Here is a 44,580-nt window from a genome sequence, read left to right on the forward strand (position 1 = left end):
ATTAACACTGAGTGTGTAAACATGACATCAAGTCTCCTACGTAAAATGATATAGAGATATAGAACGGATCCAGCTCTACAAAAGCTTTCTACTATTCTATGGGGCAGGAGCTTGATGAGACAAGATTTAGTATTTTTCGTTCGCGAGTGTAATGTTTTGTATAAAAACTATAGGAAGAAAAAGACTCGAAAGGTTGATAATCCAAGGCTTTCCAAAACTGAACAAAAAGAACAAAATAAAAAGAGGGGAAGCTTCCAGCCTCCCCTAAAAATGTTAAATAAGTCAGTATTTATTAATGGGGCGTCCTACTTCCTGATATTCTCTTTTCATCGTAGCTTTTCCTGAAGCTACAAGATATTCTAGATACCGTCTCGCCGTAATTCGAGAGACACAAAGAGCCTCAGCTGCCTCCACAGCAGAAAGAGAACAGTTGCTTTGTCGCAATAGTCTCTCTACCTTTTTAAGCATTTCTGGATTCAATCCCTTAGGAAGAGACGACTGATAATTTTTACGGCTTTTTACTTGAAAAAGACTGTCTATATCCGCTTGGTCTACATCACGAGGTCCCCTTCGGAGCTTCGTTTCCATTTGTCTGAAAGATTCTAGAGATGCTTTCAAACGTTCATATACAAATGGTTTTACTATATAATCAAAAGCTCCTGCTTGAATAGCTTCGTTAACAGTATTTACATCTCGTGACGCCGAAACAATAATTACATCTACATTCTTTTGTTGTTCTCGTATTTTGCGTAGTGTATTTAAGCCATCAAGACCTGGGAGAAAAATATCAAGAATTAAAAGACGAACTGGCAGAGTCTCAAGCAATTCGAGGGCCTTTGCACCATCCCCAGCCACAGCAACGACACGAAAGCCTTCCAGGGTATTAATAAAATTTTGGTGTATCTCTGCCACCATAGGATCATCCTCTACAACAAGGACATCGATTCTACTCAAAGTGATCCCCCCCTTCTCTGTTTGGCAGCGTGACAATAAACTCGGTAAATTCACCTGGACTGAAGTCTAACGAAATATCTCCTCCTAAGGCATCTACCATCCTTCTAATGTTATAAAGCCCATATCCAGATGTACGAGGACGAGCTTTTGTAGAAAAGCCTTTCTCAAAAATTTTAGTTGCCAACTCCTCTGAAAGTCTCCCCCCATTATCCCAAACACATAATAATATCTGGTTCGACTCATCAAAAATAGAGAAAGATATTTTCCCTTTTCGATCATAAAGATCAACCACAGCCTCTATAGCGTTTTCCATAAGATTTCCGATAATAATAACAAGTGCCTGATCACTGATATGTACAAGTTCTCCGCAATAGCTATCGGGCGTAATTTCGCACTCGATAGCCAGTTCTTTGCATCGCCCCATTTTCCCTAAAAGAATACCTCCCACTGCTGGGTTTTTAATTCGTTCCGCAATCAAAGAAGCTGTAAATTGCCCTGGAGCTTGTTCCAGAGCTATAAAGCTTAAGGCCCGTTCATATTTGCCCAACTGAATGAGACCAGCTATAGCCTGGAGTTTATTCACAAATTCGTGATTCTGAACACGCAAGGAATCTACATACATACGAACACCTGTCATCTCTTCAGCCATGGCACGGATTTCTGACATATCGCGGAAACTGGCAATGGCCCCAGCTATTTGGTTGTTTAATACGACAGGAACTTTATTCACAATCAAGGGGGTCCCTCCCACGTTCTGCTCAAGGTCATATGTTGTTTCGCCCGATGTTAAAACTCCCTTAAGGTTAATTTCAGGAACCAGACTGTCCACATCTTCTCCCTCTACATCGAAGGAAATATTCAAAAGCTTACGAGCAGAGCGATTAATTAGGGTCACGCGGCCAAGACTATCTATAGCCAAAATGCCATCACGAATAAAGTCAATTAACTTCTCTCTTTCTCTTACTATCCTGGTCACTTGCCTTTTAAGTGACAGATTCCATAAAAGAGTGAGAAATATGGCAATGGCAAAGGCACCAATAACTTTTGTTATTAACTCTTTATCGATTTTCCCTTCTTGCCTATATTCATCGAACCATTTGCGATAAAGCTTATCGTAAGAGCCGTCACGACGAGAAGCCGCTAACCCTTCTCGCAGTATTTCCGCTAAAAATATATCTCCGTGAGCAATTGTGTATCCCCAATCACCACTAAAAAGAACCTGGGGCATGGCAACTACATTTGTAATGTGGAGTTTTTTATAGGCTGCTAAGCCTTGGTAAAGATTCATGAGGGCAAAATCATACTGCCCAGAAGAGAGGAGGTGGAGAATCTCCACGGGATGATCTGCTAATACAATATTTGACGTTAGACCACTCGAGCGAAGATACTCCTCTTCAGCACTACCTCTCTCCACAACAACAGCTTTCCCTGATACATCGCTCAAGCGGGTACTGCCAAATCCTTTTCGGGTAAAAATGGAATAAGGGACCTTCATCACGGGGAGAGAAAAATAATACTCTCCTATCTCTTTTCCAGATACGTCGGGCAAAAAATCTCCTCGCCTTTCTGTTTGCGAAGGAGGATACACGGTCACTACTGGTGCTAAATGAGGCAATATAGCATCTTCGCTTCGGGCATCTACAACTCCCAACAATAAATCTACACGAGAAGAATAAAGAAGCTCTGAGACTTCTTGCCAACGAACCATTCTGAAATTTAGAGCAAGTTCCTTCTCTTTGGCAATAGATTGCAAAAGTTCAACAAGGAACCCCGTTGGTTTTTGTTTTTCTCCAATAAACTCAAAGGGATCTAACGTTCGATCTCCCACCACATAAATAACTCTCCCGCCTACACTTGCCCCCCAGCTCGGCAAATAAAAAACAAAGAGGCTAAAAAAACAAGTGAAAAGAAGAGTCACTATCCAACTTTTTTTTCTCATCCTCACCTCACCAAAACCTATCCCACATATACTTAGAGATGAGAAAAGTACACAGATCCCACCATTTTTGCAAGGCCTCTTTCATCCCATTCTCTGTAACTTCGTTCAAAAAAGCAGCAGCTGATTCTGGTGACGAATTCCACAATTCTACAGCTTTTTTCTCGATCTCCACTTGCTTTCCAAACCACTCATTCTCAAAGGACGTGCGGACCTGCTCCATATCACGAACTGCCAATTGATAGCGTCGATTCACCAGATCGGCGGCGAGAAGAAACACCCATCGAGCAGAGGATGGATCAAAACGCTCCATCTTGAAATTTCGCCATCCTTCAGGAATGAAAGTGGCACCAGCATAGACAGGTACATAAACGCCCATGTGAGGATGCCCCATTGAGAACCAGATAATACCGCCAACTGGATCGGGGAGCCAGTTTCTAGACTGTGAAACAAATGTATAAGACGTTTTTGCTGATATTGGTCGATGATAAGGTATGTTTAAAAGAGCCCGCATAGGCCTGTCTGGGAAAGGAGTGGCCAACTCGCTTTTCATCAGTTTCCCATTCACATCTGGAACAAGCCAAGCCGGATTATCTTCCATATTAAAAGGTGTCCCTTCAAGGGTCGATCGTTGAATTGCCATCACATCTCGAACTGAAATTTTTTTGTCAGGTTTAATAGAAAAGGGATAGGAGGACACATCAGCGTTGGGATCCCATTCTTTGGAGGGGGCCAGCGTTTTAAAAAGATAATAAAGCCGTTCCCGAACCCAAGGACTGTACATGGACCAATATCCTGAACGAGGAGTATATGCGTCTCTCCAGTTAAAGGGATGTCCGGATTTGGGAGTATACCAACCATGCTGTATAGCTACATCCAAATAATTCTGTGAAGCCATAAAGTAGTCAGGTTGATTTAAATCAATGTTCGAAATAATACTGCCATTGGCTATTACGGCCACCTCATCATCTGGAACACGCCGTGCCACCCAAATAGCCCCTGGGACTCCACTCTCTGGTCTCCAGCCAAAGCCAACGCTTCGAATTTCAAAAATCCAGGCCTCATTAGGATCGGCAACAGTGAGGGCCTCTCCTTGACCCACGCAAGAAGGGAGGAAACCATAGGTTTCAGCCAGTCCCCCCATAAGCTTAATAGCCTCTCGAGCAGTTTTTGTCCTCTGAAGAGCTATTATCTCAAGCTGTTCTATGGTTAGAATTCCTTTCGCATCAGGAAGGAAGGCACTTAACTCATCTTTTTGCCCAACAGTGCTTTCCCCAATGGAGAGTTGATGCTCATTAAAACAAGAATACCCTACGTGGAAATACGTGTAGGTTTCCTCAGCTTGAGGAATGTGACCAATCACTCGAGGCGGATTCGCATCTTCTCCTAAAAGATTGATGTAAACGTTCATTATCGTTCCTGGAGCATATTTTTGACCTTTCACCACTCTTAAATTTGCATCATACCAGTTATCAGCCGTATGAGAATTGATCACAGAACCGTCCACACTCGCATTTTTCCCTACAAGAACAGCAGTACACGCCCAAGAAGGGAAAGAAACGGACACCAACAGGCAGGAAAAAAGCATCCATACAACCCATCTCTTCCTACGATTCACCTTGTCAACTCCTTTTAAAAGCGATAAAAGCAAATCTTTTATTATAGAGAGTCTATTATACGATACAAAAGGGGGATCGGGAAAATCCCGATCCCCCTTCATCTATAGGAATCAGCCTCTATGAAGGCTGTTACATTTGTGTTTCTGAATCAGGATAGAGGGACGTCATTTGAAAAGCAAGCTCCCCGCCCTTCACGGTAACATACACCTTGCTCCCTTCTCGCACCTCTCCAGATATAAGAGCTCGAGCCATTTTAGTTTCCAGCTGTCTCATTATGAAACGCTTCAAGGGACGAGCTCCAAAAACCGGATCGTAGCCGGCTTCAACAATATAATCTGCCGCTTCATCTGAAAGCTCGAGATCAATTCTCTGATCTTTTAATCTGTTTTGAAGCTCTCGAACCAAAAGCTTAACGATCTGGCGTATCTCATGCTTTTGAAGAGGCTTGAAAAGAACAATATCATCGACTCTGTTCAAGAATTCTGGACGAAAAGACTGACGCAACTCTGCCATTACAGCTTCTCTTGCCTGATCCTCTATCTGTCCGTCACTCGTAATTCCCTCAAGAAGGGAATGGGCTCCTATATTGCTGGTCATAATAATTACTGTATTTTTGAAATCGACTACATGTCCACGACTATCAGTCACTCGACCATCATCAAGAATTTGAAGCAATACATTAAATACATCCTGATGAGCTTTCTCTATCTCGTCGAACAAAATGACAGAATAGGGACGGCGACGCACAGCTTCAGTCAGCTGGCCTCCTTCTTCGTATCCTACATATCCAGGCGGAGCTCCAATGAGTCTGGAAACAGAGAACTTCTCCATATACTCCGACATGTCGATACGAATCATGTTCTCCTCGCTATCAAACAGGGCCTCGGCCAACGTTTTGGCCAACTCAGTTTTACCTACACCAGTCGGTCCCAAGAAGATGAAAGAACCTACCGGACGGCGAGGATCTTTAATGCCGGCTCTAGCCCGCATTACTGCATCTGCCACGAGCTGAACAGCCTCATCTTGTCCCACAACCCGTTGGTGAAGGATCTCATCGAGCTTCAACAGCTTCTCTCGCTCCCCCTCCATAAGGCGGGTAACAGGAACGCCTGTCCAACGACTTACTATTTCGGCAACTTCGTCTTCTGTTACCTCTTCTCGAAGTAACGAGGTGTTTTCATGGCTTGTTGCCAATCTTTCTTCCTCTTGTTTTAATCGACGTTGCAGCTCAGGAAGACGACCATGTTTCAGTTCTGCCGCTTTATTTAGATCATATTCCCGCTCCGCTTTCTCTATATCTCTTTTAACTGTATCTATCTCTTCCCGAAGAGAACGAACAGTCCCTATTTTTTCCTTTTCTTTCTCATACTGTGCACGAAGAGAGTCCGCTTCTTCCCGAGCTTCTTGCAGCTCTTTCTGAAGGTTCTTGAGCCTTTCAAGGCTCGCTTCATCTTTCTCTTTTCGCAATGCAGCCTCCTCTATTTCAAGCTGCATAACCTTCCTCGATGCCGCATCTAGTTCCGCAGGCAGAGAATCGATCTCTGTACGGATCATAGCGCAAGCCTCATCTACCAAATCAATAGCCTTGTCTGGTAAAAATCGGTCTGTAATATAACGACTCGACAGCACAGCCGCGGCAACGAGGGCATTATCTCTAATCTTGACCCCGTGATGTACTTCATACCGTTCTTTCAACCCTCGCAAAATAGAAATCGTGTCTTCCACATTTGGCTGCTCTACAAGAACAGGCTGGAAACGCCGTGCCAAGGCCGCATCTTTCTCAATATGCTTTCGATATTCATCGATAGTAGTAGCGCCAATACAATGAAGCTCTCCTCTTGCAAGCATAGGCTTCAACATATTTCCTGCATCAATGGCTCCTTCAGCCGCTCCGGCTCCCACAATGGTATGAAGCTCATCAATGAAGAGAATAATTTCGCCATTGCTTTCCTTTATTTCGTTCAAAACAGCCTTTAATCGCTCCTCAAACTCTCCTCTAAACTTGGCTCCTGCTACCAACGCCCCCATATCGAGAGCAAAAATAGTACGATTCTTAAGCCCTTCTGGCACATCACCTCGCACTATTCGTTGGGCCAATCCTTCTACAATAGCAGTTTTACCCACTCCAGGATCTCCAATAAGCACTGGATTATTTTTCGTTTTTCGGCTTAAGATTCGTACAACACGTCGAACCTCTTCGTCTCGGCCAATGACCGGATCTAGCTTTCCAGACCTTGCCATTTTCACAAGATCTCGCCCATAGCGCTCCAAAGCCTCATATGTAGCTTCAGGATTATCACTACTTACTCGCTGAGCACCACGAACAGAAGTGAGCGTCTCCAGAAAATTTTCTTGGGAAATATTATATTGTGACAAAATCCTTCCAGCAGCAGTTGTATTTCCTTCTTCAAGGAAGCACGAGAAAATGTGCTCTACAGAAACATACTCGTCCTTTAAACGCTCAGCTCTTTCCTGAGCCTGAGCCAAAAGTTGAGATAATCGCCGCGAAATATAGATTTTCCCCGGCTCAATCCCGGGACCAGAAATCTTCGGCCTTTTTTCGAGTTCTTTTTTATTATCTCTCGCTACACTCTCTACAGGGATTCCCATTTTTTGAAGAAGCCTCGGGATCAGTCCTTCAGGCTGTTCTAAAAGGGCCAGGAGTAAATGCTCGCCATCTACCTCTTGATGTCCCCAGCTCACAGCCATATCTTGAGCTGAAGAAAGTGCTTCTTGTGATTTTCTTGTAAATTTGGAAATATCCATCAATAAAACCCCTCTCTAGCAACCACCTGTCAGCATACAGAACGATCTCTTTGACCTTTGCTAACCAACAAACATTATATAGGTCAGGGTTGGTCATTCAAGGAGCCATCATCGCAAATAATCCAATTTATTTACGATTTTACTTTGTAACCTCTATTTATTTCTTTTTTTCTTCCTATAATATAAAAGCTCATCAACCTCTCCCATATTTTGGGCAAAGCAGGGTTGGGAATAAATGAGATGGTATGGAGGGCAAGGCCAAATAGGGAACAAGATGGGGGATATATCTGGAGTTGCGCAAGCTACATAGACCGTTTGAGGAGGCACAGTGGAAGATAGGAGGGGGTAGGAACATACGGCTGGAAAACACGGTCAGGTAGGAAGAGAGATTGTAGAATAATAGACCAAAAGGCTGAGGAAGAAACAAGCCTTCTACCGATATAATAATAGTTGGTAAAGAATGAATTCGATTTTTATGGAGGGAAAGAGATGAAGAAAAAATTCGCTCAACTCCTCGTAGCAATTGGCCTCCTTTTATTAATGGCGCCAGGTTGTTGCTGGGGAGCTTCCGATTTTACAGTCAAAGATTTTAAGCCGGAAGGGACAGTAACGGGAACGCCTCTTTTTACCGCCGTTTTTTCCACTCCCGTAGTGGAAGATTCTTTAAAGGGGCAAAAGGTTGCAGCAGAAGAATTCCCATTTTCTATCTACCCATCTGTTCCTGGAGAAGGGCGATGGGATGACGAAAAAACCTTTATATTCAAGCCGTTAGCCCCCCTCCTCCCAGCCACTGCTTATCGCGTTGAGTTCAAAGAAGGGGTTCGAGATCGGGGAGGACGCCTCCTTGCTGGGCGCCACTCCTTTGTCTTCCAAACTCAACCTCTTTCTTTCGTAGATGCTCGGCAAATCGACTTTTCAGAAGATGGAATTGCCACAGTTGAACTCTCTTTTTCCCTACCTGTCTCCCCTATACGAATCAGGGGGTTTGTTACATTACAGGACCAGTACGGGCGAAATATTCCTTACTCAGTCGCCGGCGAACATCCTTCCACATCCATAACTCTCACCACCGACTATATTTCCGGTGAAAAACTGAAGTTTTCTATTGCCGCCGGGTTAACGAGTGAACGTGGTCCTTTAGGCCTTGAAAAAGCCATAGTGCACGAAATTCCTCTCTCTGCTACGTTATCCATCCGAAGTTCATGGGCATATCAACAGAGTCCTCAGCAGGGTGTCATTATGTTCCAAACAACAACTCCCGTTCATATGGGAACGATAAAAAATTTCATCTCTCTGGAACCCCATATTCCTTTCAGCATCAACCCTGAATATAGCGGGTTTTCTATCGCTGGCCCATTTCTTCCCAGACAACGGTACAGTGTGACCATAAAAAAGGGACTTCCCGCCCGAAGTTCTTCTGGAGGGAAGCTCACTGAAGACTTCACAAAGGCTTTTATTTTTCCAGATCTCGAACCTTCTGTTTCCTTCCCTACCGCAGGAATGTTTCTATCCCCGGCGGGGGATCTTCGAATACCTGTAGAAGCTGTGAATATGGAGGAAATAGAGATTGCCCTATGGCGTCTCTATGAAAATAACATCTCTTATTCCGTAATCTCTGGAACTGACTCTATTCCTCGGGAACTATCCCGATTAATCATTCAGAAAAAGGCTGAAATAAAAGGAAGGCCAAATGCCACAGAACGACGAGCATTAGATCTTCGTTCTTTAGCTGAAGGGCAAAAAGGCGTATTTCTTCTTACAGCTAAGAGTACGGATCCCAATGCCTGGCAAGAAGCTCAACAGATTGTAACTGTTACTGACATAGGTATCGTAACTCGCCTCTACAACGAAGGGATTATGGTTTGGGCCAACTCTATTCGTGATCTGAAGCCTATTTCGAGGGGCACTGTGAAAATATACTCTCGAAGCAATCAACTTATAGCTGAAGGGAAAACTGGCCGAGACGGAATTTTTATGCTCCATCGTACAGACTCTTGGAATGACAGTCTTCGTCCCTTTTTGGTTACTGTAGAAAAAGATAGCGATCTCTCTTTCCTCCGCATAGATCGAAATGTTTTGGCAGATAACGGATTTGATATTGGAGGGCGCCCATACCTTCGTAAAGGATATGAGGCCTTTTGTTTCGCCCCTCGAAACCTTTTCAGGCCAGGAGAAGAAGCGACCTTTAAAGCTATTCTTCGTAATGGCGACCGTGAAGCTCCGAAACCATTTCCTGTCCTTGTAGCCATACGTTCAGCAGAAGGGAAAGAAGTGGCAAAATCTACAGTAGAGCTTTCAGAAAACGGGACGTTGCTCTTCTCATGTCGTCTCCCGGAAGCTACGCCTACAGGAACATATCAGTTCTCCGTATTCCTCCCTGGCGATGAAAAAAAGCCTCTGGGACAAATGTTTTTTTATATACAAGAGTTTGCTCCACCTCGCCTTGAAGTCTCTGTAGAAGGAGATGCGAAAAAAATTGTTCCTGGCGATACGACAAAAATATCCCTTACATCAAAATACCTCTTCGGCGCCCCAGCCTCCGATCTCCCGTGGGAGGCTGAAGTACGAACTATTGCAGTCCCCTTCTCCCATCCTCAGTGGGGAGCTTATGTCTTCGGTGATGGAGAAAAAACCGCTGACGAGTTTACTGATTTTCTTGGTCAAGGAGCCCTCGACAGCAATGGGAAAGGGGAGATCTCTTACTCTTTGAGAGAAGGACTTCAAGCCCCGTCTCTTTTAAACTTTCTCTTCACTGCTAAAGTCAGAGAAGAGGGTGGAAGATGGGTTCCTCATACTCTTACAATCCCTTGTTATCCTACCCCCTATATGATAGGCGTCGAAAAAGCAAAGGGGATGCCGGAACCGGGGAAACCCTTCGAGCTTCGGGTAGCTGCCGTTACGCCGGAAGGAGAAGCCGCTCCTATAGAGACAATAACAGCCTCCGTTTCAAAAATTATGAAACATTACACCCTTAAACGGTATGGCGATCAGACACGGATGGAAGAACAGGAAGAGCTTGGAACTCCTGAAGAAAAAATTCTCCCATTGGTGAAAGGCGTGGGCACTTTTACATTTACGCCACAGGATTCTGGAGAATATCTCGTGCGATTTGAGGAGAAAGAGAGCGGAAGCTCAGCCTCTACACGTATCGAAGCATGGTATCCCTTTGGAGAAGGAAAAGGTTCACCTCTTATAGATAGGATTCTGCTCTCTACCGACAAGGATAAGTACGTTCCTGGCGAAACCGCCACAATCCAGATCCGTTCTCCCTTCAAGGGAACATTGCTTTTTACCGTAGAAACAGACAAACAGCTTTCCCGGAAAATCGTGGAGCTTGAGTCGGGAGAAATCACTATTCCCGTGAAAGTTACGGAAGAAATGGTCCCCAACGCCTATTGCACTGCCTGGATTCTGCGCCCTGTGGCTGAAACAGGTGATGAGACATGGGGATCCCACCGGGCTCTGGGTTCTGTTCCCCTTATTGTAGACGGGCCAGAAAACCATTTATCCATTACCGTAGAGGGACCCGAAGAATCAGAACCTGGCTCAGAGGTCTCTTTTACCCTCAGCCTTACCGACTATCGTGGGAAACCCATACAGGGAGACATAGCCGTCGCCCTTGTAGACGAAGGGATTTTAGGCCTTTCTGGGTATAAAACTCCGGCACCTGAAGAATTTTTCCTCGGGAAAAGGGAGCTATCTATCTTTACAAATGACATGTACGACCTGCTCATGCCTTTGGAGTCACGGGAAACGCCGCTTCTCCACCCAGCAGGTGGCGGAAGCGCTGAGGCCATGTATGCCGCTATGGGAGGTCTCTTATCTCCCCTCCTCACTGGACGTTCTCTTGAGATTCTCTCTCTCTTTGAGGGGAAAATCAGTACTGACGGGAACGGCAAGGCTGTTGTGACCTTCAAATTGCCTGAATTTAGCGGGAAGGGACGTCTCATGGCTGTAGCCACGGGAGGAGCAGCTTTTGGCTCCATCTCCCGCCCTCTTACGATCCAGAGAGACGTGGTTTTAGAACCCTCTCTGCCGAAAGCTGTAGCACCTGGCGATATATTCGAATCGATTTTCTCTGTCTTTTCAAGAAAAGATAAGGAAGAAAAGGTGATCGTTACCATTAAAGATATGAAAGGTGTCACTCTGGAAGGGGCGGAAAAATCTTTTGAGCTTACTATTCCTGCCCAAGGGCGCCTCTCTCGTTCTTTCTCTTTCAAAGCTCTCCCCCAGGCAAGCATAGGAGGGATAACATTTGAAACAAAATGGGGGGATAGGTCATTTATCACCCATCGGGAAATTACCATCAGACCTCCCTATCCCCGTATCAGCATTACGAAAAATGGGATGATAGCTACAGAAGGAAACCATCCTCTGGCTCTTGATCAAACGTGGTTCCCTGGAACGCAAAAAGGGGGGTTGACCCTTTCAGGCCTTCCTACAGCCAATCTTTCCGGAGCCCTTAACTTCCTTCGCTCTTACCCGTGGGGCTGTCTGGAACAAACTGTATCTTCCGCATGGCCTCTTCTTGTTTTGCCAGATCTTGTAAAAAGCACAGATCCAACTCTCGCATCTGACGCCGAGATAAAACAACAGATTGTCGACACCCTTCGCCAACTTTCAGCTCTCCAGCTTTTTGATGGCAGCTTCACCACATGGCGAGGAAACAACGTTCCTGACAGATGGGGAAGTGTCTATGCTGCTCATTTCCTTGTAGAAGCAACAAGGCAAGGTCTTCTCGTTCCTGAGAATATGGTAGGGGGAGCCCTCTCATATTTGCGGCAGATCCTTGCTTTAAGCGACGAGGAAGGAGCAGAAGGCTTCTCTACGCGAGCATACGCTGCCTTTGTTCTTTCTCTCTACGGGGAACCACCCTTAGGGTGGATGGATCATCTCCAGAGCTTTCGAGATAAAATGACATTATCTGGACGGATCCTTCTTGCTGGAGCATACGCCCTCTACCAGAAAAATACGGATCCTCTCAAGAGCCTTGGGGGTATCCTTCCAACTATGGAAAAAGAAGGAACTATGGGAGCTACACTAGAAAGCCCCTGGCGAAATAAGGCGTTCCTGCTCCTCATATGGGACCTTGTCGATCCCCTTGCTCCTGAAACAACAACGCTAGCCGCCGAATTCATGGCTCAGGTTGAAAAAAATGGATGGGACACCACCCAAGAGAATGGCTTGGCTCTGTTAGCATTGGGGCGGTATCTGGAAGGGACTCAAACAATTCAAAAAGGCCCCTTTACAGCTAGCGTTATTCTTCCAAATGGGAACGTAGGAGCTACGATCAATCAAGAGACTCGAGCCTCCCTCAATCTCGATACCGTAGAAGGGAAAGAACTCACCCTTCGCCTCGAAGGGACGGGGCAAGTCTACTACGGCATGGTTCTTTCAGGAGTACCCGAAAAAGCCGTGGAGAGCTACGACCATGGCATTCAAGTGAGACGAACCTACACGAACAGGCAAGGAGTCAAGCTTGAAAAGAATGTGGCAGTCCAACATGGAGACAAGATAACCGTCACCCTACAGATTATTCCTGCTGGTCCAGTTTCCATGCTGGTCCTAAGCGATATTTTGCCTGGCGGGCTGGAAATTGAATCAACTGGAGATGGAGCGAAAGAGGCCCTCGATACTGTTAATATCCGGAAAGAACAACGGGATGACCGGCTTATACTCTTTGTTTCCGGCCTTAAAGAACCCCTGGAATATACATACACCGTCCGAGCCGTTTCTCGCGGATCTTTCGTCATTCCCCCTGTCACTGTGGAAGACATGTATAATCCAGGAATAAAGAGCCTTTACGGCGGAGGATCGTTACAGGTTCAATAAAGAATGGAGCAGAAAAAGAAGCTACGATCCTATATTTTAAAAGATAAAAGAATAAAAGGATTGGCCCTTGGAGCCCTCTTTATTTTTCTCCTATGGGCCTTTCCCTTCTTTGTTCCCCTCGACATGAAGGCAATTCGCCAGTGGCCAATATCCCGGGTGGCACTCGACAGATACCATCAGCCTTTTTTTGTAGAACTCTCCTCAAACTCGGAATGGTGCATTCCTGTGTCTCTTCAAGAGATGGGGCCATGGGTTCCTAAAATTGCTGTTGCTATTGAAGATCGCAAATTCTGGTCTCATCATGGAGTCAACCTTTTCGCCATAGGCCGTGCTGCTATTCAGAACATGAGAACAGGCAAAATTGTCTCTGGGGCCTCCACTATCTCAAGTCAAGTCATTCGTCTCACATATCCACGCCCCAGAAAGGTATCCGTTAAAATTGCAGAGTTTCTCCAAGCCATGAAGTTAGAACGTCTTACATCGAAAGAAAACATCCTCGAGATCTATCTCAACAAGGCTCCTTTCGGAAGCAATATTCGCGGCATAGAGGCTGCCAGCCGCATTTGGTATGGGAAACCAGCATCTACCCTATCTTCTGGAGAAGCGGCTCTTCTTATAGGCATGCTGCGAGGTCCCTCTCTCTATCGTCCAGACAGAAACCCAGAGAAAGCTCGCGGCCTTCGGAACCATATTCTCTCTTCACTGAGAGACCAGGGAATTCTCTCGCCAGAAGAAGCAAAAATCGCTATGGAGGCTCCCGTCCCTTCTCTCACCAAGGAAATGCCGACCATGGCCTTCCACTTCGCCAACCAGGCGTTGAATCTCTCAGAGAAGCCAGTAGTATCTACCACTTTAGATAGAGCCTTTCAATATCGAGTGGAACAAATTCTACATCGCACCCTTAACGGACAGCCCTCATCCATTACAGGATCTGCTCTTGTGATTCACAACTCCACAGGAGAGATCCGAGCATACGTAGGGAATGGGCGCTTAGGATCGGGAACCGCCGGAAGCTGGGTCGATTGTTGCCAGACCCTTCGCTCTCCAGGATCGGCGCTGAAACCCTTTGCCTATATTGAGGCCTTTAGTCGCGGACTCCTTACCCCTGCTTCCCTTCTCGCCGACACTCCCTTTTCCTTCGGAGGTCATTCTCCTCGAAACTTTGATCTCAAATACAGAGGCCCTGTAAGCGCCAGACAAGCCCTCGCCAATTCTTTAAATGCACCGGCAGTACGAGTTCTCCGCATGGTAGGAGGGGAACCCCTTTTACAATCTCTTCGGTCGGCAGGGTTCTCATCTCTAAAGAAAGATGCCTCATATTACGGAGACTCCTTAATTCTCGGTGGATGTGAAGTGTCTGTTATGGAAATGGCCTTGGCCTACGAAACTCTCGCTAATTTAGGAAGACAGCATCCCCTTCGTCTCCTTAGTGACAGCCCATTCTATGAAAAAAAGATATACGATGAGCCCAGTTCATTTCTCATAGCAGACATTTTAAAAGACAGCCAAAGGCTCCTCCCCATGCGCCGTGAAGCGTTACTTCATCTCAAAAAGCAGGTGGCTTTCAAAACAGGGACATCTTACGGCTTTCGTGACGCATGGACAGCCGCCTATACACCAGAATATACTGTCGTAGTCTGGTTTGGGGATCCGGAAGGATTTCCAAATGCCAACCTGGTAGGTTTGAACCTTGCGACTCCCGTCGCTCTCGAAATACTTTTTTCCACACCTGAAACTGAATCTTCGTGGTATCCAGTTCCCGGAGGACTGGCATTACGATCCGTGTGCGCCCTCTCAGGGCTGCCTCCTTCCGAAAGCTGCCCCGTGGTTAAAAAAGACTGGCACATTCCCGGCGTTTCCCGAAGCAATCGATGCCCTATTCATCAAATGCGGCAAGGGCAGCCTGTCCTTATATGGCCCCCAGAGCTGGCCATGATGAATCCGTCTCTTCCGATAGCCCCTGAAGAGGAGACTATCGTCATTACCTCCCCTCTAGCGGAAACCCGTTTCCTCCTTACTCCAGAAGGAGGGAGGCAGAAAATAGCCTTACGTCATGAAGGAACAAAGGGGAGGGTCTTTTGGTATGTTGATGGAGAATACTACGGGGAAACAAAAGCCCCGGAGCTCCTCTTTTGGGAGTTATCTCCAGGGCATCATTCCTTCGCCGTTATGAACGAAAAGGGTCAAAATGATCGCGTAGACATAGAGGTGCTTACCGTAACTCCGTCTCGCCAAGCTCTTCCTTCTTTGGAAACCTTAGAGCTTTATTGACGCACCTTGACGCCCTAACATCTGATTCTTTAGTGTGCTCTCTTCGGCATTGTTGACAAACCTAGACAAACCTAAGCGTTCAGGCGCTTGGATGACGGGGTCTCTGCCTCCTAACGTTTCGGCGTTATTGACAGGCCTCAGCCCCTTGGGTTAAAGAAAGATTCATCGGCAAGAGCCTGAAAAAGCTCTCTCTCCCGAGGAGTTAACTTTTTAGGAACAACAATTTCAATAACCACATAGAGATCGCCAGGAGCCGTTCCTTTTCTACGGGGTAGCCCTTTCCCTCTTAAACGCAGTCGCTGCCCACTCTGCGTTCCAGCAGGGAGCTTCATGCTCACCACGCCATCCAGTGTCGCCACCGGTATAGTAGCACCAAGGGCCGCCTCCCATGGAGAGACTCGCACCACCGTGGTCAAGTCATATTGATTCACGTCAAACCGAGGGTCTTTCCGGATGCGGACGGTAATGAAAAGGTCCCCTGCCGGAGATCCCCCTACACCGGGACTTCCCTTCCCTGCAATCCGAATGCGGCTTCCATCAGTAATTCCTTTCGGGAAATTCACTGTCAGCCTCTGCCAGCGAGGAATCCTCCTCCCATCCCGGGAAACATCGTACCCCTCTAGAGAAATAGTTTTAGATTCGCCACGCAAAATTTCTTCCAAGGAGAGCTCAAGCTGTACCTCCACATCTTCTCCCTTACGGCGACGAGGTGTTCTGGAAAAGAAAAAATCCTCCGCTCCCATAGAACCATTCTCGCCGAAACCACCAAAAATAGTTCGGAAAAAGTCGCTAAAATCTCCTAGATTCTCGCCAAAATCCATGCGGAAGGTCCCACTATTCCCCCACTCTGGCGGCGGTGTAAAACTTTGCCCTTCCTGCCACTGGCTTCCAAGAGCATCATATCTCTGGCGCTTGTCGGGATCTTTAAGAACCTCATAAGCCTCATTAATTTCTTTATAACGTTCTTCGCTCCCAGGAGCTTTATTTACATCTGGATGATATTTCTTAGCGAGATTGCGATACGCTTTCCGTATTTCATCCTGAGATGCATTTCGTGCCACTCCAAGAATGGCATAATAATCTTTATATGCTATAGCCATAGCATCGCCACCTCTCTTTGACCTTTCCTAACCAATTATTATACAATTCTTTTGGAACTCTTCAACTCTCCCTTTTGTGGAGTATATAATTCAAAGAGGAACAAATGCAATAAAAAGGGGGCGGCTGATAGTGAAAATGCAGATGGTACGCATCCATCTCTCAAACGGTACGGTGGAACCTTTTACAGTGGACGAAGGGCTGGCACGGAAATATATTGGCGGTTCCGGTCTTGGTACCTATTTCCTCTTCAAATATTCCCAAGCTGGAGCTGATCCACTCGGCGCTGACAATCCCCTTATCTTCATGAACGGCCCTTTCCAAGGCACTGGTATTCCCACATCAGGGCGACATGAGATTCTCTCAAAATCACCTCTTACCGAAGCCTTTGGTGAGTCAGACGCTGGAGGCAGTTTTGGTTTCCATCTCCTCAAAAGCGGTTACTACGGCATTATTATTCTCGGGAAATCAGAACATCCTGTTTATATTGCAATCCGAAACGGGGAGGTGTCTATAAAGGACGGACAACACCTGTGGGGAAAAGACACCTTTGAAACGCAGGCTCTTCTGGAAAAGGAGATGGGGGGACCTTGCGGCGTAGCCTGCATTGGGCAGGCAGGGGAACGCGGCGCTCTTATAGCCAACATTATGCACGATGGCTCACATGCAAGGGCTGCAGGCCGATGTGGCCTCGGTGCTGTAATGGGGAGTAAGAACCTAAAGGCCATTGTAGCCACAGGAAGATACCGCCCTTCTCTCTTCGACGAGGAAACCGTTCACAAGCTATCGAAAGAAAAATATAAACTTTTCGCAGAAAAACTGGCAGGAATGACGCGATTTGGTACGCCTGGAGGCGTTGCACTTGCCGAAGAATATGGCGATCTCCCTCTCAAAAACTGGCAGGAAGGTTCGTGGAAACCTGAAGTTTCTTCACTCACAGGAGAAACCATGGCAGAAACAATTCTCTCGGGAAACTATGGCTGTATGGCATGTCCTATTCGGTGCGGCAGAGAAGTAACCTTCGACAATATTGATGGAGCCGGGCCTGAATACGAAACAATCGGCATGTTAGGCAGCAACTGCCTCATTAATAACTTAAAAGATGTTGCCAGAGCAGCAGATATATGCAATCGCTACGGCCTCGATACGATCTCTACAGGAGCAGCTATAGCCTTTGCAATGGAACTCTATGAACGGGAAATCATTACTGAACAGGAAATTGGCTTCCCCTTGGTATGGGGTGATGGGAAGGCCATGATACGAATGGTAGAAGCTATTGGCAAACGAGAAGGATTTGGAGCTCTCCTCGGCCTTGGGACTCGCAAAGCTGCGGAAAAAATAGGTCGTGGCGCAGGAACCTATGCTATTCACGTAAAAGGACTTGATCTTCCGGCTCACGACCCTCGATGCTATAAGAGCCTTGCCACAGGCTATGCCACATCTCCTCGCGGAGCTTGCCATCTTTCGGGGTATTCCTACGCATGTGAACGAAACGCCATCTATCCCGATTTTGGCATAACAGAGGTTCTCGACCGAAGCATTGATGAAGGGAAAGGGGCTCTGAATATCGTATTCCAAAACTATATGTGCATTCTCGATTCCCTGAAAATATGCAAATTCCCCTTTTTAGCAGCCCTCTCAGTGCAGGATATTCTTACATGGATCCGAGGAGTTACTGGATGGGATATGTCTCGACAGGAGCTTGAGGAATGTGGAGAGCGCATCTTCACCCTTAAGAGGCTTTTCAACGGAGGATGTGGATTAACCAAAGACAACGACACTCTTCCTTCACGTATTCTAAAGGAACCCCGTGGCAGCGGCGGTGCAGCCTTCACTCTCCCAAACCTGAAGCATCAATTAGATGAATATTACGAACGTAGAGGATGGTCCGCAAATGGACTTCCAACTGAAGAACAACTCAAGAAACTGGGTTTGGAAGAGTTTTCGTCGTGGCTTCACGCTATGCCTTGAAAAGCATCTTAACGATTTTTTCCAGATGGGTGAGATCTGAGAAAAATTTCACTCATCTGGAACAAATATATTGAGTTAACCGTAGCGACGTTGCGTCAACCTGCAATATGTTTTCTTGACACCCCCCTCTTCTACGGGCTTCATTTCTCTCTATCTACGAAACTGCACAGAAACAATCTTTAACGTGGTCGTCAATAATACCTACAGCTTGCAAATAAGAATAACAAATAACAGGCCCGACAAAAGTAAATCCTCGCTTCTTCAAAGCCCGGCTGACCTTCTCGGAAAGGGGGCTCTGAGCGGGAACCATTTCCATTCTCTCCCATCGGTTCACTACAGGCGATCCGTGAACAAAATCCCAGAGGAAAGAAGCGAAGGAACCATACTCCTTCTCAACATCCAAAAAACAACGGGCATTATTCACAGCAGAAGCAATCTTTAATCGGTTACGGATAATGGAAGGGTTCTTACATAAATCAACTATCTTCTCTTCGCCGAATCGAGCCACTTTTTCAGGATCAAAACCCTCAAAAGCTTCTCTATACCCTTCTCGTTTCTTCAAAATAGTAAGCCAGTTCAAACCAGCTTGGGCCCCCTCTAAAACGAGAAACTCGAAAAGAGTGACGTCACAAAAAACCGGTTTTCCCCACTCATTGTCATGATAGTCTATAAGAAGGGGATCCCCCTCAGCCCACTGACAACGATGTTTTTGAATCTTCATAGCTCCAATGTCTCCATACTTAAATTTGTAAGATCCACGCATGTAAGAGTTCCCCAGGCCACAGGGCCACAGCCAGAAAGGTAGGTAAGTGCTTCTGACGCCTCCATAGCACCTATGACAAAGGGAGTACAGCTCGGAGTTCCAGCCACAACCTCCATCCCCTGATCCGGAAGTTTCCCCTCGAAAAGATCAAAATGGGTACGCTCCCACGGAAGGAATCGTCCTACTTGCCCAACCATCCCTCCAATAGCCCCATGAATAACGGGAATCCGCCCTGCCTCACATCCGCTATACAGAATTTTCCTCGCCCAATTACTGTCTAAAGCATCAAGAGCTATATTTTGTCCGTCCAGAAGTTCTTCGCAATTCTGTTCTGTAAGCATAGAAGTCACTACACGGACGTCAACGCTCCCATTCACTTCCAATGCTCGCAGTTGAGCCACCTGGGCTTTGTTCGCGCCAAGATTTTTTTCCATTGCAAGAAGTTGCCGATTTAAATTACTTGGAACAAAAGAATCACCGTCTACTACTGTTAACCTTCCCACGCCAGCTCGAGCGAGCACCTCTATAATAACTCCGCCTAACCCTCCACAGCCTGCCACGAGGGCGCGGGAGCGAGCCAAACGAAGCTGGCCCTCTACTCCCCATGTCCCTATATTTCTCTCATATCGTTCAGGGATCAGGTTCTGCTCCAACAAAGAAATCTCCACTTCTCGGCGGGAAATTCCTTCTCGTCGACTTCGACTCTCAATCTCGGCCAGGGAAACAACTCCCATTACTTTCTTCCTTAATGATGGTGAGAATGTTCTTCCACCAACTCGTCGTGACTCTTCTCTTCCCATGGCTCCAGTCCCTGACGATGGCGATAATCATTAATAGCAGCGTGGATTGCCTCCTCGGCCAGTACTGAACAGTGCATTTTTATTGGAGGAAGCCCATCAAGAGCTTCGGCTACAGCACTATTGGTAAGATCCCACGCTTCTTTTACGCTCTTCCCTTTCACCAGTTCAGTCGCCATACTTGACGAGGCTATGGCTGAGGCACATCCAAAGGTTTTAAATTTAATATCCGTTATATGGTCATCCTCAACTCTTATATATATTTTCATAATGTCACCACATTTAGGATTCCCAGCCTCGCCAACACCATCTGCGTCTACAATCTCTCCCACATTCCGAGGGTTCTGGAAGTGATCCATCACTTTATCGCTATATAGCATGGCACTAGCTCCTTTCCTGAGCTTTTATAAAATCTTCCCATAATGGAGACATATTCCTTCGTCTTTCCACAATACCTGAAAGTTTCTCCACTACATAATGGACGTCTTCATCTGTTGTGGATTCTCCAAGAGTTAACCGAAGAGACCCATGGGCCATCTCGTGAGAAAGCCCTATAGCCATAAGCACATGGGAAGGGTCCAGAGAACCTGAAGAACAAGCACTTCCTGTGGAGGCAGATATGCCGAACATATCGAGATCCATGAGCATAGTCTCCCCCTCAATGCCAATAAGGCTCACATTCACGTTATTTGGAAGCCGCGTATCTCCAAGAGCTCCATTGACTCTTGCATAGGGAATGCGCTTCATAATTTCATCTATGAGCTTATTTCGCAACGCTGAAAGTCTCTTCTGTTCTGCGACCATTTTCTTCCCGGCTCGTTCGATAGCTACACCCAAACCAACAATTCCTGCAACATTCTCTGTCGTTGCCCGTCGGCCTTTCTCTTGGCCGCCTCCATGGATAAAGTTATCGAGCTTCACGCCTTTCCTTAAAAACATTACACCGGTTCCCTTCGGCCCATAAAACTTGTGTGCTGAAAGAGAGAGCATATCAATATTCATGGCCTTCACATCGATAGGGACATGGGCCACAGCCTGTACGGCATCGGTGTGGAACAAAACGCCGCGCTCTCTACACAGTTTTCCTATCTTTTCTATAGGCTGGATCGTTCCTATCTCGTTGTTAGCGAACATAACTGAAACGAGAATTGTTCCATCAGTTATAGCTTTCGCCACATCCTCAACGGAGACACGCCCTTCCTCGTCTACGTCCAGATATGTAATATCGTAGCCTAAACGTGCGAGGTACTCTGCCGAATGGAGAATGGCATGATGTTCAATTTTCGTAGTGATAATATGATTTCCCTTGTTTCTATATGTAAAAGCCGCTCCCTTCAACGCCCAGTTATCAGATTCTGTTCCGCCGCTTGTAAAGAAAATCTCTGCCGGGGAAGCATTGAGAACACGAGCTACTTTCTCTCTTGCCTCTTCAATGGCCTTTTTGTTTTGCTGGCCTAACGTATAAAGAGAAGAAGGGTTCCCAAAAGATTCTGTAAAGTAAGGGGCCATGGCATGGAATACATCTGGAGCAACTGGTGTTGTTGCGGCGTGATCCATATATACCTGTCGACTCATCTTCTGATCCTGCCTTTCTCACTCTATTTCCGCGGGTGTATCTTCCGCAATTAAATCTCGTAATGTCGTTGATTCTAATACCTCATCAATACTGTTGCGCAACCGTACCCACAGGTTTCGCGCCGGGCAGCTATCCTCATTAAGGCACTCACTTCCTTCAAGGCAATCTGCCAAGTAGATGGGGCCCTCCAGCACTTCTACAACTGCAGCCACTGTTATCTTCTCTGGAGATTGGCTCAGGAGATAGCCTCCCTGCGGGCCTCGGATACTCTCCACCAGCCCCTGTCTTCGCAGCTTCAGAAAAAGCTGCTCCAGATATCGCTCGGAAATATGTTCTTTTGCAGCTATCTCCGTAATACTTACCGGCTCCTGTTTATTATATTGCCGAGCAAGCTCTAACATGGCCCGAAGACCATACCTTGTTTTTGTAGACAGTTTCACGGGGCTGTTCACCTTCTTTCTTCGAGAACTTTACTGCGCAACTATTCATACTATACCCTACCATATTTGTCAAGAATATATTGATGGGATTTGCAAACTCTATCTCGAAAATAGATAATACGTATAGGGAAAGGAGGGGAGCAACAAATGATACTTCGAGTACATGCTTTTCTTATGTACGCTACTGGTCAAAAAGAATTTAACATCCCGGCGCCTCCCACTGTAAAAGATCTTCTGAAAGATCTCTCGGAAAAATACGGAGAGAAATTTGACAAGTGGATTTGGTCTGGCAACGACATGCCAAAAAAGCTTTTAATGGGCACCATCATTATGGTGAATGGGAAACACATCGTCCATTTACAAGGGCTGGACACCCCTCTGAACGACAGTGACACTGTTAATATTTTCCCACCTGTCGGGGGAGGGTAAAAGGAAGCTTATGCATTAGCTGGCTAGTGACACGAGGCCACTCTACTTTGCCGATGATTTGTGCTAGCAAACTGTTAAGCCAGACAGGGGAAATAATATATATTTGCTCAATAAAAAAGCAGGGGCTTTTTACAATGGGAAGCCCCTGCTTTTACGCAACCTACATCTAATATATCTTCTTACGTATACGGACTTCTCTTCTCCTTTACAGAAGACCTCTTTTCCGTCCAGTGCCGAGATAGGCACCCCGAATATCCGGGTTATTCAAAAGCTCGGGAGAAGTTCCTGCCAAAATAAGCCCTCCTGTCTGAAGCACGTAGCCTCGATCAGATAAAAGAAGGGCCTGTCGGGCATTCTGCTCCACAAGAAGAATTGTTACTCCTTCAGAGTTAATTCTTTTCAGCTCCTTAAAAATGTCTTTTATGATAATAGGCGCCAACCCCAGCGACGGCTCATCGAGGAGAAGAAGCCTCGGACGAGACATGAGAGCCCGGCCAATAGACAGCATTTGCTGTTCGCCTCCGGAAAGAGTACCCGCATATTGGCTCTTTCGCTCTTCCAGCCTAGGGAAGAGCGAGAAAACCCACTCTAAATCCTCCCGAATCTGTCCCCTGTCCCGCCTTGGGAAAGCTCCCATCATCAGGTTCTCATAGACTGTAAGAGAAACAAACACTCGCCGCCCTTCAGGAACAAGGGACACTCCCTGTTTCACTACATCATAACTTCGACGAGCCAAAGGACCTCCATCAAAAAGGATTTCGCCTCCCTCTCTCGGAACCTCCGCCATGAGAGCATTCATCAAAGTGGACTTCCCTGCACCATTAGCTCCAATAACACATACAATTTCCCCTTCATTTACATAAAGAGACACTCCCCGTAATGCCCGAATCGCCCCATAGCTTACCTGCAAATTATGGACATTGAGGAGAGGACACTGCTGAGGCTCAGTCATGATGATTTTCCTCCTCCCCAAGATACGCTTTAAGCACTTCCGGATCGTTCTGAATATCTTCAGGGGACCCTTCCGCAATTTTAGCCCCGAAATTCATACAAATAATATGAGGACACACTTCCATAACCAGATCCATATGATGCTCTATAACGAGAATAGCCAGAGGAAAATCTTTATGAATCTCTCGAATCAGCTCATTAAGAGCCAGCACTTCTTCGGGATTCATTCCCGCGGCTGGTTCATCTAAAAGTAACAGTCGCGGATTCAAAGCCAGGGCTCTGGCTATCTCAAGTCGCCGTTGATAACCATAGGGAAGAGTACCTGCAGGTTGTAATGCCCGATCGGCAAGCCCCACCCTCTGCAGAAGCTCCATGCTCATATCACGGATACTCCGTTCTTTTTCCCTCCATCGTCCCATATGGGTTACCGCCTCAGCGAAAGAATAGGGTTCTTGGCACTGAGCTGCGGTCATCACATTCTCAAGAGCAGAGGAACGAGGGAAAAGACGCAGATTCTGGAAGGTCCTCGCTATGTCTCTTTGAATAATCTCGTACGTTTTAAGGGATGTAATATCTTCCCCCTCAAAAAGAATGCGACCAGAATCAGGGGCATATACACCGGTAATGATGTTGAAGATTGTGGTTTTTCCTGCTCCGTTAGGACCGATCAACCCCACTACGTCACGTTCACCCATCATAAAGCTCATATTCTGAACAGCCTGAACGCCGCCAAAAGATTTGTTGATTCTATCTAACTCAAGGAGTGCCGCCATGGTCTTTCCTCCTGAAAAACTTTCTCGTAAGATCTTCGCCATTAAGCCCTCCCATAATCCCCTCCGGACGAAGCACCATAATAACAACTAACACTGCACCATAAATAAGCATGCGATATTGGGAGATGGGACGAAAGAGTTCCGTAACCAATGTAATGACCACTGTCCCAACAAGGGTGCCAGTCATAGACCCCAAACCACCAAAAACCACGACAGCCGTAAGTTCTGTAGATTTAAGCATATCGAACATAATAGGTTGGATAAAAGAAAGGAATCCAGCCAGCAGGGCACCAGCAACGCCGCAATAAAACGCCGATATAATGAGACTGAGGATTCGTATCTTTGCTGTAGGAAGTCCGAGGAGAGATGCGGCAACGTAATCATCACGACAGGCCTTGAAAGATCGGCCGTATCTACTTTTAATAAAATTAAACATGCATATGGCCATAATGACAAAAAAGGTAAGCGCCACAGGAAGAGTTGTGTAGGGCTCAATGCCAGGATATCCCCGGGCCCCTCGCGTAAGAGACTGCCAATTCTCGAGGATCAAACGAATAGCCTCACCCAAGCCAATGGATGCAATGGCGTAATAATCTCCCATAAGACGCAACGTAGGAACTCCTATGCCGTAAGCCACCAGAACCGCCACCCCTCCACCTAACAGAATAGCCGGGAACCAGTGCAATCCATAATGCACCGTAAGAATGGCAGATGTGTAAGCCCCCAAAGCCATATAGGCAGCGTGCCCTAACGTGAATACGCCAGTAAAACCCGTTAAAAGAGAAACCCCCATAGCCGCAATGCCGTTGATGCAAAGAAGAATAATAATACCTTCAGTATATCCAGACATAGCCCCACCTACACCTTTTCGCCAACCTGTTTACCAAACAACCCCGTAGGACGAATAAGAAGGGTTATAACCAGAAGTGAGAAAACCACCAAATCTCTCATCTGGCTCGATATAAAGCCTGCTGTCAGCATTTCTGCCAACCCGAGGATCAAACTCCCCACCACAGCTCCAGGCAAAGATCCCAGCCCGCCAATGACAGCCGCCACAAAGGCCTTGATTGTAATGGCTCCCAACTGAGGGTAGAGAGTATAACGAACGGAGAGGAATATTCCCCCTATAGCTGCTAAAGCCCCTGCCACAAAAAAGACAATTGACACGAGAAGATTCACATTCACTCCCATGAGCCCGGCAGTACGCAGATCACAAGCTGCTGCCCGTATAGCCAATCCCCATTTGGTTTTTGTAAGGAAAATTTGCAAGCAGCCCAGGGCCACCAATGCCACGACAAAAGAAAGCAGATCGAAAGCACTAGTTGTAGCAATATTGAAAAGATGGACCGGCTGGGTTGGAATAACGGGAGGCAAGGCCCGAAAGCGCCCTCCCGCCACAATGACAAAAATATTTTCAATCACAATGCTCATGCCCATAGAAGCAATTAAAAGATAGAGAGTAACCCGTGTTCGTTCACGAATAGGCTTATAGGCAATACGCTCAGTCACAACTGCCGCAACCCCGGCGCCCAGCAAGGAAATAAAGCCCGCCACCCATATACTGAGCCCTAATGTTTTCAGAGCTCCATAACAAAGATAGCCGCCAATAACAAGGAATCCTCCATGAGCGAAATTTGAGAAAAGGAGAATGGAGTAGACAAGAGAATACCCCACGGCAATGAGAGCATAGACAGAACCAAGGGAAAGACCGTTAATCACTTGCTGCAACAAAGTAGCCATTGATCGTCTCACTCCTTCCTTAAGAAAACGGGGCGGCTCTATAAAAACCGCCCCGTATAGTAGGTAATCTCTTCGTTTTCCTAAGGTTTGATCTTCTTAAAGAACTGCCCTCGTCCGTCTTTCGCGATGAGGACTACGCCATCTTTGTCTTTGGGAGTATTCGTTTCGGGATCGATCGTAATGGTAGCATGATGAAGCACAAGACCAGATGTAGCGGCCAAGGCATCACGAATAGCTTTAGGATCATCCTTCCCCGCCCTGGCAATAGCGTCGGCAAGCCAATAGATAGAATCATAGCCCAAAACACCATTCACAAACTCTTTACATTCATCTTTCCATTTTTCTTTATAGGCCTTGAAGAAGGGCTGCATGGCAGGATCTTCAGGGGCTACATGGTTAATCCAATAGGAGTTTTCCATTGCGGGCCCAGCTATTTCCCACATGAACTCGCCATATCCATCCCCACCAACAAAAATAATGTCTTTTAATCCAAGCTCCCTAGCCTGTTTCATAATAAGAGCCATTTCTTTTCCCATGTTGGGAAGTACCAGCACATCAGCTTTCTTGTCTCGTATCTCCGTGAGTTGGGCTCTAAAATCTACATCCTGTCCTCCACGGAAACCGAGATCAGCTACAACTTTCCCACCATATTCCCCATAGCTTTTCATAAAAAATTCCCGAAGGCCTTGAGAGTAATCATTCCCTACATCATAAAGAATTGCTGCATTCATTCGCTTTAATTCATTCGCTGCAAAATAGGCAATAAGTTTTCCCTGATAGGGGTCAGTAAAACAAATTCGGAAAGAGTACGGACGGACCTTCCCTTTCTCGTCTACCGTCACCAGCGGATTCGTAGAGACAGTACCAATCTGCGGAACTTCATATCTGTTCACAAGAGGAGCCGTTGCAATATTAATACCACTGCCATTTGCTCCTACAATGGCAACAACTTTGTCTTCCTCTATCATGCGCCGCACGGCATTCACGGCATCTTCAGCCCTGGTTCTGAAATCGTACACTACAAGTTCAAGTTTTCTCCCCAAAACGCCTCCTTGAGCGTTGATTTCATCCACTGCCATACGAGCCGTCTTTTCTTCAGTCTGCCCATACGCCGCCCAATCCCCGGTAAGAGCTGCCAAGTAACCAATCTTAATTGGTTTCTCTTCTGCAGCAGCTGGGGCAAGGAGAACCATCCCCAACAGAAGCCCAAGCACAACAAGCCCTACCACTCTCTTCAAACAGATACTGCTTCCTTTCACCACGTACCACCTCCTATAGAAAGTTTGCTGTGAGGTATAATCATTGTACAGAGAAAACAAGTCGTAATGCAATTGAAATTTTCCTAATAGTCTATAAATTATAACATCCAGGAGGGAAAAGGTATGTCTTTTCAATTACCAATTTATATTGAACCAGACTTCCAAAAAGAGCCCTTCTTCTCCGCTCGGGAAGCAACGGTAAAAACAGTAGAGAAAGAAGGCGTGGCTCCTTCCAATTACCACGCTCTTTCTATTTTCCCCGAGTACTTCAAGGTTGGAGGGCAATGGATTCTTGTTTCTGAAAGCAGAATGGACTGCGTCCCCGTTCTTCGTGAGGGCCTTGTTGTGGAGGCTGTAGAGTTTCGCCATCTTCATATTGGAGATATGGTTTTCGTCGGAAGAAATGAAGATGGAAGCGAAGGAATATACGTCCATTCCCACGGTTTCAAGACAACGAACGTGAAGGAAAACCAAGATATTTTCTCCTTTCGTACTGGCCGATCCAGGGAGACTGCCTACTCACGAGATTACGACATGCTTTACGAACTTTTAAGATATGAAAAAGACCATGGTTACATTGTATGGGTTCTAGGTCCAGCTGTAGTTTTCGATCACGACTCGAGAAGCGCCCTGTCGGAACTGATAGAACATGGCTATGCTCATGCCCTCCTGGCTGGCAACGCCCTCGCCACCCACGACCTAGAAGGTGGCATGATGAGAACAGCTCTTGGTCAAAACATTTATACCCAGGCCCAACAACCTCTCGGTCATTACAATCACCTGGATCTTCTCAACACTGCGCGAAATTACGGCTCTTTAGAGAAGCTTATAAGAGAAGAAGATATTCGAGATGGCGTTATTTATTCTGCTCTTAAAAAGGGCGTTCCCATTGTACTTGCTGGATCTATACGGGACGATGGCCCGCTGCCGCCTGTTATCGGGGATGTATACGAGGCTCAAGATGCCATGAGAACACATACCCGCAAAGCTACAACCATGATCGCTCTCGCTACCCAGCTCCATACTATTGCTGCCGGGAACATGACTCCTGCATTCACATGCAAAGAGGGGAAGATCCGCCCTGTATATATCTATTCCGTTGACGTATCAGAATTCGCAGTAAATAAGCTTCGGGATCGGGGAACTCTCTCGGTCACTCCCATCGTGACCAACGTGCAGGACTTTTTGGTTCATCTTCGCAATAATCTTGTTCCCTAGCGCATAAAACGGGAAGAGAGATACATGAGGTTTGAGGGAAATTATTAATTTTAGTTCTCCACTACAAGGGAGACCCATTGCGTTTTATTCAACGTTTGTTTCTTTACAAAGGTCCGGAATTCGCTCCAACGCCTCAACAAAAAGAAGGGGAAGACCGTGAAGAGCGTAGGGAAGGTAGAGCCGCTCTGTAGATTGATGTGCGTCTTTCCCTATAGGTCCCATATTCAGAATTGGGATATGAAGGCATAAAATGTCTTCCGAAGGGAAATAATAGTCTATATTCCAAAGAGGGGTATTTTGAGCCACCCCTTCAAGATCATTTAAATTTCCCTGAAACCCTAAATAACTAAGATCCATAATTCCCTCAAAAATTTCTCGCACTTCCAGGGAGAATCCAATATTCTTTCCCTTTTGGACAAGCTCTTCGCATAAAAGGCGCATCCCCTTCTCCCCGGCAATCTCTTCATTATTGCACCGAGAGGGATAATAAGGAGGCAAAAAACCTATAACAATAAAAGGACCCTTTCTTCCCCATTGACGGGCAAGGGTTTGCATTACCTCTATACCTCGTTGATGAATGTTTTTTCCATCATGAATAGAGAGCGCTATTTCCTTCATAAGAGCTTTAGGGGAAAGGCCTCGTTTTCTGGCAACCTCACAGAGTAGTTCTTCCACCGTTATAACGGCCCCTCGCTCCGGCTCTCCATCAAAAAGAGATGGGGCCAATTTTTTTCCCGACGATTCACGAAGGGCAAGAGCCTGTTGTAACGCTTCTTGCGCTCGTTGTTTCATATAAGCCAACAGTTGCCGAGGAGACTTCGTAACGAGAAGGCTATTGAAAAAAGTGACCGCCATTTCTGGAAGAGTAACAGAATAACCATCTTGTAAATCTGCAAGCTTCAACCCAGCCATTGGGGGGAAAGAAAAACCACGCCATGTATCAGCGCTCTCTTCATCTCCCTCTATAAGTACGGTAAGGCATGACGCCATAAGAGTTGCACTAACCCCCTTAAAATACTCTCCCACATGAGCCTCTCGCCCTACACAAAGAAAAACAGGCATAAGTTTGCCAATCGTTCCCAAATAGAGAGCTCCCTTTTCTTTTGGCTCTCCCACAGAAGGCTCTGTATTCAAACAGGCTATATATTGAAGACCCTTCTCTTCTCTAAAACGACGAAGCCACGGTACAACACTTCGCATGCCGGAAGACATGTTTTCTTCGTCACATACGGCAAGAAACAACAGGTTTGCACCAAGCTCCTCTCTGGCCTGAGCGTACATCTTCATACATGCCATTTCCAATGCCAAGCCATACTTCATATCGGCAATACCACGACCAAAAAGATACTCACCACTCTCTAGATCTCGTCTAACATCGGAAGGCAACATTTCCTTTTGAATTCGAGCCATATACTCTTGGGGCTCAAAAGCCCAAGAAGCAAGTGAGCCAAACCCTTCTGTTCCTACCACATCAAAGTGACCTGTAAGAATAATGGTTTGGCTACACGAAGGGAACGCTTCAAGAAAAGCTCCCACACAAAAGCGCTGCAAAGGGTCATTTTCTACTGGAATCATGACTATATGTTCAGGATGAGATTGGAAGTAGGGTAAAGAAGCTACCCACTCATATATATAATGCCCTACATTGTTTTCTTCTCCCGGCAATGTGGTAACGCTCGGAAAAGAAACTAGCTTTAGGCACAAGGACAGAAGTTCAGGTGGGGACGGAACTAATTGTCCCATGAGTTTTATTCCCTCCTATTATCCCTTTCCCCATGCGTTACTGTCACAGGAAGAGGAGCCGCTGCATCAAGATGAATGTCCATTTGAGGGAAAGCAATGGAAACTTTTTGCGTTTCAAAAAGATCAAGTATTTTATAACGCAGATCGCTTTGCACCTTAAAACGAGCCGTTTGGCGCATGTCCAGCCAAAAATAGAGATCGAACTCAAGAGCACTGGTACCGAAATTTCGGAACACTACATAGGGTTCTGGCATAGAAAGCACATTAGGATGAGACGTTGCTGCCTGAAGAAGAAGCCTCTCTACGTCCTTTACTGGAGAGCCATAAGCCACGCCAACGCTTACAACCCCTCGAAGCAACTGATCGGAAAGATTCCAGTTTATAATTCGATTCTCCAAAAAATATCGATTCGGAACAAGCACGTCTACATTATCAAAAGTACGGATTCTGGTAGAACGTGCCCCTATCTCTTCAACTGTACCGAGAACATCATCAACCTGCACCACATCTCGTAGTCTGAAGGGTTTGCTCATAAAGAGAATCAAACCGCTGATAAGGTTGCTGAAAAAATTTTGAGCGCCAATGCCAAGGCCAAGAACAAGAGCACCACCTAGAAAGGCAAAAGCCGTTAAAGGAATATTTACCATATCTAAAGCCATGAGGACAAAAAGAAAGGTGAGGAAAAAGAAAAGCCCTTTCTGTATCGCCATAGCTGCGGTAGGGTCCATCTCAAATCGTTCAAGAAGACGCTTCGTAAACCACTTGGTCACTTTACGGCTTATAAGCAACCCCAAAAGTACAATAATAACTGCCAGGATCAATTTTTTAATTGTAATGGTATAGCCGTTCCCAGACCATAACTGGAAATTAAGAAACGCCAAAACCCTCTCACGACCTGCTGAAGAAACCTTTTCCGTGAGCGTTACCGACCCTAGTCGGCTGTCTACCTCTTCAAGCAAGCGATTATTGAGCATAGATACCCCTAGTAACCGAGACATATATTGGGTATTAAGTTCTGCCTGTTTTTTTAATCCATCGCTCTCTCTTTTCAGGAACTTCAACACTTGAGAACTTTCATTTTGAGAAGCATAAAGATTATTTACCGATAAAAGCCTCGATTGCAAGGAAATTTGTTTTTTCTGCAATCCAAGCAACAAGCTGTCGAGGTTTTTCTTTCGGACGTTCACATCTACTTGAAGTTTCACGAGCTCTTCCGTAGGAAGTTTTTTCTGCAGTAACCTATATCGAGCTTCCCAAATTTCTCTCGTCTCTTCCTCCCAGAGCCTCGCCTGATCTGTTTGGTCAAGGGCCGTCTGATAGTATGTCTGCCATACTTCTTTTTCCTTTAAGGCAGCCTTATATATATCTTTCTTTTCTCCTTCCGGCGCCGTCTCGAAGTGGGTTTGTGCGTTCACCAGTTCCTCTGTAGCTGTATTAAGGTCTTTCCTCAGCTCATCTGCCTGACGCTGAAGATCTGCTTCTCTCTCTTTTATCTGATCGATCTGCCTGTTCAGATCTGCCTCATCATATTGAAGATTTTGCCCAATCCATTTCAACCCATCAAGCAAATTTTTCTTGTCCATCTCTAAAAGATTAAGGCGGAGGCGGCTTTCTTCCAAGGACTTTTCTCCTGAGGCAAATAGCAAACGATCCCTTTCAAGCTGTAATTCTGCCTGTTGTTTCTCCCACTCGGAAGCCCCCCCATTTTGCAATGCCTCTTCCAAGGCTACGAGACGTTGTTCATCAACCCTTGCCCTATCGCGAAGAGAAGGGAGACTGCCTTCAACAAAACGTTGTCCATAACTTATAGTATCGATTTCCTGGGAAATAGGATCGAGGTGTTCTCTATAGCCCTCATAAAAACTAAGAGAGTAGGGAGGCTTTTTTTCTACGAAAGCAGCCACATCTCTCTTCATATCGCTCTGCCTACGGTCAAAATCAGCCTGCAATTGAGCAATACGATCTGAAAGAGACTGGAAACGCCGATATAGGGTCAACAGCGATTCAAAAAGGCCTAAACGCTCCTGAAATTGGAATGACGAAAGCCCACCTTGTTCCGATGTCAACTGTTTTTCTGAAGCTCGTAAACTATCAATATTCTTTTGTATCTCTTCTACTCGTGCCTGTACCTTCTCTACTGTATACGGAGATTCTTGAGATGTAGACTCTTCTGTGGCGAGCTGTGAAGGGAGCGAAGGGACTTGAGCCATAGCCGCAGACGCTAAGAATAGAAGGGATAGTACACTCAAAAGCATGAAGACATTTGCTGAAAAAAAGGTTTTTCTAAACACTGTACACCACTCCCGAAAGAAAAGGCGAACTCTACTCTAGGAAGAGTTCGCCTAAGGGAGAATTACTCATTCCCCTCGTTTGATCCAAAAAGTTCTTCAATAATATCTGCTACATGTTCCATCTTGGTAATTTTCGTCACATTGGAGCCACAGAAAAATAATCCTTCTTCCCAATTACCGAAGTAGGCATCCATAAGGGCTTGCGCAATGCAGAATGTCTTTTTCTCCGTACGATAACGGCAATGGGTTAGACAGTTAGCAATACACGGTTTTCTCCCTACTTCGCCGTTTAAGTACTTCTCTATGAAGGGAGACCGAATGGCTCGGCCCGGAAGACCTGCTGGACTCTGAATAATCACAACATCATCTTCTGTAGCGTCAATATATGCCTGCTTAAAACGATCTGATGCATCCCCTTCAAAAGTACAGGCGAAACGGGTTCCCATTTGCACGCCACTGGCACCAAGATCAAAAACATGTTCCACATCTTCCCTTGTCCAGATTCCTCCTGCAGCAATAATAGGAATCGGAGCTTTCAGCTCTTTCTCTAAATACTCTACTAACTCTGGTATTACTACATCCAGGGAAAATTCTGGATTCTCTACTTGCTCCATTTTTGTTACCCCAAGGTGTCCTCCTGCGTAAAGAGGCGTTTCCACTACAAAGCCATCAGGAAGACGATGGTACAAACGTTCCCACCGACGGGCCAGAAGACTCGCAGCCTTCGTAGAGCTGACAATAGGAACGAGCGCTACATCGGGGAAATCCTTGGTATAGTCAGGAAGCTTGATGGGCAACCCAGCTCCTGAAATAATAATATTGACTCCGCCCTCGCACGCAGCTCGCACGTGGAGTTCATAGTCAGTAAGGGCCACCATGCAGTTGACAGCGAGAACGCCCGACTCTCCTGTAATCTCTCGAGCTCGTATGAGCCCCTCTTTGACCGCTCTCTGATTAGCCTCAAAATAGTTATGACCGTTGTAATAAGGTTCAGTACAGGCTAACCCTACACTGGCAATCGTGCCGACCCCTCCATAACGCGCCACATGTCCCGCCAAATTCGGGCCGGATATAGCGACGCCCATCCCCCCCTGAACCAGGGGGTAACGCGGCTGATACTTTCCCACTTTTAAAACAGGAATGGAACGGCTCAACAACATCTCTCCTCTTTTAGCATAGATCTTGCCTTTGCTATTTTTAGACAAGCTTGCCTATTCTATCCTAAAAGGGAGACTCGCTTCAACAAAAGAATTCAAAAATAAAGTATCCATAGGCATTTACTTCGTAAGAATCACTTTATATCCACCTTCAAATTCGTCGATGGCAACGTTCCATTTCTGGCTTCGCCCAAAACGAGCCACATTTTCCCGAGATGTTACAGTGTCTACTAATATTTCCACCCGGCCACCAGTCAAATCTTTAAGAACTTTCCGCGTCTCAAGAACTGGCTGGGGACAAGAAAGGCCTCGAGCATCAACAATACGAGATTCGCTCATCTTATTTCCTCCTAATCCAATCTCTCTCGCATCATAAATCCAACGGCGAGACAGAAAATGAAGCCGACTATAACCGAAGATGGACCAAAAGCGCCTGTCCCTCCAGGAGAGCTAGCCAAGTTAAAGTTGTGGCTAAATGCCGCACCAACAAGCATTCCAAGCACAAAAACAGCAGCATCGCCATCACCTTCGCCACTCATAATAAACTGACGGCCAGGGCATCCGCCTGCTAACGTAAAGGCCAGGCCAGATACAACCATCCCCATAAAATTCCAAAGAGCATTGGAATGAGCCACAGGCTGTCCCTCAAAGCCAGGATGAAACTGTCCTAATGCTATATTCGCCACAAAAGCTACGACGATAAAAGCCAAAACTCCGTTAAATAGATGAGCATCTCGCAACATAATAAGATCACGAATAGCTCCTACTGTACAGAAACGGCTCCTCTGCGCCATCCATCCAACAATAAGGCCTACAGCAAGAGCCACCATAAGAGGAGCATGAGCTGCCCCCGGGCCCTTCTCCGAAAAAAAGATAGGGCCAGAACCTTCAGGACCAAAAGTTGGCGCCATAATAAGCAAAACAAGAAGAGCCACAGCTGCTATGGGCATAAACAGGCCTGATGGTTTCGCTGACTCATAAGAACGCCCCAGACTAAAGCCCTTCCACAAGAAAACAATACCAATACCTATGCCCGCAACAAGACCGGCAATGCCAGCAATGGCATTCCAATCTCCTCCGGCTAACCGGAGATACGCTCTCCATGGGCAACCGAGAAAAACTAAAGCCCCTATCATCGCAAACATGCCCAAAAAGAAACGGATCACTGGAGAAGACCCGCTGCGAGGAACATATTCGCGATACGCAAGAGCTGAAATGAAAGAGCCGAGAATAAAGCCGGCTATTTCCGGACGAATATACTGAACTACACCTGCCCGATGAAGCCCTAGAGCACCAGCTATATCTCTGGTAAAACATGCGACACAGATTCCCATGTTGCCCGGATTTCCCCAATGCACCAGAAGAGCGGCAAGAAGCCCAACAACCCCGCCTGTGATGATAGGTCCAATGCGAGACATGAGAAGGGAATTAAGACTTTTCATACAAAGCACCTCTCTCATTAAGAAGATTAAAGCTGCTATTAATATAGCTAACCGGTATTTATTTTATTACTTTTATTAATATTTATTATTACCACTATCGAAGATTTTATGCAACTCGACACTATTATTTTCCGATTCTTTGCTATTATTAATATAGGTTGAAGTTCTGATCCTCACAAAGGAAGGTGAAGACAAGGATATGGCTGAACAACAATTAGTAGTGTTTGCTCTTGGCAGCGAAGAATTTGGCATCGACATCTCACAAGTACGAGAGATCGTCAGGACTCAGGAAATTACGAAAATTCCTCAAGCTTCGAATTTTATTGAAGGGATTGTAAACCTCCGCGGGCAGATTGTTCCTATCGTAGATTTATGCAAGCGTTTTGGAATTGGGAACACAACTGTGGAAGATGACGGACAGCGACGAATTATTGTTGTCAATATGGAATCTCAGATGGTAGGGATTCTCGTAGACGGGGTCAGTGAAATTCTGCGAATCCCAGACGGCGCAGTAGAGACACCTCCCCAAATGATCGCCATGGGAATGAATCGGGAATTTATTACCGGTGTTGCTAAAGTTGAGAAACGCCTGATCATCATTCTCGATCTTAACAAGGTTTTTTCTTTTGAAGAGCAAGCGGAGCTTAGCGAAGTAGAAACCACCGCATAAAAAAAGAGGGGAGCTTGAAATGCACCTCCAAATGCTGGCTTCTTTGTCCAACTTTTGGAGAGCTGAACAGCTCCTCCTCTTTTCCTTTTCTATTTCTATAAAAGGGCAAGTTGTGCCTCTACATGCTTCATGGCTTTCTCGATAAAAGGAAGCAACTCCTTCTCTTTTTGAAGCTGATCTACAATCCAGGAGAGACTTCCCGCTTCTTCAAGCATCTGAAATGTTTGAGGATAATTGATATCGAATACCCAACTCAATTGTAATGCAAGGAAATCTGTTAATGAGTGGACTTTCTTATAAGAGGCTTTCCCAGTAGACACTAAATCCTCCAACAGATCTGGAGAGACTGGCACTTCCTCTTTCAGTCCTGGAGAAAGTTCCTGCACTTTCCCCTCTTTTATACATTGTCGAATTAAGGCTAAGATATCGATCTTATCCGCATCCCTTACAAGTTGACATAGAGTCCGTTCCTCAGGAGACAACGTGTCTGCAATATCCATTTTGTTATGGTAACGGATTCCTTCGAGAAGAATTTTTTTAGTTGAGGGGGAGATTCCAGACCAAGGGAAAGAACGTTCAAGGATGGTTACTCCTGCATCCCCGTGGTCTATAGAGCTTCCATCAGAAAAGGTACCATAGTCTCGATATTGAGGGAATCGCCCTATATCATGGAGCAACCCAAGAACGTCTGCTATGCGAACTGCGTCTCCTTCCCATTCAAGGGCCGTGGCGAGAGAACCACTATTCGCCTCCACTCGATAACTATGTTCCTTTTTCAAAAGAAGCAGATGGGGAAGATCGCCTTCTGGAGTGGCAAAATCCGCAACAAAATCTTCAAACCATTTTCGGGCAAGGATAAGATGCTCTACCTTCATAGGAATATCAACCTTCTTCACGCAGCGAGTATATAGATGGCTATTATACCGTACATATAGAGTAATTAGGCCTGCATTAACAGTCTAATATAATGTAGAATATAGTGTAGATTATAGTATACGTTACATAAATATAGACTCGAAAGGGGAGCTGAACGAATGAAAAAAAGTTACCTCCTTTTTTTGTTAGTTACTCTTTCTATCTTTACTTACAATTATGTTGCCCTGGCTTCGGAAGTTCAACCTCTTTGGCAATTTGAGGCCAGTACTCCTCTTACTGGAACGCCTGCAGCTGCAAACAACACCGTCTACATAGGTGATGAAGGTGGATCTGTCTACGCCCTAGATGGAGAGACAGGAGCTTTGATATGGCAATATCTAGCAGGGACATCTATCAACGGTTCTCCAGCTATAAACGATACCACTCTTTTTGTCGGGGGAACTGACGGAAGAATCTTTGCTCTTAATCGGGGAACAGGAAACTTGCTATGGCAAACTCTGGTCGGGACCGACTTGGGACCAGGCGCTATATGGGGATCTCCTATATACGGTTCTGATCTTCTCTTTGCAGGCAGTGCTGATGGGCGAATATATGCCTTTGACCCTACCACCGGTGCTGTTCTATGGACCTTCGATACTGGCAGGGAGCTCCGTTCCACACCTCTCTACCATGAAGGACTCCTCTACGTGGGAGATCATACAGGGAAATTTCATGCTCTCGACCCCAAAACAGGAAAAAGGCAGTGGGGCGGCGGATCTGGTGGTCCCATTGACACGGCCTCCACAACATGGAAGGGATTTATCTACTTCGGGAGCTGGGATGGTCGTCTTTCCTCAGTAAAAATAAAGGGGATCATTCCCCAGTGGAAGTACAATGCCGGCGCGGCTATTACTACATCAGCCATTCCTGCAGATGGGCGGCTCTTTTTCGGAACTCAAAACGGAGTATTTCACGCTATAGATGCCATCACGGGGCAACGACTCTGGACCTTCGCCCTTGATGGAGCCGTTCATGCAAATCCTGTAGTAGATAATGGGATTGTTTACATTGGAACCGATACGGGGAAAATTATTGCTCTCTCAGCGGGAAATGGGCAAGAAGAATGGACCTATCAGACAGGGCGGGAGATTCTTGCCTCTCCTGTTGTTTATAACGGAATTCTCTATGTTGGCAGCATGGATGGCAAGGTATACGCCTTCAGGATACGTTAATAAAAGTGCACCTCGAAAGTTGGACATCGATTCCAGCATTTGGAGGTGCACTTCGCTTTTTTGAATACGCTCTCTTTCTTTTTCTTTAAAGATTTCGAGCATCTCGAGCCAAAGCTCCAGCTCGATCGGTTTTTTCCCAGGCAGGCAGAGGATCGAGATCGATACGCCCCATATGGCCATAGGCAGCAAGTCGACGATATTGCGGACGGCGCAAGTCCAGGTCTCGAATCATTGCGGCAGGCCTGAAATCGAAATGCCGCTCTACAAGATCTGTCAACACCTCGTCAGAGAGTTTCCCTGTCCCGTACGTATCTACCATAATTGAAACTGGCTCAGCTACTCCAATAGCATAGGCAACCTGAATCAGACATTTTTCAGCCAACCCGGCTGCAACTACGTTCTTCGCTGCGTAGCGAGTCATATAAGCGCCAGAGCGGTCAACTTTCGTCGGGTCTTTACCTGAAAAAGCCCCGCCCCCATGAGGAACCCAACCGCCATAGGTATCTACAATAATCTTGCGCCCAGTAAGACCTGAATCAGCCATAGGGCCACCCTTTACAAAACGACCGGTAGGATTGATAAGAATGCGAGTCTCCGGTTTCAGCAGGTGCTCCGGAATAATAGGGGTGATAACATGCTCTATAATGTCTCCCCGAATTTGAGCTTCTGTTGCTCCTGGATGGTGTTGAACTGACACTATAATTGTATCTGCCATAATGGCATGACCATCAACATACTCAAGAGTAACCTGAGTTTTCCCGTCTGGACGGAGGTAGGGGATGGTTCCGTCTTTTCGAACCTGCGCCACGCGCCGAGCCAAACGATGGGCAAAAGCAATGGGCATGGGCAAGTATTCTTCAGTTTCATTACAGGCATAGCCCACCATCATCCCCTGATCACCAGCTCCTGTTCTGGAGAGCTCTACCTCTCTTGCCTCTTCCTGGCTTCGAGCCTCAAGAGCCGTATTGACGCCCTGAGCTATGTCGGGAGACTGCTCGTCAATGGCAGTAATAACAGCACACGTATCGCCATCAAAACCATATTTAGCTCGAGTGTAACCGATTTCTTTCACTATATCTCTAGTAAGTTTAGGAATATCCACATATGTAGTAGTGCTAATCTCTCCAGCCACTAACACCAATCCTGTCGTTACGAGAGTTTCGCAAGCTACCCGCCCCATGGGATCATCAGCCAGAATTGCATCGAGCACGCCATCAGAAATCTGATCTGCAATCTTGTCTGGATGCCCCTCTGTGACTGATTCCGACGTAATTAAAAATCTTCTGTCTGCCATTTAGCGACCTCCAATTATAAAGATATCAAAAAAGGACCCATTCCAAGAGGAAGGGCCCTTTTAAAACACAAAAAGTAACGCTCATTCCTCTCTTATCATCCAGCCTTTCGGCTGCTGGTATTGGCACCGTACCTTATTATTTCAGGCAGGTTGCCGGGCTTCATCGGGCCAGTCCCTCCACCTCTCGGGATAAGAGATTCATTTATAAAGTTTCACAAAACTAACTTTAGTATTATAAAGGATTTTCCCAAGGTGTCAATAAGTGTTGTTGAGGCTCATGTAGATGGGGCAGAGTTTCGTTCCGTTTACTTAGACCCCATGTGCATGCCATCGATTCTCACACGAGTTTTTTCTATAGCTTCCAATCAATAGCTTTTTGCTGAATTGTCCACAACTTATTATAGAGATCGTCTCTTTCAATTAATTCATTATGGGTTCCCTGTTCAACCACGTTGCTGTTGTCTAGCACTATAATTTTATCTGCATTTTTTACAGTTTTTAAGCGATGAGCAATAACAATAACCGTTCTTCCAGTAATTAATTCTCCTATGGCTTTTTGAACTTCCACTTCGTTCTCTGGATCAAGAGATGCTGTCGCCTCATCAAGCAAAACCACGGGAGCATTCTTGAGAATTGCACGGGCAATAGATACACGTTGCTTTTCTCCTCCTGACAAAGTGCAGCCACCCTCACCTACCATAGTATCGTACCCCTTCGGCAACGCCATAATGGAATCATGGCAACATGCCTTTTTTGACGCTTCAACAACCTCTTCGCCAGTGGCATTACTTTTACCAAAACGGATATTATTGCCTATCGTAGGGAAGCCGGCGGCGCTATTACCCAGGATAAAACTGGTAGCGAGAAACAAAACAATAGGGAAAAGATCTGGAGTATGTCAAAAGCTCGTTTATGACCCAGGCCTTGGTTGCAGGAGTTGACGCAGATGTGGCTAAGGTCAACGCTTCTCTTTTCGAGGCACGAGCGAAGGATCTCCTTGGCCGGTATGGGACCAATCCCAGAGAGTGGTACGACAGGATAGGCCTTCAGATCGATGAGGGGTCGCTTGGAATTGATAGCGACGGCGTTTCGTACAACCAGGACGGGGCCATCAATCTCAACGATAATTTTTATAAGTGGTTCGGCGACTCGAAGGTGGTTGACGAAGAGGGCAAGCCACTCATTGTATATCATACGGGAACGATGGATGATTCTTATGACATTGCTAAATCCAGAAGCTACAATGGTTCTCCTGATTACGAAATCCCTGGAATATATTTAACAGCCGACAAACAGGAAAGCCAAGACTATGGTTCTTCGGGCCAGACAAAAGAGCTTTATGTTTCGATTAAAAACCCATATAACGAAGATACAACAGCCTTACATGACAGGTTAGGTACATGGCGTAAGGTTATGGATTATTTAATTGAACAAGGGTATGACGGAGTTATTGATGATGAATCCGGTGAGATTATTGCTTTTTCTCCTAACCAGATCAAGTCCGTCTACAACGAAGGTACGTGGAGCCCTAATAATACCAATATCTATATGCAAAATCAGGCGGAGACACGACTACGACAGGATATAAAGGCATGGGGAGAGACGGTGGACTCCTTCCTAGCGGGGAAGCAAAAACGAACTGTCCCAATGCATGTGATGACGACGCCTCTAGTATTTCATCTAGTAGGAGCAGAAGTACTGCCCGTCTCCATACGTTGCAGTGTTGTAGAAAAGATTCTACGCACCAAACATAATATTCCTGCTGAAACATTGAAACAGGTCCCTGGGGCATTGGCTGACCCACTTATGATTTTCGATTCGGCAACAGTTTCTGGCAGCCTAGTTGCTATGGTGGAATTAAAAGATCCCGATGGTGCAACTCTCGTGGTGCCTTTACGACTTAACAAGAGACAGGAAGGGTATGAAGTTAACGAGATTTCTAGTGTTTATGGAAGAAAGCTGTATGGTACTCAGAAGCCAAACAACCAGTGGTTTATTAATCAAGTAGAAGAAGGTCGGTTGCGTTACATAGACACAAAAAAAAGCTCCGCCTGGCTCGATGCAGCCGGGCTATGCTTGCCCGGTGAAGGAGCCTCGCGGGGCCTAGAGAGCTATCAACTCTCTAATAAAATTGTAAAGACAAAAGCTGACCTTGTCAAACTAAAACAACAATTCCCATGTAGATGGGCCAACGTTTCGTTCCATCTTTTACTCTTACTGGTTTGTGTATTTGACTTCCCTAAAAACTATTATTAAGCTAAACTTGTTTTATGAAATTTTTAATATATAAGGACATGGTATGAAATGTCTCCATAATTCTTAAAATAGAACGTAATTTTCTTTAAAAAAGAAATTTATCCCACTAAAAACATCCAGCAAAATTTTCTATTTCTTATGATGAGAATTGAGATGTCGAAAGTAAAAGACGCATTCTCAGCGTAACATTTTTTATTTTTCTATAAGGTAGTTTTTCCGCTTGACTTATATTTAAAACGGATTATAATTTTTTTAATTTCTAAGAGAGATGGAAATAATATAAGTCAAGCGGAAAAGATAAGTGACTTTTTTACTTCCTACAAGGGATAGTTTATTTTCTCTTTTTGCAGAGTTCAAAAAATAGTAATCCTTCGTTAAACGAAATCTACTTCTAATCAGGCGAAAGTTGATCAAAAAACACACATGAAGTTCTGAGTTTGTTGTCATTAGATAATCCTAAATACTCAGATTACAACAAAAAGCACGCTTTAATATTAATGTGTCGGTGAAAACAAGAAGCTTGGAGGTTTTGCTAATGAAAATATGCCTTCTTTTTGACATTGCCGAAGGAAACGTCTTACGACTTAAACAACAACATCAGTATCAAATTCAAGCTATGGTATACAACCTTCTCGATAAAGAGTATGCTCGTTTTTTACACAATGAAGGGTTTATTTATGAAGGGAAACGTCATTTTAAATTATTTTGTTTCTCAAAACTTTTTGGGAACGGCCCTATAAAACGAGAAAAAGACTTTTTATATATTCCTTCCCCCGTGAAACTTTCAATAACCTCTCCTGTTAACGCCATTCTTGAACAACTTGCTAATAATGCTCTTTCCCTAGGAGAAATAAGACTAGGAAATAATTTCCTTCAATGTAAAGAAGTAACTGTTGAAAACCCCCAAGCAGAATCAGAAGAGATACTAGTACAAACCCTCTCTCCAATAGTCTGCTACTCTACCCTTAAAAAATATGACGGAAGCGATTTTACTCACTATCACTCTCCTTACGACCAAGAATTCGGAGAACAAATACATGCAAATCTCATAAAAAAATTCACTCTAATAACATCAGAAAAAAGTGAACTAAATCAAACAATAAAAATAGAAAAATTGGGACGGATATGGGAATCGATAAGATTTTTTAGCCCTGAAGACAACAGACCAATCAAGGGGTGGAATGGCAACTTTCGACTTACAGGTTCTCAAGAACTCTTACAAACAGCTTTAGACGCTGGTCTCGGTGCAAAAAATAGCTCTGGATTCGGATGTGTTGAACTTGTAGAACGAGAAAGGAGGTATAAATAATTGGGATTTGTTAACGCCACCTATGAATTAGGTAAATTAGTTTCAAATAAATTAAACGACCCTGAATTTATAGATATCGAAAGTTATTTACAACTCCCCATGCCCGTAATCGAAGACAAAGAAAGATCAGGTAGAGTAATTAGAATATGGCTTAATGTAACAGACAGCACCGCAGAATGTATCAGAGAACCAACAGGGGCAGCAACCCCATGGAATTTCTCCCCCATATATAAATTGGGAAAAAGTTCGGCCAATTCACTCTCTGATTTAATTGGAACTAAAGGATCTTGGCAAGAAGACAAAACAGAACTTATTGAAAATAAAAACGATTTTAACATGCAGGAAGTTTATATAGAACGAGACAATAAAATTCGCCCAATTTATAACAAAAATACAGGCTCTAACCCAGTGGATTCCAATGATGACGACTTCATTCTCTGAATCCCCTCGTTTAGGAGGAACTCTTGTCTGGTACTTTACTATATGCAAACGAGAGGTGTGGCTCATGGCTCGAGGAGTAGAACCAGACAGAGATGACGAATTTCTCGCTTTGGGGCGACTTATGGATAAGACAACTTATAATCGAGATCGACATTGCATTGACTTCGGAAATAGCAAATTCGACATCATGCGCGAAGAAAAAGGAACATTAGTAGTAGGAGAAATTAAAAAAAGTAGTCGTTCCATTGATGCCGCACGATTACAACTAGCACACTACCTTTATGAACTCCAAAAAAATGGAGTCGAAGCTAGAGGGGAATTATTATTCCCAAAAGAGAAAAAACGCGAAGAGGTGCTACTCTCAGAAGAACTAAAAACGCATCTTGACCAAGTTTATCAAGAGATTATTGCAATATCGTCCCTTGAAGCCCCTCCTTGTGCGAAAAAATGTAAGTACTGTAGAAACTGCGCTTACAATGAATTGTGTTGGAGCTGATAAAAATGGGAAAAACACTCTATGTACTTTCGTCAGGAGAACTTAAACGAAAAGAAAATACCATTATTATAGAAGGTTCAGAGGGTAGAAAATTTATTCCTGTAGAAACAACAGACGAAATGCTTATTTTCGGAGAAGTAGATTTAAACAAGCGTTTTTTAGAATTTTGTACTGCCAATAAAGTAATGCTGCACTTTTTTAATCACTATGGATATTATCAAGGAACATTTTACCCCCGTGAACACATGAATTCAGGGGCTGTAATCCTTGCCCAAGCTAAACATTGTCTTGATGACTGTAGAAGGCTTTTTATAGCTAAAAAGTTTGTAACAGGTGCTATAGAAAACATGAAGAAAGCATTGCAATATTATTCTCGACGTGGAAATATTGAGCTTGATTCCATAATTGAAAAACTCACTGTTTTTAGTAATTATGCAAAAGAACAAATTGGAATATCAGAACTTATGGGAATAGAAGGCAATGCACGAGATTGTTATTACACAGCTTTTGATCTAATAACGGGTGGAGGTTCCTTCTCTATGAAAAAAAGAAGTAGAAGACCCCCTCAAAATCGTATAAATGCTCTTATAAGTTTCTTAAATTCTATGTGCTATGTCACAACTTTAGCACAAATTTACAAAACACATATTGACCCCCGCATAGGTTTTCTTCACGAAACTAACTTCCGCCGTTTCAGCTTAAACTTAGATATAGCAGAAATATTTAAACCAATAATTGTAGACAGACTCATTTTTTCTCTTTTAAACAAGAAAGAAATTCAAGCGAAGCACTTCGGAGCTCAGTCTGGGGGAGGAATATACCTTTCAGAAAAAGGGCGGCCTATAGTTTTAAAAGCATGGGAAGAACGTTTAAATTCTACTATTGAACATCCTCGTCTTAAAAGAAATGTAAGTTATCGAAGCCTTATTAGAATGGAAGCGTACAAAATTGAAAAGCATATACTCCACGATGAGGAGTATCAACCTTTTGCCATGAGGTGG

At 45.2% G+C, this 44,580-nt stretch carries 34 protein-coding genes, 1 pseudogene and 1 riboswitch; of the genes and pseudogenes, 12 read left to right on the forward strand and 23 right to left on the reverse strand.

The features are described from left to right. Window positions 1-282: 282 nt before the first annotated feature. From B3L97_RS00430 to clpB, 4 genes are all read right to left on the reverse strand, one after another. Window positions 283-954, reverse strand: a complete 672-nt coding sequence (locus tag B3L97_RS00430) for a response regulator (protein WP_034327066.1) — start codon at window positions 952-954, stop codon at window positions 283-285. Then, complete coding sequence (locus B3L97_RS00435; protein WP_286933021.1) at window positions 947-2,785, reverse strand: transporter substrate-binding domain-containing protein; 1,839 nt, start codon at window positions 2,783-2,785, stop codon at window positions 947-949. Before B3L97_RS00435 ends, B3L97_RS00430 begins: the two co-directional genes overlap by 8 nt. Before the next feature lie 115 nt (window positions 2,786-2,900). Further along, window positions 2,901-4,508, reverse strand: coding sequence for a dipeptidase (locus tag B3L97_RS00440; protein ID WP_286933024.1), 1,608 nt, complete (start codon window positions 4,506-4,508; stop codon window positions 2,901-2,903). Between the two features lie 130 nt (window positions 4,509-4,638). Further along, window positions 4,639-7,275 carry an ATP-dependent chaperone ClpB gene (gene clpB / locus B3L97_RS00445; RefSeq protein WP_286933026.1) on the reverse strand — a complete coding sequence of 879 codons (2,637 nt, stop codon included), beginning with the start codon at window positions 7,273-7,275 and terminating at the stop codon, window positions 4,639-4,641. Between the two features lie 489 nt (window positions 7,276-7,764). Here clpB and B3L97_RS00450 point away from each other — a divergent pair, with 489 nt between their 5' ends. Continuing rightward, the gene (locus B3L97_RS00450; RefSeq protein ID WP_286933028.1) at window positions 7,765-13,107 is read left to right on the forward strand and encodes an Ig-like domain-containing alpha-2-macroglobulin family protein; all 5,343 of its coding nucleotides are present in this window, start codon (window positions 7,765-7,767) and stop codon (window positions 13,105-13,107) included. Window positions 13,108-13,110: 3 nt separating this feature from the next. Then, the gene (gene pbpC, locus B3L97_RS00455) at window positions 13,111-15,378 is read left to right on the forward strand and encodes a penicillin-binding protein 1C (protein WP_286933031.1); all 2,268 of its coding nucleotides are present in this window, start codon (window positions 13,111-13,113) and stop codon (window positions 15,376-15,378) included. A gap of 137 nt (window positions 15,379-15,515) precedes the next feature. Here pbpC and B3L97_RS00460 read toward each other — a convergent pair whose 3' ends face one another. Beyond that, window positions 15,516-16,478 (reverse strand): DnaJ C-terminal domain-containing protein, encoded by a 963-nt coding sequence (locus tag B3L97_RS00460; RefSeq protein ID WP_286847274.1) that lies wholly within the window; start codon window positions 16,476-16,478, stop codon window positions 15,516-15,518. Between the two features lie 136 nt (window positions 16,479-16,614). Between B3L97_RS00460 and B3L97_RS00465 the strand changes: the two genes are divergently transcribed. Then, window positions 16,615-18,447 (forward strand): aldehyde ferredoxin oxidoreductase family protein, encoded by a 1,833-nt coding sequence (locus tag B3L97_RS00465; protein WP_034327083.1) that lies wholly within the window; start codon window positions 16,615-16,617, stop codon window positions 18,445-18,447. A gap of 154 nt (window positions 18,448-18,601) precedes the next feature. On the opposite strand, the gene B3L97_RS00470 is transcribed toward B3L97_RS00465, so the two are convergent. Genes B3L97_RS00470 through B3L97_RS00490 form a run of 5 tightly spaced genes read right to left on the reverse strand, consistent with a single transcriptional unit; the run spans window position 18,602 to window position 22,023 of the window. Next, window positions 18,602-19,168 carry a DNA-3-methyladenine glycosylase I gene (locus B3L97_RS00470; protein WP_286933032.1) on the reverse strand — a complete coding sequence of 189 codons (567 nt, stop codon included), beginning with the start codon at window positions 19,166-19,168 and terminating at the stop codon, window positions 18,602-18,604. Then, complete coding sequence (locus B3L97_RS00475) at window positions 19,165-19,944, reverse strand: HesA/MoeB/ThiF family protein (RefSeq protein ID WP_286933035.1); 780 nt, start codon at window positions 19,942-19,944, stop codon at window positions 19,165-19,167. Before B3L97_RS00475 ends, B3L97_RS00470 begins: the two co-directional genes overlap by 4 nt. 11 nt (window positions 19,945-19,955) lie before the next feature. Continuing rightward, on the reverse strand, window positions 19,956-20,387 hold the full coding sequence (gene nifU, locus B3L97_RS00480) for a Fe-S cluster assembly scaffold protein NifU (protein ID WP_024822835.1): 432 nt from the start codon (window positions 20,385-20,387) through the stop codon (window positions 19,956-19,958). A gap of 4 nt (window positions 20,388-20,391) precedes the next feature. Continuing rightward, entirely contained in the window at window positions 20,392-21,582 is a 1,191-nt protein-coding gene (gene nifS / locus B3L97_RS00485) for a cysteine desulfurase NifS (protein ID WP_286933036.1), read from the reverse strand. 18 nt (window positions 21,583-21,600) lie between these two features. Further along, window positions 21,601-22,023 (reverse strand): RrF2 family transcriptional regulator, encoded by a 423-nt coding sequence (locus B3L97_RS00490; protein ID WP_024822833.1) that lies wholly within the window; start codon window positions 22,021-22,023, stop codon window positions 21,601-21,603. Between the two features lie 147 nt (window positions 22,024-22,170). On the opposite strand from B3L97_RS00490, the gene B3L97_RS00495 reads away from it, so the two are divergent. Then, window positions 22,171-22,452 carry a MoaD/ThiS family protein gene (locus B3L97_RS00495; protein ID WP_024822832.1) on the forward strand — a complete coding sequence of 94 codons (282 nt, stop codon included), beginning with the start codon at window positions 22,171-22,173 and terminating at the stop codon, window positions 22,450-22,452. 205 nt (window positions 22,453-22,657) lie between these two features. On the opposite strand, the gene B3L97_RS00500 is transcribed toward B3L97_RS00495, so the two are convergent. The 5 genes from B3L97_RS00500 to B3L97_RS00520 form a co-directional block, all read right to left on the reverse strand. Beyond that, entirely contained in the window at window positions 22,658-23,404 is a 747-nt protein-coding gene (locus tag B3L97_RS00500; RefSeq protein WP_286933038.1) for an ABC transporter ATP-binding protein, read from the reverse strand. Beyond that, window positions 23,397-24,176 carry an ABC transporter ATP-binding protein gene (locus B3L97_RS00505; protein ID WP_024822830.1) on the reverse strand — a complete coding sequence of 260 codons (780 nt, stop codon included), beginning with the start codon at window positions 24,174-24,176 and terminating at the stop codon, window positions 23,397-23,399. The genes B3L97_RS00500 and B3L97_RS00505 overlap by 8 nt, the downstream gene beginning before the upstream one ends. Then, a complete protein-coding gene (locus tag B3L97_RS00510) occupies window positions 24,160-25,026 on the reverse strand; it encodes a branched-chain amino acid ABC transporter permease (RefSeq protein WP_024822829.1) in 867 nt (288 codons plus the stop codon). Before B3L97_RS00510 ends, B3L97_RS00505 begins: the two co-directional genes overlap by 17 nt. Window positions 25,027-25,034: 8 nt before the next feature. Then, entirely contained in the window at window positions 25,035-25,916 is an 882-nt protein-coding gene (locus tag B3L97_RS00515; RefSeq protein WP_024822828.1) for a branched-chain amino acid ABC transporter permease, read from the reverse strand. Between the two features lie 80 nt (window positions 25,917-25,996). Then, on the reverse strand, window positions 25,997-27,109 hold the full coding sequence (locus tag B3L97_RS00520; protein ID WP_051461166.1) for an ABC transporter substrate-binding protein: 1,113 nt from the start codon (window positions 27,107-27,109) through the stop codon (window positions 25,997-25,999). 189 nt (window positions 27,110-27,298) lie between these two features. Between B3L97_RS00520 and B3L97_RS00525 the strand changes: the two genes are divergently transcribed. Further along, window positions 27,299-28,393 carry a hypothetical protein gene (locus tag B3L97_RS00525; protein WP_024822826.1) on the forward strand — a complete coding sequence of 365 codons (1,095 nt, stop codon included), beginning with the start codon at window positions 27,299-27,301 and terminating at the stop codon, window positions 28,391-28,393. An 84-nt stretch (window positions 28,394-28,477) separates the two neighbouring features. Here the strand turns inward: B3L97_RS00525 and B3L97_RS00530 are convergent, their stop codons facing one another. The 5 genes from B3L97_RS00530 to yedE form a co-directional block, all read right to left on the reverse strand. Then, window positions 28,478-30,136 (reverse strand): M20/M25/M40 family metallo-hydrolase, encoded by a 1,659-nt coding sequence (locus B3L97_RS00530; RefSeq protein WP_024822825.1) that lies wholly within the window; start codon window positions 30,134-30,136, stop codon window positions 28,478-28,480. Between the two features lie 5 nt (window positions 30,137-30,141). Continuing rightward, window positions 30,142-32,427 (reverse strand): mechanosensitive ion channel domain-containing protein, encoded by a 2,286-nt coding sequence (locus B3L97_RS00535; protein WP_286933040.1) that lies wholly within the window; start codon window positions 32,425-32,427, stop codon window positions 30,142-30,144. Between the two features lie 62 nt (window positions 32,428-32,489). Further along, window positions 32,490-33,581, reverse strand: coding sequence for an NAD(P)H-dependent flavin oxidoreductase (locus B3L97_RS00540; protein ID WP_286847285.1), 1,092 nt, complete (start codon window positions 33,579-33,581; stop codon window positions 32,490-32,492). 123 nt (window positions 33,582-33,704) lie between these two features. Continuing rightward, complete coding sequence (locus B3L97_RS00545; protein WP_024822822.1) at window positions 33,705-33,923, reverse strand: sulfurtransferase TusA family protein; 219 nt, start codon at window positions 33,921-33,923, stop codon at window positions 33,705-33,707. Window positions 33,924-33,934: 11 nt separating this feature from the next. Then, window positions 33,935-35,026, reverse strand: a complete 1,092-nt coding sequence (gene yedE / locus B3L97_RS00550; RefSeq protein WP_286847287.1) for a YedE family putative selenium transporter — start codon at window positions 35,024-35,026, stop codon at window positions 33,935-33,937. A gap of 199 nt (window positions 35,027-35,225) precedes the next feature. Between yedE and B3L97_RS00555 the strand changes: the two genes are divergently transcribed. Then, the gene (locus tag B3L97_RS00555; protein ID WP_286847289.1) at window positions 35,226-35,696 is read left to right on the forward strand and encodes a chemotaxis protein CheW; all 471 of its coding nucleotides are present in this window, start codon (window positions 35,226-35,228) and stop codon (window positions 35,694-35,696) included. A gap of 95 nt (window positions 35,697-35,791) precedes the next feature. Here B3L97_RS00555 and B3L97_RS00560 read toward each other — a convergent pair whose 3' ends face one another. After that, a complete protein-coding gene (locus tag B3L97_RS00560; protein ID WP_286847291.1) occupies window positions 35,792-36,571 on the reverse strand; it encodes an HD domain-containing protein in 780 nt (259 codons plus the stop codon). 159 nt (window positions 36,572-36,730) lie between these two features. On the opposite strand from B3L97_RS00560, the gene B3L97_RS00565 reads away from it, so the two are divergent. Beyond that, the gene (locus tag B3L97_RS00565; protein ID WP_286847293.1) at window positions 36,731-37,783 is read left to right on the forward strand and encodes a PQQ-binding-like beta-propeller repeat protein; all 1,053 of its coding nucleotides are present in this window, start codon (window positions 36,731-36,733) and stop codon (window positions 37,781-37,783) included. A gap of 85 nt (window positions 37,784-37,868) precedes the next feature. On the opposite strand, the gene metK is transcribed toward B3L97_RS00565, so the two are convergent. After that, entirely contained in the window at window positions 37,869-39,077 is a 1,209-nt protein-coding gene (gene metK / locus B3L97_RS00570) for a methionine adenosyltransferase (protein WP_286933042.1), read from the reverse strand. An 89-nt stretch (window positions 39,078-39,166) separates the two neighbouring features. Continuing rightward, a riboswitch (SAM riboswitch) is annotated at window positions 39,167-39,273 on the reverse strand. Window positions 39,274-39,429: 156 nt separating this feature from the next. Next, window positions 39,430-39,897: pseudogene (locus tag B3L97_RS00575) on the reverse strand (ATP-binding cassette domain-containing protein); the annotation flags it as partial. Between the two features lie 128 nt (window positions 39,898-40,025). Here B3L97_RS00575 and B3L97_RS00580 point away from each other — a divergent pair. The 5 genes from B3L97_RS00580 to cas1b all read left to right on the forward strand — a co-directional run. Beyond that, entirely contained in the window at window positions 40,026-41,333 is a 1,308-nt protein-coding gene (locus B3L97_RS00580; RefSeq protein ID WP_286933045.1) for a hypothetical protein, read from the forward strand. A 535-nt stretch (window positions 41,334-41,868) separates the two neighbouring features. Beyond that, entirely contained in the window at window positions 41,869-42,642 is a 774-nt protein-coding gene (cas6, locus tag B3L97_RS00585) for a CRISPR-associated endoribonuclease Cas6 (protein WP_286933046.1), read from the forward strand. Next, window positions 42,643-43,083, forward strand: a complete 441-nt coding sequence (locus tag B3L97_RS00590; protein ID WP_286933048.1) for a hypothetical protein — start codon at window positions 42,643-42,645, stop codon at window positions 43,081-43,083. Further along, complete coding sequence (cas4, locus tag B3L97_RS00595; protein WP_286933049.1) at window positions 43,064-43,579, forward strand: CRISPR-associated protein Cas4; 516 nt, start codon at window positions 43,064-43,066, stop codon at window positions 43,577-43,579. The genes B3L97_RS00590 and cas4 overlap by 20 nt, the downstream gene beginning before the upstream one ends. A 5-nt stretch (window positions 43,580-43,584) precedes the next feature. Further along, the coding region (gene cas1b / locus B3L97_RS00600; protein WP_213699788.1) for a type I-B CRISPR-associated endonuclease Cas1b at window positions 43,585-44,580 on the forward strand (996 nt) is incomplete at its 3' end.

Origin of the sequence: Aminobacterium sp. UBA4834, assembly GCF_002400205.1 — a bacterium.
In the GTDB taxonomy this organism is placed as follows: Bacteria; Synergistota; Synergistia; order Synergistales; family Aminobacteriaceae; genus Aminobacterium; species Aminobacterium mobile.

Coding starts and splice junctions, on each gene's coding strand:
- metK (WP_286933042.1), bottom strand. CDS start 39,077: ATGGCAGACAGAAGATTTTTAATTACGTCGGAATCAGTCACAGAGGGG.
- nifU (WP_024822835.1), bottom strand. CDS start 20,387: ATGCTATATAGCGATAAAGTGATGGATCACTTCCAGAACCCTCGGAAT.
- B3L97_RS00500 (WP_286933038.1), bottom strand. CDS start 23,404: ATGACTGAGCCTCAGCAGTGTCCTCTCCTCAATGTCCATAATTTGCAG.
- B3L97_RS00565 (WP_286847293.1), top strand. CDS start 36,731: ATGAAAAAAAGTTACCTCCTTTTTTTGTTAGTTACTCTTTCTATCTTT.
- yedE (WP_286847287.1), bottom strand. CDS start 35,026: ATGAAAAGTCTTAATTCCCTTCTCATGTCTCGCATTGGACCTATCATC.
- cas6 (WP_286933046.1), top strand. CDS start 41,869: ATGAAAATATGCCTTCTTTTTGACATTGCCGAAGGAAACGTCTTACGA.
- nifS (WP_286933036.1), bottom strand. CDS start 21,582: ATGAGTCGACAGGTATATATGGATCACGCCGCAACAACACCAGTTGCT.
- B3L97_RS00465 (WP_034327083.1), top strand. CDS start 16,615: ATGCAGATGGTACGCATCCATCTCTCAAACGGTACGGTGGAACCTTTT.
- clpB (WP_286933026.1), bottom strand. CDS start 7,275: ATGGATATTTCCAAATTTACAAGAAAATCACAAGAAGCACTTTCTTCA.
- B3L97_RS00510 (WP_024822829.1), bottom strand. CDS start 25,026: ATGTCTGGATATACTGAAGGTATTATTATTCTTCTTTGCATCAACGGC.
- B3L97_RS00475 (WP_286933035.1), bottom strand. CDS start 19,944: ATGGGAGTTGTTTCCCTGGCCGAGATTGAGAGTCGAAGTCGACGAGAA.
- B3L97_RS00450 (WP_286933028.1), top strand. CDS start 7,765: ATGAAGAAAAAATTCGCTCAACTCCTCGTAGCAATTGGCCTCCTTTTA.
- B3L97_RS00460 (WP_286847274.1), bottom strand. CDS start 16,478: ATGGCTATAGCATATAAAGATTATTATGCCATTCTTGGAGTGGCACGA.
- B3L97_RS00545 (WP_024822822.1), bottom strand. CDS start 33,923: ATGAGCGAATCTCGTATTGTTGATGCTCGAGGCCTTTCTTGTCCCCAG.
- B3L97_RS00470 (WP_286933032.1), bottom strand. CDS start 19,168: ATGAAGATTCAAAAACATCGTTGTCAGTGGGCTGAGGGGGATCCCCTT.
- B3L97_RS00530 (WP_024822825.1), bottom strand. CDS start 30,136: ATGGGACAATTAGTTCCGTCCCCACCTGAACTTCTGTCCTTGTGCCTA.
- B3L97_RS00560 (WP_286847291.1), bottom strand. CDS start 36,571: ATGAAGGTAGAGCATCTTATCCTTGCCCGAAAATGGTTTGAAGATTTT.
- B3L97_RS00555 (WP_286847289.1), top strand. CDS start 35,226: ATGGCTGAACAACAATTAGTAGTGTTTGCTCTTGGCAGCGAAGAATTT.
- cas4 (WP_286933049.1), top strand. CDS start 43,064: ATGACGACTTCATTCTCTGAATCCCCTCGTTTAGGAGGAACTCTTGTC.
- B3L97_RS00505 (WP_024822830.1), bottom strand. CDS start 24,176: ATGGCGGCACTCCTTGAGTTAGATAGAATCAACAAATCTTTTGGCGGC.
- pbpC (WP_286933031.1), top strand. CDS start 13,111: ATGGAGCAGAAAAAGAAGCTACGATCCTATATTTTAAAAGATAAAAGA.
- B3L97_RS00515 (WP_024822828.1), bottom strand. CDS start 25,916: ATGGCTACTTTGTTGCAGCAAGTGATTAACGGTCTTTCCCTTGGTTCT.
- B3L97_RS00525 (WP_024822826.1), top strand. CDS start 27,299: ATGTCTTTTCAATTACCAATTTATATTGAACCAGACTTCCAAAAAGAG.
- B3L97_RS00495 (WP_024822832.1), top strand. CDS start 22,171: ATGATACTTCGAGTACATGCTTTTCTTATGTACGCTACTGGTCAAAAA.
- B3L97_RS00520 (WP_051461166.1), bottom strand. CDS start 27,109: ATGGTTCTCCTTGCCCCAGCTGCTGCAGAAGAGAAACCAATTAAGATT.